Source organism: Mycobacterium hubeiense (assembly GCF_002838065.1).
GTDB lineage: Bacteria > Actinomycetota > Actinomycetes > Mycobacteriales > Mycobacteriaceae > Mycobacterium > Mycobacterium hubeiense.
Map to the genome: position 1 here is coordinate 56,904 of NZ_PIZU01000015.1, position 55,885 is coordinate 112,788.

At 67.2% G+C, this 55,885-nt stretch carries 57 protein-coding genes (1 of these 57 running past the window's edge); 23 read left to right on the plus strand and 34 right to left on the minus strand.

Annotation, left to right across the window (positions count from 1 at the left end):
- A protein-coding gene (locus CWS39_RS13645; protein WP_102143462.1) for an alpha/beta hydrolase crosses the window boundary here: on the plus strand, positions 1 to 26 show its 3' end. 985 nt of this gene lie to the left of the window's left edge; 26 of the gene's 1,011 nt are visible here — the last part of the coding sequence; its start codon lies off the left edge, out of view; it ends in the stop codon at positions 24 to 26.
- A 1-nt stretch (position 27) separates the two neighbouring features.
- Entirely contained in the window at positions 28 to 1,440 is a 1,413-nt protein-coding gene (mtr, locus tag CWS39_RS13650) for a mycothione reductase (RefSeq protein ID WP_102143463.1), read from the plus strand.
- A gap of 3 nt (positions 1,441 to 1,443) precedes the next feature.
- On the opposite strand, the gene nicT is transcribed toward mtr, so the two are convergent.
- The 7 genes from nicT to CWS39_RS13685 form a co-directional block, all read right to left on the minus strand.
- Positions 1,444 to 2,538: a Nickel transporter NicT gene (gene nicT / locus CWS39_RS13655; protein WP_102143464.1), complete on the minus strand. Its 1,095-nt coding sequence runs from the start codon at positions 2,536 to 2,538 to the stop codon at positions 1,444 to 1,446.
- A 70-nt stretch (positions 2,539 to 2,608) separates the two neighbouring features.
- Positions 2,609 to 2,938, minus strand: a complete 330-nt coding sequence (locus CWS39_RS13660) for an ArsR/SmtB family transcription factor (RefSeq protein ID WP_199178109.1) — start codon at positions 2,936 to 2,938, stop codon at positions 2,609 to 2,611.
- A 57-nt stretch (positions 2,939 to 2,995) separates the two neighbouring features.
- Complete coding sequence (locus CWS39_RS13665) at positions 2,996 to 3,742, minus strand: FadR/GntR family transcriptional regulator (protein ID WP_102143466.1); 747 nt, start codon at positions 3,740 to 3,742, stop codon at positions 2,996 to 2,998.
- A gap of 1 nt (position 3,743) precedes the next feature.
- On the minus strand, positions 3,744 to 4,520 hold the full coding sequence (locus CWS39_RS13670; RefSeq protein ID WP_199178112.1) for a 3-oxoacyl-ACP reductase: 777 nt from the start codon (positions 4,518 to 4,520) through the stop codon (positions 3,744 to 3,746).
- Positions 4,517 to 5,881 carry an aldehyde dehydrogenase family protein gene (locus CWS39_RS13675; protein WP_102143468.1) on the minus strand — a complete coding sequence of 455 codons (1,365 nt, stop codon included), beginning with the start codon at positions 5,879 to 5,881 and terminating at the stop codon, positions 4,517 to 4,519. Before CWS39_RS13675 ends, CWS39_RS13670 begins: the two co-directional genes overlap by 4 nt.
- Positions 5,878 to 6,621, minus strand: a complete 744-nt coding sequence (locus CWS39_RS13680) for a gamma-glutamyl-gamma-aminobutyrate hydrolase family protein (RefSeq protein WP_102143469.1) — start codon at positions 6,619 to 6,621, stop codon at positions 5,878 to 5,880. The genes CWS39_RS13675 and CWS39_RS13680 overlap by 4 nt, the downstream gene beginning before the upstream one ends.
- Positions 6,608 to 7,975 carry a glutamine synthetase family protein gene (locus CWS39_RS13685; RefSeq protein WP_102143470.1) on the minus strand — a complete coding sequence of 456 codons (1,368 nt, stop codon included), beginning with the start codon at positions 7,973 to 7,975 and terminating at the stop codon, positions 6,608 to 6,610. The genes CWS39_RS13680 and CWS39_RS13685 overlap by 14 nt, the downstream gene beginning before the upstream one ends.
- 180 nt (positions 7,976 to 8,155) lie before the next feature.
- Between CWS39_RS13685 and CWS39_RS13690 the strand changes: the two genes are divergently transcribed.
- Genes CWS39_RS13690 through ngg form a run of 4 tightly spaced genes read left to right on the plus strand, consistent with a single transcriptional unit; the run spans position 8,156 to position 13,656 of the window.
- A complete protein-coding gene (locus CWS39_RS13690; protein ID WP_102143471.1) occupies positions 8,156 to 9,676 on the plus strand; it encodes an amino acid permease in 1,521 nt (506 codons plus the stop codon).
- Entirely contained in the window at positions 9,676 to 10,086 is a 411-nt protein-coding gene (locus tag CWS39_RS13695; protein WP_102143472.1) for a DUF6463 family protein, read from the plus strand. Before CWS39_RS13690 ends, CWS39_RS13695 begins: the two co-directional genes overlap by 1 nt.
- A 10-nt stretch (positions 10,087 to 10,096) precedes the next feature.
- Positions 10,097 to 11,902, plus strand: coding sequence for an N-acetylglutaminylglutamine amidotransferase (locus tag CWS39_RS13700; RefSeq protein WP_102143473.1), 1,806 nt, complete (start codon positions 10,097 to 10,099; stop codon positions 11,900 to 11,902).
- Positions 11,899 to 13,656 carry an N-acetylglutaminylglutamine synthetase gene (gene ngg / locus CWS39_RS13705; RefSeq protein WP_102143474.1) on the plus strand — a complete coding sequence of 586 codons (1,758 nt, stop codon included), beginning with the start codon at positions 11,899 to 11,901 and terminating at the stop codon, positions 13,654 to 13,656. Before CWS39_RS13700 ends, ngg begins: the two co-directional genes overlap by 4 nt.
- Positions 13,657 to 13,776: 120 nt before the next feature.
- On the opposite strand, the gene CWS39_RS13710 is transcribed toward ngg, so the two are convergent.
- From CWS39_RS13710 to map, 4 genes are all read right to left on the minus strand, one after another.
- Positions 13,777 to 14,340, minus strand: a complete 564-nt coding sequence (locus CWS39_RS13710; RefSeq protein WP_102143475.1) for an alpha/beta fold hydrolase — start codon at positions 14,338 to 14,340, stop codon at positions 13,777 to 13,779.
- Positions 14,341 to 14,401: 61 nt separating this feature from the next.
- A complete protein-coding gene (locus CWS39_RS13715; RefSeq protein ID WP_102143476.1) occupies positions 14,402 to 15,070 on the minus strand; it encodes a hypothetical protein in 669 nt (222 codons plus the stop codon).
- Complete coding sequence (locus CWS39_RS13720; RefSeq protein WP_102143477.1) at positions 15,067 to 16,557, minus strand: cobyric acid synthase; 1,491 nt, start codon at positions 16,555 to 16,557, stop codon at positions 15,067 to 15,069. The genes CWS39_RS13715 and CWS39_RS13720 overlap by 4 nt, the downstream gene beginning before the upstream one ends.
- A 108-nt stretch (positions 16,558 to 16,665) precedes the next feature.
- Positions 16,666 to 17,523 carry a type I methionyl aminopeptidase gene (gene map, locus CWS39_RS13725; protein ID WP_102143478.1) on the minus strand — a complete coding sequence of 286 codons (858 nt, stop codon included), beginning with the start codon at positions 17,521 to 17,523 and terminating at the stop codon, positions 16,666 to 16,668.
- A gap of 82 nt (positions 17,524 to 17,605) precedes the next feature.
- Between map and CWS39_RS13730 the strand changes: the two genes are divergently transcribed.
- Both CWS39_RS13730 and CWS39_RS13735 read left to right on the plus strand, forming a co-directional pair.
- A complete protein-coding gene (locus tag CWS39_RS13730; RefSeq protein ID WP_102143479.1) occupies positions 17,606 to 17,992 on the plus strand; it encodes a PaaI family thioesterase in 387 nt (128 codons plus the stop codon).
- Between the two features lie 10 nt (positions 17,993 to 18,002).
- The gene (locus CWS39_RS13735) at positions 18,003 to 18,449 is read left to right on the plus strand and encodes a nuclear transport factor 2 family protein (RefSeq protein ID WP_102143480.1); all 447 of its coding nucleotides are present in this window, start codon (positions 18,003 to 18,005) and stop codon (positions 18,447 to 18,449) included.
- On the opposite strand, the gene CWS39_RS13740 is transcribed toward CWS39_RS13735, so the two are convergent.
- Positions 18,446 to 19,030 carry a DUF1707 SHOCT-like domain-containing protein gene (locus tag CWS39_RS13740; protein ID WP_102143481.1) on the minus strand — a complete coding sequence of 195 codons (585 nt, stop codon included), beginning with the start codon at positions 19,028 to 19,030 and terminating at the stop codon, positions 18,446 to 18,448. The two genes, CWS39_RS13735 and CWS39_RS13740, sit on opposite strands and share 4 nt — an antisense overlap.
- A gap of 21 nt (positions 19,031 to 19,051) precedes the next feature.
- Positions 19,052 to 20,866, minus strand: coding sequence for a penicillin-binding transpeptidase domain-containing protein (locus tag CWS39_RS13745; protein ID WP_102143482.1), 1,815 nt, complete (start codon positions 20,864 to 20,866; stop codon positions 19,052 to 19,054).
- Positions 20,867 to 21,034: 168 nt separating this feature from the next.
- Between CWS39_RS13745 and CWS39_RS13750 the strand changes: the two genes are divergently transcribed.
- Entirely contained in the window at positions 21,035 to 21,571 is a 537-nt protein-coding gene (locus CWS39_RS13750) for a peroxiredoxin-like family protein (protein ID WP_233213504.1), read from the plus strand.
- Here CWS39_RS13750 and CWS39_RS13755 read toward each other — a convergent pair.
- The 5 genes from CWS39_RS13755 to dxr are packed head-to-tail and all read right to left on the minus strand — an operon-like array spanning position 21,568 to position 26,704.
- Positions 21,568 to 22,227, minus strand: a complete 660-nt coding sequence (locus CWS39_RS13755) for a GNAT family N-acetyltransferase (RefSeq protein ID WP_102143484.1) — start codon at positions 22,225 to 22,227, stop codon at positions 21,568 to 21,570. The two genes, CWS39_RS13750 and CWS39_RS13755, sit on opposite strands and share 4 nt — an antisense overlap.
- Before the next feature lie 17 nt (positions 22,228 to 22,244).
- Positions 22,245 to 23,099 carry a GNAT family N-acetyltransferase gene (locus tag CWS39_RS13760; RefSeq protein WP_102143485.1) on the minus strand — a complete coding sequence of 285 codons (855 nt, stop codon included), beginning with the start codon at positions 23,097 to 23,099 and terminating at the stop codon, positions 22,245 to 22,247.
- Between the two features lie 49 nt (positions 23,100 to 23,148).
- Positions 23,149 to 24,300: a flavodoxin-dependent (E)-4-hydroxy-3-methylbut-2-enyl-diphosphate synthase gene (gene ispG / locus CWS39_RS13765; protein ID WP_102143486.1), complete on the minus strand. Its 1,152-nt coding sequence runs from the start codon at positions 24,298 to 24,300 to the stop codon at positions 23,149 to 23,151.
- An 8-nt stretch (positions 24,301 to 24,308) separates the two neighbouring features.
- Positions 24,309 to 25,532 (minus strand): M50 family metallopeptidase, encoded by a 1,224-nt coding sequence (locus CWS39_RS13770; RefSeq protein ID WP_102143487.1) that lies wholly within the window; start codon positions 25,530 to 25,532, stop codon positions 24,309 to 24,311.
- Complete coding sequence (gene dxr, locus CWS39_RS13775; RefSeq protein WP_102143488.1) at positions 25,529 to 26,704, minus strand: 1-deoxy-D-xylulose-5-phosphate reductoisomerase; 1,176 nt, start codon at positions 26,702 to 26,704, stop codon at positions 25,529 to 25,531. The genes CWS39_RS13770 and dxr overlap by 4 nt, the downstream gene beginning before the upstream one ends.
- Positions 26,705 to 26,805: 101 nt before the next feature.
- Between dxr and CWS39_RS13780 the strand changes: the two genes are divergently transcribed.
- Both CWS39_RS13780 and CWS39_RS13785 read left to right on the plus strand, forming a co-directional pair.
- Positions 26,806 to 27,486, plus strand: a complete 681-nt coding sequence (locus CWS39_RS13780) for a fasciclin domain-containing protein (RefSeq protein ID WP_102143489.1) — start codon at positions 26,806 to 26,808, stop codon at positions 27,484 to 27,486.
- A gap of 98 nt (positions 27,487 to 27,584) precedes the next feature.
- Positions 27,585 to 29,318, plus strand: coding sequence for a cytochrome c biogenesis protein DipZ (locus CWS39_RS13785; RefSeq protein WP_102143490.1), 1,734 nt, complete (start codon positions 27,585 to 27,587; stop codon positions 29,316 to 29,318).
- A 115-nt stretch (positions 29,319 to 29,433) separates the two neighbouring features.
- Here the strand turns inward: CWS39_RS13785 and CWS39_RS13790 are convergent, their stop codons facing one another.
- Genes CWS39_RS13790 through CWS39_RS13800 form a run of 3 tightly spaced genes read right to left on the minus strand, consistent with a single transcriptional unit; the run spans position 29,434 to position 31,653 of the window.
- Positions 29,434 to 30,240, minus strand: coding sequence for a DUF4097 family beta strand repeat-containing protein (locus CWS39_RS13790; protein WP_102143491.1), 807 nt, complete (start codon positions 30,238 to 30,240; stop codon positions 29,434 to 29,436).
- A 23-nt stretch (positions 30,241 to 30,263) separates the two neighbouring features.
- The gene (locus CWS39_RS13795) at positions 30,264 to 30,737 is read right to left on the minus strand and encodes a histidine kinase (RefSeq protein ID WP_102143492.1); all 474 of its coding nucleotides are present in this window, start codon (positions 30,735 to 30,737) and stop codon (positions 30,264 to 30,266) included.
- Between the two features lie 52 nt (positions 30,738 to 30,789).
- Entirely contained in the window at positions 30,790 to 31,653 is an 864-nt protein-coding gene (locus tag CWS39_RS13800; protein WP_102143493.1) for a TIGR03619 family F420-dependent LLM class oxidoreductase, read from the minus strand.
- 49 nt (positions 31,654 to 31,702) lie between these two features.
- Here CWS39_RS13800 and CWS39_RS13805 point away from each other — a divergent pair, with 49 nt between their 5' ends.
- Positions 31,703 to 32,989, plus strand: coding sequence for a cryptochrome/photolyase family protein (locus CWS39_RS13805; RefSeq protein ID WP_102143494.1), 1,287 nt, complete (start codon positions 31,703 to 31,705; stop codon positions 32,987 to 32,989).
- Between the two features lie 76 nt (positions 32,990 to 33,065).
- Positions 33,066 to 33,320 (plus strand): DUF2631 domain-containing protein, encoded by a 255-nt coding sequence (locus CWS39_RS13810; RefSeq protein ID WP_102143495.1) that lies wholly within the window; start codon positions 33,066 to 33,068, stop codon positions 33,318 to 33,320.
- On the opposite strand, the gene CWS39_RS13815 is transcribed toward CWS39_RS13810, so the two are convergent.
- Positions 33,321 to 33,908, minus strand: a complete 588-nt coding sequence (locus CWS39_RS13815) for a hypothetical protein (RefSeq protein WP_102143496.1) — start codon at positions 33,906 to 33,908, stop codon at positions 33,321 to 33,323.
- A 120-nt stretch (positions 33,909 to 34,028) separates the two neighbouring features.
- Here CWS39_RS13815 and CWS39_RS13820 point away from each other — a divergent pair, with 120 nt between their 5' ends.
- Positions 34,029 to 36,200: a glycoside hydrolase family 3 C-terminal domain-containing protein gene (locus CWS39_RS13820; protein WP_102143497.1), complete on the plus strand. Its 2,172-nt coding sequence runs from the start codon at positions 34,029 to 34,031 to the stop codon at positions 36,198 to 36,200.
- A gap of 95 nt (positions 36,201 to 36,295) precedes the next feature.
- Positions 36,296 to 36,991 carry a DUF427 domain-containing protein gene (locus CWS39_RS13825; RefSeq protein ID WP_102143498.1) on the plus strand — a complete coding sequence of 232 codons (696 nt, stop codon included), beginning with the start codon at positions 36,296 to 36,298 and terminating at the stop codon, positions 36,989 to 36,991.
- Here CWS39_RS13825 and CWS39_RS13830 read toward each other — a convergent pair.
- Both CWS39_RS13830 and CWS39_RS13835 read right to left on the minus strand, forming a co-directional pair.
- Positions 36,981 to 37,895, minus strand: coding sequence for an LLM class F420-dependent oxidoreductase (locus CWS39_RS13830; protein ID WP_102143499.1), 915 nt, complete (start codon positions 37,893 to 37,895; stop codon positions 36,981 to 36,983). The two genes, CWS39_RS13825 and CWS39_RS13830, sit on opposite strands and share 11 nt — an antisense overlap.
- Before the next feature lie 2 nt (positions 37,896 to 37,897).
- Positions 37,898 to 39,034: an acyl-CoA dehydrogenase family protein gene (locus tag CWS39_RS13835; RefSeq protein WP_102143500.1), complete on the minus strand. Its 1,137-nt coding sequence runs from the start codon at positions 39,032 to 39,034 to the stop codon at positions 37,898 to 37,900.
- 60 nt (positions 39,035 to 39,094) lie between these two features.
- On the opposite strand from CWS39_RS13835, the gene CWS39_RS13840 reads away from it, so the two are divergent.
- On the plus strand, positions 39,095 to 39,580 hold the full coding sequence (locus tag CWS39_RS13840; RefSeq protein ID WP_102143531.1) for an SRPBCC family protein: 486 nt from the start codon (positions 39,095 to 39,097) through the stop codon (positions 39,578 to 39,580).
- 209 nt (positions 39,581 to 39,789) lie between these two features.
- Here CWS39_RS13840 and CWS39_RS13845 read toward each other — a convergent pair whose 3' ends face one another.
- The 7 genes from CWS39_RS13845 to CWS39_RS13875 are packed head-to-tail and all read right to left on the minus strand — an operon-like array spanning position 39,790 to position 46,539.
- Positions 39,790 to 40,743: an alpha/beta hydrolase gene (locus tag CWS39_RS13845; RefSeq protein WP_102143501.1), complete on the minus strand. Its 954-nt coding sequence runs from the start codon at positions 40,741 to 40,743 to the stop codon at positions 39,790 to 39,792.
- On the minus strand, positions 40,743 to 42,233 hold the full coding sequence (locus CWS39_RS13850) for a flavin-containing monooxygenase (protein WP_199178110.1): 1,491 nt from the start codon (positions 42,231 to 42,233) through the stop codon (positions 40,743 to 40,745). The genes CWS39_RS13845 and CWS39_RS13850 overlap by 1 nt, the downstream gene beginning before the upstream one ends.
- Positions 42,215 to 42,910, minus strand: coding sequence for an SDR family NAD(P)-dependent oxidoreductase (locus tag CWS39_RS13855; RefSeq protein ID WP_102143503.1), 696 nt, complete (start codon positions 42,908 to 42,910; stop codon positions 42,215 to 42,217). The genes CWS39_RS13850 and CWS39_RS13855 overlap by 19 nt, the downstream gene beginning before the upstream one ends.
- Positions 42,898 to 43,647: an HpcH/HpaI aldolase family protein gene (locus CWS39_RS13860; RefSeq protein ID WP_102143504.1), complete on the minus strand. Its 750-nt coding sequence runs from the start codon at positions 43,645 to 43,647 to the stop codon at positions 42,898 to 42,900. The genes CWS39_RS13855 and CWS39_RS13860 overlap by 13 nt, the downstream gene beginning before the upstream one ends.
- Positions 43,644 to 44,612: a zinc-binding dehydrogenase gene (locus tag CWS39_RS13865; RefSeq protein ID WP_102143505.1), complete on the minus strand. Its 969-nt coding sequence runs from the start codon at positions 44,610 to 44,612 to the stop codon at positions 43,644 to 43,646. Before CWS39_RS13865 ends, CWS39_RS13860 begins: the two co-directional genes overlap by 4 nt.
- Before the next feature lie 2 nt (positions 44,613 to 44,614).
- Entirely contained in the window at positions 44,615 to 45,838 is a 1,224-nt protein-coding gene (locus CWS39_RS13870) for a cytochrome P450 (protein WP_102143506.1), read from the minus strand.
- Positions 45,835 to 46,539, minus strand: a complete 705-nt coding sequence (locus CWS39_RS13875; protein WP_102143507.1) for an NIPSNAP family protein — start codon at positions 46,537 to 46,539, stop codon at positions 45,835 to 45,837. Before CWS39_RS13875 ends, CWS39_RS13870 begins: the two co-directional genes overlap by 4 nt.
- Positions 46,540 to 46,597: 58 nt before the next feature.
- Between CWS39_RS13875 and CWS39_RS13880 the strand changes: the two genes are divergently transcribed.
- The 3 genes from CWS39_RS13880 to CWS39_RS13890 are packed head-to-tail and all read left to right on the plus strand — an operon-like array spanning position 46,598 to position 48,826.
- Positions 46,598 to 47,434, plus strand: coding sequence for an SMP-30/gluconolactonase/LRE family protein (locus CWS39_RS13880; RefSeq protein WP_102143508.1), 837 nt, complete (start codon positions 46,598 to 46,600; stop codon positions 47,432 to 47,434).
- Positions 47,431 to 48,246 (plus strand): thioesterase family protein, encoded by an 816-nt coding sequence (locus tag CWS39_RS13885; RefSeq protein WP_102143509.1) that lies wholly within the window; start codon positions 47,431 to 47,433, stop codon positions 48,244 to 48,246. Before CWS39_RS13880 ends, CWS39_RS13885 begins: the two co-directional genes overlap by 4 nt.
- A 13-nt stretch (positions 48,247 to 48,259) precedes the next feature.
- Complete coding sequence (locus CWS39_RS13890) at positions 48,260 to 48,826, plus strand: TetR/AcrR family transcriptional regulator (protein WP_102143510.1); 567 nt, start codon at positions 48,260 to 48,262, stop codon at positions 48,824 to 48,826.
- Here the strand turns inward: CWS39_RS13890 and CWS39_RS13895 are convergent.
- Positions 48,807 to 49,973 (minus strand): CaiB/BaiF CoA transferase family protein, encoded by a 1,167-nt coding sequence (locus tag CWS39_RS13895; RefSeq protein WP_102143511.1) that lies wholly within the window; start codon positions 49,971 to 49,973, stop codon positions 48,807 to 48,809. The genes CWS39_RS13890 and CWS39_RS13895 overlap by 20 nt on opposite strands.
- Positions 49,974 to 50,070: 97 nt before the next feature.
- Here CWS39_RS13895 and CWS39_RS13900 point away from each other — a divergent pair, with 97 nt between their 5' ends.
- The 4 genes from CWS39_RS13900 to CWS39_RS13915 all read left to right on the plus strand — a co-directional run bounded on the left by CWS39_RS13900 (position 50,071) and on the right by CWS39_RS13915 (position 53,731).
- A complete protein-coding gene (locus tag CWS39_RS13900) occupies positions 50,071 to 51,153 on the plus strand; it encodes a phosphotransferase (RefSeq protein WP_233213508.1) in 1,083 nt (360 codons plus the stop codon).
- A gap of 85 nt (positions 51,154 to 51,238) precedes the next feature.
- Positions 51,239 to 51,775: a TetR/AcrR family transcriptional regulator gene (locus CWS39_RS13905; protein WP_102143513.1), complete on the plus strand. Its 537-nt coding sequence runs from the start codon at positions 51,239 to 51,241 to the stop codon at positions 51,773 to 51,775.
- A gap of 49 nt (positions 51,776 to 51,824) precedes the next feature.
- Complete coding sequence (locus tag CWS39_RS13910; RefSeq protein ID WP_102143514.1) at positions 51,825 to 53,309, plus strand: aldehyde dehydrogenase family protein; 1,485 nt, start codon at positions 51,825 to 51,827, stop codon at positions 53,307 to 53,309.
- Positions 53,309 to 53,731 carry a nuclear transport factor 2 family protein gene (locus CWS39_RS13915; RefSeq protein ID WP_102143515.1) on the plus strand — a complete coding sequence of 141 codons (423 nt, stop codon included), beginning with the start codon at positions 53,309 to 53,311 and terminating at the stop codon, positions 53,729 to 53,731. The genes CWS39_RS13910 and CWS39_RS13915 overlap by 1 nt, the downstream gene beginning before the upstream one ends.
- 14 nt (positions 53,732 to 53,745) lie before the next feature.
- On the opposite strand, the gene rlmN is transcribed toward CWS39_RS13915, so the two are convergent.
- Together rlmN and CWS39_RS13925 are read right to left on the minus strand one after the other, a co-directional pair.
- Positions 53,746 to 54,843, minus strand: coding sequence for a dual-specificity RNA methyltransferase RlmN (gene rlmN / locus CWS39_RS13920; protein ID WP_102143516.1), 1,098 nt, complete (start codon positions 54,841 to 54,843; stop codon positions 53,746 to 53,748).
- 171 nt (positions 54,844 to 55,014) lie between these two features.
- Entirely contained in the window at positions 55,015 to 55,866 is an 852-nt protein-coding gene (locus CWS39_RS13925; RefSeq protein ID WP_431306127.1) for a phosphatidate cytidylyltransferase, read from the minus strand.
- Between the last annotated feature and the right edge of the window lie 19 nt (positions 55,867 to 55,885).

Consider the following 55,885-nt stretch of genomic DNA (forward strand, 5'->3'; position numbering starts at 1 on the left):
CCTCAATGCAATCCGATCGGGGATGAGATGACACACTTCGACATCGCGATCATCGGCACCGGTTCGGGCAACACCATTCTCGACGAACGCTACGCGGACAAGCGCGTGGCGATCTGCGAACAGGGTGTGTTCGGCGGAACCTGCCTCAACGTCGGCTGCATACCGACGAAGATGTTCGTCTACGCCAGCGAAGTGGCCCAAATCGTCAATGACAGTGCGCGATTCGGCGTCGACGCGCACGTCGACGGCGTTCGTTGGGCCGACATCGTCTCGCGGGTGTTCGGCCGCATCGACCCGCTCTCATTGGGCGGCGAGAACTATCGGCGGTCGCTGCCCAATGTCGAGGTGTTCTCCAGTCACACGCGGTTCGGCCCGACCCAGTCCGACGGTCGCTACACGCTGCTTACCGATGCGGGCGACGAGTTCACCGCCGATCAGGTGGTGATCGCGGCCGGCTCACGCGCCACGGTGCCGCCCGAGATCGCCGAGTCGCGCATCGACTACCACACCAGTGACACGATCATGCGAATCGCAGAGCTGCCGGAGCATCTGGTGATCGTCGGCGGCGGATTCGTCGCCGCCGAGTTCGCACACATCTTCTCCGCGTTGGGGACCCGGGTGACGCTGGTGGTTCGCGGCTCCACGCTGCTGCGACACTGCGACGACTCGGTGTGCGAACGCTTCACCGATATCGCCGCCAAGAAGTGGGAGATCCGCAGCCACCGCACCGTCAAGCGGGCCAGCCAGAACTCGTCGGGAATCACGCTCAGCCTTGACGACGGCTCCACCATGCACGCCGACACAGTGCTGGTGGCCACCGGCCGGGTGCCCAACGGTGACCTGCTCGACGCCGAGCTGGCCGGCGTTACGGTCACCGACGGCCTGGTCAACGTCGACGAGTACCAACGCACCAGCGCCCGAGGCATTTTCGCGCTGGGCGATGTGTGCTCGCCGTATCAGCTCAAACACGTCGCCAACCACGAGGCCCGAGTGGTGCGCCACAACCTGCTGCAGGATTGGGACGACACCGACGCACTGATGCCGTCCGACCATCGGTTCGTGCCGTCCGCGGTATTCACAGACCCGCAGATCGCCATGGTTGGGTTGACCGAAAACGAGGCCCGGGCAAAAGGTTTCGACATCAAGGTCAAGATCCAGGACTACAGCGACGTGGCCTACGGGTGGGCGATGGAGGACACCACCGGCATCGCGAAGATCATCGTCGAGAACGGTTCGGGCAAAATCCTGGGCGCGCACATCATGGGACATCAGGCGTCGTCGCTGATCCAACCGTTGATCCAGGCGATGAGCTTCGGGCTGCCCGGTCAGGAGATGGCGCGCGGGCAGTACTGGATTCATCCGGCACTGCCCGAGGTGATCGAAAACGCGTTGCTGGCGCTGTGCGGCGAACCGCCCTGGCCGCCGCCGAAGCGGCATTAGGCCTCACTGCGCCGCTGGCGCCCAACGCTTTTCGATGTTTCCGAAGCGCCAGACCGCCAGCGCGATCACCCACGCCGCGGCGAACAGCCCGACGATCAAGAAGCCCACGAACTCGAGGTTCGCGGCGCCGATCGCCGCCAGCGGGCCCGAGTCGATGCCCAGGCGCTCGACCAGCAGGCCGACGAGCACGATGACGCCGATGACGAGGGCGACGATCACCGACAGCACGGTGACGGTCAGGTTGTAGTACACCTTGCGGATCGGCTGCAGGAACGCCCAGCCGTAGGCCTTCGACATCAGGATGCCGTCGAGCGCGTCGAACAGGCTCATCCCGGCCGCGAACAGCACGGGCAGCACCAGGATGGCGTACCAGGGCAGGGTGAACGCCGCAGTGCCCGCGGCGAGCACCAGCAGCGCCACCTGTGTAGCCGTGTCGAAGCCGAGGCCCATGAGCAGGCCGACCGGATACAGATGCCACGGCTTGCTCACCCTGCGCATCAGCTTCGAGAACAGCCGCGCCAGAAAACCCCGATTCTCGAGTTGGCGTTCGAGTTCGGCCTCGTCGAAGTCACCGTCGCGCATGCGGCGGAAGACCTTGGCGATCCCGACCGCGGCGAACAGGTTGGACAGCCCGATCAGGATCAGGAAGGTGCCCGCAACGAGGGAGCCCACCAGACCCAGCGTCTGCAAGAGCGGCGAGTCCTCGTCCTGCACCGGGCCCACCACCGCGCGCACACCAATCGCCAGCAGGAACGCCAGGCCGAACACCACGCTGGAATGTCCCAGGGAGAACCAGAAACCGGTGGACAGTGCGCGGGTGCCCTGCCCGACCAACTTGCGTGTGGTGTTGTCGATGACGGCAATGTGGTCGGCGTCGAAGGCGTGGCGCACGCCGAGCAGATAGGCCGTCGCGCCGAGCCCGACGCCGAAGACGCCGGCGGATCCCAGCGTGATGTGTTGCGGGGCCACGCCGAATACCAGCACTCCCCAGCCGAGCAGATGCAGTGTGAGAACGACGCCGCCCATCGCGGTGATCGTCGCCCAATCGGTTCGGTCGAGCCGGCGGGCAACCGCCGCATCGCGCAACTCGACGCTCATGAGGAGAGCCTATGTGCGCCGGTTCTCATCTGTCTAGATGAACAGATATTCAGATTTTGGCGCGCCGGCTTCAGCCGTGCCGGGCGCCGATCCAGTGCAGCAAGTCGTGCACGATGTCGTCCTCGAGCCGGTAGCTGACGGCCCGGCCCACCCGCGTCGAGCTGACCCAACCCTGCTGGCGCAGCACCCGAAGCGCCTGCGAGACACTGTTCTCTGAGCGGTCGAGCGCCGCGGCGAGGTCCCCCACGCAGATGCCTGGCGCGCGATGCAGGCAGAGCAGAATCTCCAGACGATTGGGGTCGGACAGCAGGTCGAATCGCAGAGTCCAGCCCGCGGTGTCGACGTCGGCCAGCGCCGACGTGGCCCGCTTGACTTGCGTCTGGTCTCCCGGCTTGGTCACTGCTGACAAACCTAATCGAGGATGAGCGACAGCGTTACCGTCGCAGGCGCGGGCCCGCTAATCGAGGAAGCCGTGCAGCAGGGCGGCCGAGCCCTCGACGTGCGCCATCATCGCGGCTGCGGCGGCCTCACCGTCGCCGGCGAGGATCGCGATGACGATGGCCTCGTGTTGCTCGTCGGAGTGCGCAATGTTTCGCGCCAACAACGGGATCTGGTCCAACAGCGCATTGAGCCGCATCCGGTTCTCGGCCACCAACGGCACCAGAGACGGTGATCCGGCGGCCTCCGCGATGGCCAGGTGCAGGCGCGAATCCAGCCTTCGGTAGTCGTCGGGTGCGGCGCCGCGCACGTCAGTCAGCCGCGACCACAACACTTCTCGCTCACCCGCCGTCAGCGTCCGGTTAGCCGCCATGCGGGCGGCGCCGACTTCGAGGATTTCGCGCAGCCGCAGCGCGTCGTCGATCTCCGCGCGCGTCACGCCGGGGCTGCCCTCGCTAGGTCGAGGGAGCTCGTCGGCCAGGAAGGTGCCGCCGTAGCGGCCACGCCGCGACACCAGGTAACCGGCGTCGGCCAGTGACTTGATCGCCTCCCGCACCGTGTCACGGCTGACGCCGAGCCGCGTCGCCAATTCCCGTTCGGGCGGCAGCGATTCGCCGGGCTGCAGCACCCCGAGCCGGATGGTCTGCAGCAGCCGGCCGACGGTGTCCTCGAAAGCGTTACCCGGCCGCACCGGGCGAAGCAGCGCTTCGGCCGCCGCCTTCGCGGCGAACTCGGCCTGAGCCAGCGGTTCCGGGTCGGCGGACATTTTATAGTGGCGTGACGTAGTGGCCGCTGATGCCGCCGTCGACCAGGAATGTCGACGCGGTGATGAACGACGCGTCGTCGCTGGCCAAAAACGCCACGGCGGCAGCCAACTCGGACGGCTCGGCGAACCGGCCCAGGGGCACGTGGACCAGGCGTCGCGCTGCCCGCTCGGGATCCTTGGCGAACAGTTCCCGCAGCAGCGGCGTGTTAACCGGACCCGGGCACAGCGCGTTGACACGAATCCCGCTGCGCGCGTACTGGATTCCGAGCTCACGCGACATCGCCAGCACACCGCCCTTGGACGCGGTGTAGGAGATCTGGGAGGTGGCCGAGCCCATCACCGCGACGAACGACGCGGTGTTGATGATCGACCCCTTTCCGGCCGGCACCATGTGCCGCAGAGCCGCCCGGCACGACAGGTACACCGACTTCAGGTTGACGTCTTGCACCTTCTGCCACGCCGGCAGTTCGGTGTTCTCGATCAGATCATCGTCTGGCGGTGAGATACCGGCGTTATTGAAGGCGATGTCGACCGATCCGTAGGCTTCGGCGGCGCTGTCGAAGAGGTTGTTGACGGCGGCCTCGTCGGACACGTCCACGGGGACAAACAATCCGTCGAGCTCATCGGCGGCCGCCTTACCCGCTGTCGGATCGATGTCGCCGACGACGATCCTCGCGCCCTCGGCGTGCATGCGCCGGCCCGCCGCCAGGCCGATGCCGCTGCCGGCGCCGGTGATGACCGCCACCTTGCCGGCCAGTCGCTGCGTCAGGTCCATCAGGCGCCTCCAATCGCGAAGAACACGTTCTTGGTCTCGGTGAACGACAGCGGCGCATCAGGCCCCAGTTCGCGGCCCAGCCCGGACTGTTTGAAGCCGCCGAACGGGGTGTTGTACCGCACCGACGAATGCGAATTGACCGACAGATTGCCCGATTCCACCGAACGCGACACCCGCAGCGCCCGCGACAGGTTGTCGGTCCATATCGAGCCGGACAGACCGTAGGGGGTGTCATTGGCCAGCGCGATGGCATCGGCTTCATCGTCGAACGGCAACACGGCCACCACCGGCCCGAAGATCTCTTCCCGAACCGTGCGATCGGCGCGATCAGGCATCAACACCGTCGGCGGGAACCAGAACCCGCGCCCGGACGGGGCGGCGCCGCGGAACGCAACCGGTGCGTCGTCGGGCACATACGACGCCACCGTCTCCCAGTGGCTCTTCGACACCAGCGGCCCCATTTCGGTGTCGCGTGAACGTGGATCGCCCACCACCACGCCCTTGACCGCCGGCTCCAACAGCTCCATGAACCGGTCCAGCACATTGCGCTGCACCAGGATTCGGCTGCGCGCACAGCAATCCTGCCCTGCGTTGTCGAAGACGCCGTACGGAGCGGTGGCGGCGGCCTTCTCCAGATCGCAGTCGTCGAAGACGATGTTGGCACTCTTGCCGCCAAGCTCCAGCGTCACCCGCTTGACCTGCGCGGCTGCGCCGGCCATCACCCGCGTGCCGACTTCGGTCGATCCGGTGAACACCACCTTGCGGATGTCGGGATGGGTGACGAATCGCTCCCCAACCACCGAACCCCTGCCCGGCAGCACCTGCAGCAGATCCGCGGGCAGGCCGGCTTCGACGGCCAGCTCGCCGAGCCGGATCGTGGTCAGCGGCGTCCACTCCGCCGGCTTGACCAAGACCGCGTTACCCGCGGCCAGCGCCGGAGCGAAGCCCCACGACGCGATCGTCATCGGGAAGTTCCACGGGGTGATGACGCCGACCACCCCGAGAGGTTCGTTGAACGTGACATCGAGTCCACCGGCGACGGGAATCTGCTTGCCGCTCAACCTCTCCGGTGAGGCCGCGTAGTACAGCAGGACGTCGCGAACGTGCCCGGCCTCCCATTCGGCGTTGCCGATCGGATGACCCGAGTTGGCCACTTCGAGCGCCGCCAGCTCGTCGACGTGCGCGTCGACGGCGGCCGCGAACGCGCGCAATGCCGCAGCCCGTTCGGCCGGCGCCAGCCGCGCCCAAGCCCGCTGCGCGGCGACGGCGCGCGCCACAGCATCGTCGACGGCCTCCAGCGGCGTCTGCTCGACGGTGCGCAGCACCTCCTCGGTGGCCGGGTTGATGATGGTGCTGGTCGTCACAGGGCCACCCTCCCGCTCGCGTATGCGGCCGCCGCCGCCACCACGCCCGCGAACAGCCGCAGATCGTCCAACCGCTCCTCCGGGTGCCACTGCACCGCCAAAACGAAGCTCTCTCCGGGCAATTCGACGGCCTCGATCACACCGTCGGAATCCTGTGCGCTGACGATCAGCCCGGTGCCGAGGCGGTCGATGGCCTGATGGTGGTAGCACTGCGCGTCCGAGGACTCACCGATCAGCGCCGCCAGTCGGGTCCCGGGCACGGTGCGGACCTCGGACGTGCCGAACACCGCGTTGCCCTTCTGGTGATGGGTGTGGCCGATGACGTCGGGCAGATGCTGATGCAGCGTCCCGCCCAACGCCACGTTGAGCACCTGCGCGCCGCGGCAGATGCCCAGCACCGGCATGCCGCGCCGTAAAGCGCCGTCCAGCATGGCGAACTCCCACGCATCCCGTTCGCGCCCAGGCTGATCCGTGGCCGGATGCGGTGCCTGGCCGTAACGGGCGGGGTCGACGTCTGAGCCGCCGGTGATGATCAGACCGTCCAGCCCGTCCAGCACCCGCGCGGCGATATCGGCGTCGACGGGTTGCGGTGGCAACAGCACCGCGATCCCCCCCGCCCGGTTGACTCCCTCGAAGTAGATGTGCGGCAGGAAACTGGCCTTCACATCCCACACGCCGGTCTGTGCCTGCTGCAGGTAGGTGGTGAGGCCGAGCACCGGCCGCAGGTTAGAACCGCTCAAAACCGCGCACCCTCTCCCAGTCCGTCACCGCGGAGTTGAAGGCGGCCACCTCGACCCGCGCGTTGTTCACGTAGTGCTCGACGACCTCGTCGCCGAACGCCTCACGCGCCACCTCCGACTTCGCGAACAACCCGGCCGCCTCGGCCAGCGTGGTCGGCAGTCGCTCCGCACCACTGGCATAGGCGTTGCCCTCCAATGGTTCTGGCAATTCCAGCTCCCGTTCGATGCCGTACAGTCCGCCCGCTATCAGCGCCGATACGGCGAGATACTGGTTGACGTCGCCGCCGGGCGCCCGGTTCTCCATCCGCATGCCGTGGCCATGGCCGACGACCCGCAGCGCGCACGTGCGATTGTCCATACCCCACGCGATGGCGGTCGGTGCGAAGCTGCCCTCGGCGAATCGTTTGTAGGAGTTGATATTCGGCGCGTAGCACAGGGTGAGCTCACGCAGCGTGGCCAGCTGCCCGGCGACGAAGCTGCGGAACAGCGGCGACATGCCCAGCGGATCCGACGGATCGGCGAACACGGCACTGTCGTCGTCGCCGCGCAGCGAAATGTGGATGTGGCAGCTATTGCCTTCGCGCTCATCGAATTTCGCCATGAACGTGATGGCCTTGCCGTGCTGGTCGGCGATCTCCTTGGCGCCGTTCTTGTAGATGGTGTGGTTGTCACACGTCACCAGGGCATGGTCGTAGCGGAAGGCGATCTCCTGTTGGCCGCGGTTGCATTCGCCTTTGACGCCTTCGCAGTACATGCCGGCGCCGGACATGCCGAGCCGAATGTCACGCAGCAGCGGCTCCATTCGCGTCGAGGCATGCATCGCATAGTCGACGTTGTAGTCCGATGCCGGTGTCAGGCCGCGATAGCCGGCCGCCCAGGCGTCGCGATAGCTGGTGTCGAACACCATGAACTCGAGTTCGGTGCCGACGTAGGGCACCAGGCCAGTTTCGGTCAACCGCTCGATCTGCCGACGCAGGATGCTGCGCGGCGCGGCAACGACGGGATTGCCGTCGTCCCACGACAGATCGGCCATCACCAGCGCGGTGCCGGGCAGCCAAGGAATGCGCCGCAGCGTGCTGAAGTCGGGCATCATCACCATGTCGCCGTAACCGGTGTTCCAACTCGACATCGCGTACCCGTCGACGGTGTTCATGTCCACGTCGACTGCCAGCAGGTAGTTACAGCACTCCGCGCCGTGTGCGGCCACCTCTTCGGAGAAGAGCCGGCCCGACACTCGTTTACCGGTCAGCCGGCCCTGCATATCGCAGAACGCGACGATCACCGTGTCGATGTCCCCGGAGGCGACCAGCCGTTCGAGGTCGGCCTGCGTCAACATGCCGGTGTCGGGCTTCATTGCGCACCTTCCTCGTTTGACTCACCCATGACGACAACTCAACCATTGGGCAGATGTTTTCCCCGTTGATTAACAAAACTGTCACGCCCAAAGGTAGGACATCAGACCTTTGGACATTCTATTCTCCCAATGCGGCGAGCGTTGCCCCCTTCCCCGCGCCGCATATTCCAAGGAGCGCAGATGGCAGACGACAAGCTGAAGACCTCCGGCGTCACCTACAACCAGGCCGGTGAGGGGTACTTCGAAAAGCGCCAGCTGGTGCGCACCGCGGGATTCTGGGGGCTGTGGGGGCTCGGCATCGCGGCGGTGATCTCCGGCGACTTCTCCGGATGGAACTTCGGGCTCGGCGAAGCCGGCTGGGGCGGTCTGCTGATCGCGTCGATCGTGATCACCGTCCTGTACTTCGGCATGCTGTTCTCCATCGGTGAGATAGCGGCCGCGATGCCGCACACCGGCGGGGCGTACTCGTTCGCCCGGGCCTCGATGGGACCGTGGGGCGGCTTTGTCACCGGCTTCGCCGAAACCATCGAGTACGTATTCACCACCGCGGTGATCGTGTACTTCTCCGCCAGCTACGCCGACGCGGTGACCGCCGAGCTGTTCGGGCTGTCCATGCCCGCGTGGGTGTGGTGGATCATCCTCTACGCGATCTTCGTCGCGTTGAACGCGTGGGGCGCGGAGCTGTCGTTCAAGTTCGCGCTCGTGGTGGCGATCATCTCGATCGGCATTCTCGTGCTGTTCGCGGTGCTCGCGATCGCCAACGGCGCCATCGACTTCGGCAGGCTGCTCGACATCCCGGCCGAGGCCGGCGGCAGTTCGTTCCTGCCGTTCGGCATCCTCGGCATTCTGTACGCGCTGCCCTTCGCAATGTGGTTCTACCTGGGCATCGAGGAACTCCCGCTGGCCGCGGAGGAGACCCACCAGCCGGGCCGGGACATCCCGAAGGCCGGCATCTGGGGCCTGGTCACCCTGGTCGCGACCGGAGCTCTGGTGTTCTTCCTCAACCCCGCGGTCACCGGCTCGGCCGCGCTGGCCGCGTCGGGCGAGCCGCTGCTCGACGGTTTCCGCTCGTTCATGCCCGCCGACCTGGCCGCCGTGTTGTCCGGCTTCGCGCTGATCGGTCTGCTGGCCAGCCTGCAGGGCATCATGTACGCCTACGGCCGCAACATGTACTCGTTGAGCCGGGCGGGCTACTACCCGAAAGCGTTGTCGCTCACCGGAACTCGCCAGACACCGTACATCGCGCTGGTGACCGGCGCGGTCATCGGCTTCGTCGCGTTGCTCATCGTGCAATGGAACGAGGGCGCCGGCGACGTCGTGCTCAACATCGCGGTGTGGGGCGCGGTGCTGGCCTACATGTTGCAGATGATCTCGTTCGTGCTGCTGCGCCGGAAGTTCCCCAACGCCCGGCGGCCGTGGGTCAGCCCGACCGGTAACGCCGGCGCGATCGTCGCGTTCGTCATCGCCGCGGTCACGTTCGTCGCCGTGTTGATCAACCCGACGTACCGGCCGGCGATCATCGCGACAGTGGTGTTCTACGCGATCGGACTGCTGGTGTTCGGGCTTTACACCCGTCATCGGCTGGTGCTCTCCCCCGAGGAGGAGTACGCGGTCACCGGCGGCCTGCACGGTTTCGAACTGGACAAGGAGCGACTCGGCGGGACGATCGAGGACGAGATCCTCAAGGGCCACACCGACTGATGTGCAGTGACCGCCCTACTCAGCGGCTCGGCGAAGCGATTATCGCCACCGGCGTCTTGCACAACGCGCTCGGCGGCTACCTCTACCGCCGCCAGGTGGCGGGCATGCTGCGCGACGGAATCATCGGCTCGGCGTCCGACGCGAAGCTGGGCACCCTCGACGGCGAACGTCGGCAAACCGCGCTGTGGTTCTTCGTCGGCGGCCTGGCGTTCATCACCATCGGCGAAAGTGTGCGCCGTTCCGGGCAGCGCAAAGCCCCCATCGCACCCGCGCTGGGGCCCGGCATCACCGCGATCGGCGCGTTGGGCGCGGCCACCATGCCCGCGTCCGGTTTTTGGGCGGTCTTGGCCGAAGGCCTGGTAGCGACCGCGTTACGACGCCGTCACGCGCGCGGTACGTCACCCGGGTAGGGTCAATTGGGTGTGTGGAGCCACCGGCGAGGTGCGTCTCGACGGCCAGACACCTGATGTCACTGCAGTCTCGGCGATGGCCGAGGCGATGTCGCCCCGTGGACCGGACGCGGCGGGCGTGTGGTCGCAGGGTCGGGTTGCGCTGGGCCACCGTCGCCTCAAAATCATCGATCTGTCCGAAGCGGGCGCTCAGCCGATGGTCGACTCCGACCTCGGACTGGCCATTTGCTGGAACGGGTGCATCTACAACTACCAGGCACTGCGGCGTGAACTCGCCGAGGCCGGCTATCGGTTCTTCTCGCACAGCGACACCGAGGTGCTGCTGAAGGCCTATCACCACTGGGGTGATTCGTTCGTCGACCACCTCAAGGGCATGTTCGCGTTCGCGATCGTCGAACGCGACAGCGGACGCGTGCTGCTGGGCCGCGACCGGTTGGGCATCAAGCCGCTGTACATCACCGAGGACGCCCACCGCATCCGGTTCGCCTCGTCGTTGCCCGCGCTGCTGGCCGGCGGCGGTGTCGACACCCGCATCCACCCCGTCGCGCTGCACCACTACCTGACGTTCCATTCGGTGGTTCCGCCGCCACTGACCATCCTGCGCGGCGTCGCGAAGGTGCCACCCGCCTCGCTGCTGGCCATCGAACCCGATGGCCGCCGGGTCACCACCACGTATTGGTCGCCCGATTTCAGCCGCCGCGCCGATCGTGCCGACTGGTCCGAAAGAGACTGGGAGGATGCGGTTCTCGAGGCGCTGCGGGTCGCGGTCGAACGCCGGCTGGTGGCCGACGTGCCCGTGGGCTGCCTGCTGTCCGGCGGCGTCGACTCCAGCCTCATCGTCGGGTTGCTCGCCGAGGCCGGCCAGCACGGGCTGGCGACGTTCTCGATCGGCTTCGAATCGGTGGGCGGTGTCGAGGGCGACGAGTTCCGCTACTCCGACGTCATCGCCGAGCGCTTCGACACCAACCACCATCAGATCCGCATCGGCACCGACCGGATGCTGCCTGCGCTCGACGGCGCGATCGGCGCGATGAGTGAACCGATGGTCAGCCACGACTGCGTGGCCTTTTATCTGCTCAGCCAGGAGGTGGCCAAACACGTCAAGGTGGTGCAATCGGGCCAGGGCGCCGATGAGGTGTTCGCCGGCTACCACTGGTATCCGCCGATGGCCGAGCCCGACGCGGCGACGCTCGACGGTTCCGTGGCCAGCTATCGGGGCGCGTTCTTCGACCGCGACACCGCCGCAGTCAACGCGCTCATCTCGGAGGCCTACCAGGCCGAGGGGGACCCCAGCGGTCAGTTCGTCACCGAGCATTTCGCCCAAGCGGGCGCCGAGACCGGTGTCGACCGGGCACTGCGGCTCGACACCACCGTGATGCTCGTCGACGATCCGGTGAAACGCGTCGACAACATGACGATGGCGTGGGGGCTGGAGGGCCGGGTGCCGTTCCTCGACCACGATCTGGTCGAGCTGGCCGCCAGTTGTCCGCCGCAGTACAAGACCGCACAGGGCGGCAAGGGTGTGCTCAAACAAGCTGCGCGACGGGTGATTCCGGCCGACGTCATCGACCGGCCCAAGGGCTACTTCCCGGTGCCCGCACTGACGCATTTGGAAGGACCGTACCTGGATATGGTCCGCGATGCGCTGTATGCGCCAGAAGCCAAGGAGCGCGGGCTGTTTCGGCCCGATGCGGTCGACCGGCTGCTGGCCGATCCCAACGGCCGGCTCACGCCGCTGCGGGGTAACGAGCTGTGGCAGATCGCGCTGCTGGAGTTGTGGTTGCAGAAGCACGGCATTGCCGGGGCGGCGGCATGACGGCGCGTGACCACCCCGAGGCCATCACGCTCGGTCTGCACGACTCCTCGCCGCCGCATCTGGTGGAGCAGATGGCCGACGACGTGGTGCTCGAACTCGGTTGGGGCCGACTGATTTTCGGGCAGACGTTCGCCGACCCGGAGAAGCTGGCCGGCGAACTGCAGCGCGAGGAGCCGGGGCGTCGCGATATCTGCATCTACGCGCGCGAGTCCCATGTGCTGATCGCTCGGTCACCTGCCGAACTGTTCATCGATCCGAGCCACACCTATCGGTTGCGGTTCTCCGATGATGACGAACCTGCTCCGCCGCCAGTCGGATTCACTGTGCGAACGTTGCAAGACCCCGACGACGCCGACGCGATGAACCGGGTATATGTCCGGTGCGGGATGGTGCCGGCGCCCGTCGACGTCATTTGGGACAACCACACCAACTCCGACGCCGTCGAGTATCTGGTGGCCGTGCGTGATGACGACGGCACCGTGGTGGGTACGGTGACCGGTGTCGACCACAAGCGGCTGTTCTCCGATCCGGAGAACGGCGCGAGTCTGTGGACACTGGCTGTCGATCCGGCCGCCAGCCTGCCCGGAGTCGGCGAGGCGTTGACGCGAGCATTGGCGGCGATCTTCCGGGATCGCGGCCGGGCGTATCTGGATCTGTCGGTGGCGCACGACAACACCGCGGCGATCGCGCTGTACGAAAAGCTTGGGTTCCAACGGGTTCCGGTGCTGGCCGTCAAGCGCAAGAACGCCATCAACGAACCGCTGTTCACTCATCCACCGGAAACCGTGGACGATCTGAACCCGTACGCGCGCATCATCGCCGATGAAGCGATGCGCCGCGGCATCTGGGTCGAGGTCCTCGACGCGGGCGCCGGAGAGATGCGGCTGTCACATGGTGGCCGCACCGTGATCACCCGCGAGTCGCTGTCGGAGTTCACCTCTGCGGTGGCAATGGCCCGATGCGACGACAAACGCCAGACCCGCCGAATCGTTTCCGAGGCCGGCATCACGGTGCCGAAGGGCCGCCTGGCCACGTTCGACGCCGACGACCACGCCTTTCTGGCCGACGTCGGCGATGTCGTCGTCAAACCGACGCGGGGTGAACAGGGCAAGGGCATCACGGTCGGCGTCGACGGCCCCGACGAGTTGGACGCGGCATTGGCCCGTGCCCGCGAACAACATCCGGAAGTACTCATCGAGCAACGGGCGTCCGGTGACGATCTGCGACTGGTGGTCATCGACGGCAAGGTGGTGGCCGCCGCCATCCGAAAACCCGCTGAGGTCATCGGGACTGGGCATCACACCGTCCGCGACCTGATCGAAGCCCAGAGTCGACGGCGAGCGGCGGCCACCGGCGGTGAATCACGCATCCCGATCGACGAGGTCACCGAGGCGACAGTCAAAGAGGCCGGCTGGTCGTTCGACGACGTGCTGCCCGAAGGTGAACGCCTGCGCGTGCGCCGCACCGCCAACCTGCATCAGGGCGGCACCATCCACGACGTCACCGCCGAGGTCAATCCGGAACTGTGCCGGGTCGCCGTGACGGCGGCCGAGGCCATCGGCATCCCCGTCACGGGGATCGACCTGTTGGTACCCGACATCACCGGCGACGAGTACGTCTTCATCGAGGCCAACGAGCGGCCCGGGTTGGCCAATCACGAACCCCAGCCCACCGCAGCGGCTTTCGTCGACTATCTGTTCCCGGGGCAGCCGGGTTTGCCGCAAGCGTGGATGCCTTCCGAGGCGCCTGACTGAGCGCGAATGCGCGAAGGCAGGGGGCCGAGAATCAGACCCAGTGGCGCCTGACTGAGCGCGAATGCGCGAAGGCAGGGCGCCGAGAATCAGACCCAGTGGCGCCTGACTGAGCGCGATTTGTTACCAGTTGCTGGTGCGCAGCACGATTTCGGCCGCCAGCTGTGCGGTGGATTCCTGAGCGTTACGCCGGCCCAGCAAGTCGACGAGCCGGAAGTCTCCGTACACGTAACGCTGGCTGGCCTTGGCCACCGCCCGCGCAGCAGGTGTGCTGACCAGCGCGGTGGTGTTCATCTCGACGGGCGGGCAGTGCTCATCGCGAATCACTCCGGTGAGGTCGGCGACCCGCGGATGGCCCCGATCGATCACCACCAGTCCGGTGAATCGGTCCAGCCGGGTGGCCGCCAGCTCCCACGCCAGCTCACCACCGACGCGGTCTCCGACCAGCAGCGCCCACTTCATGTCGAGCGCGTCGAGAATGCCGACCACCGATTTGGCGGTCAGCCGTGGATCGGGTCCGACGACGATGGTGCGCAGCGACGCGGTGTGCAGCCGCTGACAAACGGGATCGTAGGCGGCGGGCGCGTGATGTGCTGCACCGAGCACCACGACGGCGGAGCCTTTCTCGGGGCCCGCCACATCGACCGCGACGGGAAACCCGTCGACGGTGACCATGCTGGACGGCATTTGGTCACGCTACAGCGAAATGGGCCGTCGGCGGGTCGAATTTCCCGCTCTGACGTGCACGTCAACCCGAGTGCAGGCGCTCAGCCTGTTTGCTCGTGATGTCCAGAAACGTTTGCGGCAGCACGCCTTTGACCGCAACCGCCGGATTCGGTGTGGGGAAGGCGATCCCGAAGACGGCCATGTCGTCGACGTTCTCGAAGCTGAAGTAGACGCTGCTGTCCACACCCTCCAGCGTCATCGTCTGTTGATAAACCAGCGCCTCGGCGCGCGGCGTCTCCAGGCGGGTGGTGGTGATCGGAATGCCGTCCGCGGACGGGTCGAAGAACGCCTCGAAATGCGCACATCGCTGCGCGGCGGCGGCCAGTTCGTCGAGGTTCAGCGGCCACGTCAGCACGGTGATCACCATCCGTGCGCCGTCGTAGGCGACGAGATACTCCGCGGCGCTGCCCGGCCCACGTTCGGCCGAGTTCGCGATCACGCGTGTCAGCCCGTCGGAGCACCCGCGCGGCGAGGACAGCATGGCCGGCGGCGCGCCGACACCGTCGGGCCGCCCCGGATCTTCTGCGATGCGTTCGTACTGCACTCCCGCCGGGAAGTCGGCTTCGGTGAGCAGCACCTTTTCCAGCCGGGCACCCGGCCAGGTCGGGACCCCGGTGATCGAGCCGACGCAGCCGGTGAGCAGCGCCAGGACGACAAGCAGCGCCGACGCCCCGGCGCGCCGCCTGATCATGAATTCAGGCTAGTACTGATCCGTGGTCGATTCGGTGACCCGTGCTCGAGCAGGCCGAGGAGAGCGTCGACGTCGACGTGGGCGGCGAGCAGGTCGGCCATCACGTCGAGTTGCGCGTCCCGGCGACCGGCCACGTCCACGTCGTCGGCGATGACGAACCCGCTCCGGCCGGCGGCCTCGGCCACCTCCGTCAGCCACTGCCGCCGGAACGCGTCGTTGTCCAGCACGCCGTGCCAGTGTGTGCCGAATACCGCGCCGCGCCGGATGCCCACGTGGCGCCACTCCCCTTCGGCGCAGCGGGCCAGCTGACCGTGGTGAATCTCGTAGCCGTGCAGCGGTGCGTCCCAGTGGCGCAGTGTCTTGTCCGCAGCGAACACGATGTCGGCGTCGAGCAGCCCGAGCCCCTCGACACGGCCGGCGTTCGATTCCACCGGGTCGTCAATCTGCCGGCACAGCATCTGGAACCCGCCGCACACGCCCAGCACGGGCTTGCCGTCGGCGGCGTGCGCGGTGATGCGATCGGCCAGACCGCGCTCCCGAAGCCACGCCAGGTCCGCCACCGTTGCCTTGCTGCCGGGAATCACGACGACGTCGGCCCCGGTGAGGTCAGCGGGGTCGGCGACCCAGCGCACCGCCACACCGGGTTCGCAGGCCAACGCCTCGACATCGGTGGAGTTGGAGATACGGGGCAACCGGATCGCGGCCACCGTCAGCCACTCGTGCCCGCGCGGCGGTTGCGGATCACCGACGATGCGGCCGGCCTGCACCGACACCGAGTCCTCCGTGTCGAGCCACAACCCGTCGTGATGCGGAACGACGCCGTAGGTCGGCCGTCCGGTCAGGGCCTGCAGTTGATCCAGCCCGGGCGCCAGCAGTGCTGGATCGCCGCGAAACTTGTTGACCACAAAGCCCGCAATGAGGTCCTGGTCTTCGGGTTCGAGCACCGCGACGGTGCCGTACAGATGAGCCAGCAGACCGCCGCGGTCGATATCGCCGACCACCACCACGGGCAGGTTGGCGGCGCGCGCCAATCCCATGTTGGCCAGATCGGTTGCGCGCAGGTTGATCTCGGCGGGCGATCCGGCGCCCTCGCAGACCACTGCATCGAATTCACTTCGCAGTGAGGCCAATTCGTCGGCCACCACGGCCATGAGGCGCTCGCGGTGCGCCATATAGTCCGCGGCCGCCACCGATCCCGCGACCTGGCCGCGGATTACCAGTTGCGAGGTGCGGTCGCTGCCCGGTTTGAGCAAGATCGGGTTGAATCGCACACTGGGCGCCAGCCCCGCGGCGCGGGCCTGCATGGCCTGCGCTCGGCCGATCTCACCGCCCTCGACGGTGACGGCCGAGTTGTTGGACATGTTCTGCGCCTTGAACGGTGCGACGCGAATGCCTTTGCGGGCCAACAGTCGACACAGCCCGGCTACCACCATCGACTTGCCGGCGTCTGACGTGGTGCCGGCCACCAGCAGCGCGCCTGCGGTCATGGCATCGCCGAGTGTGCGCTCACCGCGTCGAGTGTGCGTTGGCTGCGGAGATTTCGGTGATCCGCCGCGGTGGACGCACACTGAACGCGGTTGATGCACACTCGACCGTCACAGCTGGGTCAGGATCTCGGCGCCGTCGTCGGTGACGACCAGCGTGTGCTCGAACTGCGCGGTCCACTTGCGGTCCTTGGTCGCGACGGTCCAGCCGTCGTCCCAGATCTCGTAATCGAGCCCGCCCAGGTTGATCATCGGCTCGATGGTGAACGTCATCCCCGGCTCCATCACCGTCTCCACCGCGGGCTGGTCGTAGTGCAGCACCACCAGCCCGTTGTGGAAGGTGGTGCCGATGCCGTGGCCGGTGAAATCGCGAACCACGTTGTAGCCGAAGCGGTTGGCATACGACTCGATGACCCGCCCGACCACCGACAGCGAGCGCCCGGGCTTGACTGCCTTGATCGCGCGCATCGTTGCTTCCCGGGTGCGCTCGACGAGCAGGCGGTGCTCCTCGGACACATCGCCGGCCAGGAAGGTGGCGTTGGTGTCGCCGTGCACGCCGTGGATGTAGGCGGTGACATCGATGTTGACGATGTCGCCGTCCTCGATCACCGTCGAGTCGGGGATGCCGTGGCAGATGATCTCGTTGAGCGACGTGCAGCACGACTTCGGGAAACCCTTGTAGCCCAACGTCGACGGGTAGGCGCCGTGATCGATCATGTATTCGTGCGCGATGCGGTCCAATTCGTCGGTCGTCACACCGGGCGCGACCGCCTTGCCGGCTTCGGCCAGTGCGCCCGCCGCGATGCGGCCGGCGATGCGCATTTTCTCGATCACCTCGGGTGTCTGCACCCACGGCTCGCTGCCCTCCTTGACGGTCGGCTTCCACGCGTACTCCGGCCGCGGGATGGAGTTGGGCACCGGCAGCGTCGGTGACAGCACGCCGGGGCGAAGAGCGGTGCGAACAGGCATGACGCCAGGGTAACCAAGAGAACGGGAATCTCAATTTTGGAGAACGATGATACCGTTAGGCATGCTCAGTGAGTCGACGCCGATGGAAACGTCGCCCGGCCACCTGCTCGGCCAGATGGGGTTCCGCGACGTGCTGGAAACCGATGAGCGGCTGATCGTCGAGATGGACAACCGGCCCGACCTGACCAACATCCGCGGCGCCCTGCAGGGCGGATTGGTGGCGACGCTGATCGACATCGCCGCCGGACGGTTGGCGGGCCGCCATGTGCGCGCCGACCAGGACGTCACCACCGCCGATATGAACGTGCACTTTCTCGCGCCCGTCGTGGAGGGGCCTGCGCGGGCGGAGGCGACGATCGTGCGCGCCGGTAGACGGCTGATCGTCACGGCGGTAGACGTGACCGACGTGGCCCGCGACCGCCTCGCCGCACGCGCGACGCTGAGCTTCGCCGTCCTCGACCGGCGTTAAGTTTGGAGGCATGAGCCTCGACGTCGTCGACGAAGAATTCGCCACGCGGTTTGCCGAACAGTTCGCCGACACCTGGCGCACTCCCGATCTGGCCAAGCACGAGGCACTGTGGAGCGACGACATCGTCTTGACCCAGCCGATGATGGGCACGCTGCGCGGCAAGCATGCCTGCCGCGAGTCGTTCCAGCGACTGTTCGCATTGGTGCCCGACCTGCACGCTGACGTGCACCGCGTCGCGCACGGTAAACACGAGGTGTTCATCGAATTCACGCTGAGCGGAACCTACGGCGGCAAGCCCATCTCCTGGGATGCGGTCGACCGCTTCACCTTCACCAACGGGCTGATCGCCGAACGCGTTTCGTATTTCGACTCCACCCCGCTGATCGGCAAACTGGTCGGCCGCCCCGCGGGCTGGGAACGCTTGGTCCGCATCGGCACCCAGCTGTTCCGGCGTTAGGCCTTGGGCGCGCGGCCGAACCAGGACTTGCGCGGGCCGCGAATGTCCACCGAACCGCACACCACCTTGCCGGTCAGGATGACGTGCGGGGTGCCCTCGGCCGGGGCGTACTTGCGGTGATCATGCGCGCTGCCGACGATGACCTCGACGTCGTCGATCGACGCGCTCGCCCCCTCGGGCAGCCGGATGTCCACACCGCCGAATTTCATGTCCAGCTCAATGAGAACCATCGGCCCCGCGAAGCGCGCCCGGGTCAGGTCCAAGTCGACGGACCCCATCCGTCGCACCAACGCCAGCCGGGTCGGCACGGTCCATTCGCCCTGGCGTTTGAGAGAGCCGAGGATCCCGCGCAGCTCCACCCGATCGGCCGCCGAGGTGACGATCGCGGCGGGTCCGGGCAGGTCGCCGACGAGCGCGTCGAGATCGGAGCGCATGCGCGCCCGCGACACCATCGCCGAGCGTTCCTCGAACTCTTCGATGTCGATCAGCCCGAGCGCAACGGCGTTATGCAGCCGCCGCAGCGTGCCGTTGCGGTCGGCGTCCGAGACGCGCAGCACTGACTCGTGGTTGGTTTCTGTCATCGCCCTCTGCGGACAGGTTACTCAGGCCTGATAATCCGGGGGCAATCCGTCCAACATCGTCTTGCACATCCGCACCGCGTATTCCGAACTGCCACCGCCGACGATCAGCGCGGCGAACGCGAGATCGCCGCGGTAGCCCGCGAACCACGAGTGCGAGCCGCCCTCGAATTCGGCCTCACCCGTCTTCCCGCGCACGTCTCCGGCCGAAGCGATGGCCTCGGCGGTGCCGTTGGTCACCACCAACCGCATCATCGGCCGCAGACTGTCCACCACCTCCGGCGTAACCGGTGTGCGGTCACCGGTGACGACCGTCTGACGCCCCGCAATCAGTTGCGGCACAGGGGTTTTACCGGCGGCCACGGTGGCGGCGGCCAATGCCATGCCGAACGGGCTGGCCAGCACCTTGCCCTGCCCAAAGCCGTCTTCGGTGCGTTCGGCGAGGTTGACCGTCGGCGGTACATCGCCGGAAACCGTGGTGAGGCCCTCGATCTGGTAATCAAGCCCGATGCCGTACTGGGCCGCGGCTTGGGTCAGCGCTCGTGGGGGCATCCTGCTGGCCAGTTCGGCGAACGTGGTGTTGCACGAACTGGCGAACGCGCGTGACATCGGCACGGTGCCCAGGTCGAAGCCGCCGTAGTTGGGCACGGTGCGATGCCCGACGTCGATGGTGCCCGGGCAGCCCAGCAGCGTGTTGGGTGTGGCCATGTCGCGCTCGATCGCCGCGCCGGCGGTGACGATCTTGAACGTCGACCCCGGCGGGTACAACCCGGTGGTGGCGATGGGTCCATCGGCGTCGGCGGCGGCGTTCTGCGCGACGGCGAGGATCTCACCGGTTGACGGTTTGATCGCCACGATCATCGCCTTCTTGCCGGTGGTGTTGACGGCGTTCTGGGCGGCGTTCTGCACGGCGCGGTCCAGGCTGATCGTCACCGCAGGCGCCGCATCGCCGGGGACCTCGTGGAGCACGTCGACGTCGACGTCGTTCTGGTTGACGCTGACGACGCGCCAGCCGGCCTTCCCGTCGAGTTCGTCGCGCACCGCTTCTTTGACCTGGCCGATGATCGCCGGTGCGAAAGACTCGTCGGTGGGCAACATCGCCGCTTGCGGGGTGATGACCACGCCGGGGCGCGCGGCAATCGCGGCGGATACCGGATCGTGGTCGGACTGGCGCAGGGTGATCAGGCTCAGCGGCTGCGCCGACGAGCTGGCCTGCTCGGCCAGTCGTTGCGCGTCCATCGTGTTGTCGAACGGCCGCAGCGCATCTGCGACCGCGCGGGCGGTCGACATCAGATGTGCGCCAGCCGATTTGGCGTCGAGCGCGTAGTGGTAGAGATTGCCGGGCACCAGCACGCTGGTACCGCCACGCTCATTGACCGACGCTCGCCGCGGCGGGTCGGCGCGCAGCGCGAAGGTCTGGTGTTCGCCGAGCCGGGGGTGCAGCCCGGTGGCGGTCCAGCGCACCTGCCAGCGGCCCTCGTCGCGCACCATGTTCAGCTGACCGTCGTAGGTCCAGGTGCGGTCCTTGGGCAGATGCCAGGTGTAGCGGTAGGTGACGCTGCCGGTGTCCTCGGAGAATTTCGAGCCGACGATCTGAGCGTCCAGCCGAACCGCCTGCAACCCCGACCATGCCTCGTTGAGCGCGGCGCGGGCGTCGGCCGGCCGGTCGCTGAGTTCCGCCGCCGCGGCGGTGTCGCCGGTGGCCAGTGCTTCAAAGAATTGCTCGGCCGCCGGTTCGGGTCCGTCCGGGCGGGGCGTGCACGCGTTGAGCGCGGCGATCAACACGGCCACCGTCAGGAGACATGTCACCCGTGATGCTAGTGAGAGCGAAGTTGCCATTGGGGCAGATGTTAAAGCGATATGGTGGCCATCCCTGGCAGGCGCACCGAGATCCACGGGTGATGGTTCCGCGAGACTGTCGTTATCGAGGCCCCTACTCGCACAACGTCTCGATAACGACAGTCTCGCGGAGGAACACCTTGGTAGGCATAGGCTGTTACGCCAACTATGAGGAATGCCATGGAGCAGGTCACCGACCGCGAGCTGACCACCGTCACCGGGGAACGCATCCGCGTGCCCGATCCAGAACGATTGGTGCACTTGCAGTTCCGCCGGTTCGCCGGCTGTCCCATCTGCAATCTGCACCTGCGCTCTATCGCCCAGCGCCACGATGAAATCACCGCGGCCGGCATTCGTGAGGTGGTGTTCTTCCACTCGCCCGCCGACGATCTGCGCCCGCACACCGCGGATCTGCCGTTCGCCACCGTCGCGGATCCGGACAAGCGCTACTACCGCGAGTTCGGCGTCGAGTCGAGCCCGCGGGCGGTGCTCGATCCGCGCGCGTGGGGGACGATTCTGCGCGGGGTCGTGACGACCGCACGCGGCCGATTCCGTGCGCCGGCACTCCGACAACCGGGCGGGCGCCTGGGCCTACCGGCCGACTTTCTCATCGACCCCAGCGGACGGGTGGTGGCCGCCAAGTACGGCGAACACGCCGACGATCAGTGGTCCGTCGACGAATTACTCAGCCACGCCCGCGATTAAGCCCCTGCGGCCGGAGCCCGCACCACCAACGGCACACCGGGGAAGTACGCGGCCATCTCCGAGCGCGCCTTGCGCAGCGCGGCCGTGCCGTAGCCCTGCTTGCGGTGGTCGGGATGGATCCAGATCCGCACATTGACCTCGCCCCCGGCAAGCTCACCGAACACCATGCCGACCTTCTGGCTGCCATCGGTGGCCACCAGCCACACCGCCTCCTCGGCGTCGACGCGGGCCAGCGCCGCGCGGATCTCGTCGTCCAGGCTGCCCGCGGGGGCACCGGAGCCGTCGCCCGCAGCACCCACATCGTCGGTGCGCGCGGCGAAGATGTCGCGATCGGAGTCGGGCGCAAACGGGCGCAGCGTCAGGTTCTCACCCGAGGTGCGCTCCCCCATCGTGAAGCTGAGCTGGGTGTTGAGATCGTCGAGTTCGGCGGCGATCCTGCGGCGCGAATCCTTGGTGAGTCGGTCGAAGGACAGGGCCATCACCGCCTCACCGCCCAACCGCGAGGTGCCGAGCAATTGCGCGATCGCATCGACCGCGGCGGCGGAGTCTTCGGCATCGACGATGACGTCGAGCACTTCGTGTCGGCGTTCGAGTGCGCGCACCAGAGCGTCGGCGATCTCTCGGCGGGCCACCGTGCGGTCAGGATCGGAGGTCATGCCGTCCAACGTAGACGTCAGTCCAGCAGCACGGTCGCGAAGGTGCCCACCTGTTGGAATCCGATGCGGTCGTAGGTGGCGCGCGCGACGGTGTTGAAGCTGTTGACGTACAGGCTGGCGATCCGGCCGCCGCGCACCACAGCGGCCGCCAGCGTGGCGGTGCCTGCGGTGCCGATGCCGCGCCCGCGCCAGTCGGGGTGCACCCATACGCCTTGGATCTGGCCGACGGCCGGGGACTGCGAGCCGACCTCGGCCTTGAACACCACCTCGCCGCGTTCGAAGCGCGCCCACGCCCGGCCCGCGGCGATCAGTCCGGCGACCCGTCGCCGGTACCCGCGGCCGCCGTCGCCGATGCGGGGGTCGATGCCGACCTCGCCGATGAACATGTCGATGGCCGCGACCAGGTAGGCGTCGAGCTCGTCGATGCGCACCGGGCGCACCTCGGGGTCGAGCGCACACTGCGGCACCGTGCTCAGCGCCATCAGCGGCTGATGTTCGCGCACGTCGCGGGCCGGGCCCCAGGCGTGTTCGAGGCGCCGCCACATCGGCAGCACCAGCTCGGCGCGGCCGACCAGCGACGAGCAGCGTCGCGGCGTGCTCATGGCCTTGTCCGCGAACGCGTTCAGGTCGCCGAGTTCACCGCGCAGCGGGATCAGATTGGCTCCGGCGTAACACAGCGATTCGCTGGCGTGGCGCCGCGTCCACAGCTCCCCGCCGATGCCGCCGGGGTCGACGCCGTGCTCGGCCACGCGCGAGGCCACCATGCAGGAGCCGACCGGATCCTCGTCGAGCACCTGGCGCACCGATACGGCGTCGCGCACCACCGACACCCGTCCCGCGTCGACGAGGCGAAAAAGCGGCGGAGCCGACATTGAATGTGTCCTGTGACTCGTTCCGCGTAAGCGGCCGGTGTTACCGCACTCAGCTTACGGTCACAACCGGCGAACCGCTGGCATCATCGGAACCCCGTTCCTCCGCGATCCGCATGGCCTCTTCGATCAGGGTCTCGACGATCTGCGCCTCGGGCACGGTCTTGATCACCTCGCCGCGAACGAAGATCTGTCCCTTGCCGTTTCCGGACGCGACGCCGAGGTCGGCCTCGCGCGCCTCGCCCGGTCCGTTGACGACACAACCCATCACCGCCACCCGCAGTGGGACGTCGAGCCCGTCCAGCCCGGCGGTGACCTCGTTGGCCAACGTGTAGACGTCGACCTGCGCGCGACCGCAGGATGGACACGACACGATCTCGAGCCCGCGCGGCCGCAGGTTCAGCGATTCGAGGATCTGGTTGCCGACCTTGACCTCTTCGATCGGCGGCGCCGACAGCGACACCCGGATGGTGTCGCCGATGCCCTTGGACAGCAGCGCGCCGAACGCGACCGCGGATTTGATGGTGCCCTGGAACGCCGGGCCGGCCTCGGTGACGCCGAGGTGCAGCGGGTAGTCGCACTTCTCGGCGAGCAACTCGTAGGCGGCCACCATGATCACCGGGTCGTTGTGCTTGACGCTGATCTTGATGTCGCCGAAGCCATGTTCCTCGAACAGCGACGCCTCCCACAGCGCGGACTCGACCAGCGCTTCGGGGGTGGCCTTGCCGTACTTCTCCATGAATCGCTTGTCCAGCGAGCCGGCGTTGACGCCGATGCGGATCGGGATGCCGGCGTCGCCGGCGGCCTTGGCGACCTCGGCTACCCGGCCGTCGAATTCCTTGATGTTGCCGGGATTCACCCGCACGGCAGCACAGCCGGCGTCGATCGCGGCGAAGATGTACTTGGGCTGGAAGTGGATGTCGGCGATCATCGGGATCTGGCTGTGCCGGGCGATCTCGGGCAGCGCGTCGGCGTCTTCTTGGCGCGGGCAGGCCACCCGGACGATGTCGCAGCCCGTCGCGGTGAGCTCGGCGATCTGCTGCAGGGTGGCGTTGACGTCGTGGGTTTTGGTCGTGGTCATCGACTGCACCGCGATCGGATGCTCGCTGCCGATGCCGACGTTGCCGACCATCAGCTGACGCGTCTTGCGCCGCGGCGCCAGCGTGGGCGCAGGCGGTGCGGGCATGCCTAGCCCGACGGACATGGTGTCTCCTATTGGAAAAGTCTGATCGGGTTGACCAGGTCAGCGGTCACGGTCAGCAACATGTAGCCGACCACCACTACCAAGATTACGTAGGTAGCGGGCATGAGCTTGAGATAGTTCACCGGCGCCGCGGCCACCATGCCGCGGGCCGACCGGATCATATTGCGGATCTTCTCGAACACCGCAATCGCGATGTGGCCGCCGTCGAACGGCAGCAACGGCACCAGGTTGATCGCGCCCAGCACGAAGTTCAGCTGCGCGAGGAAGAACCAGAACGCCACCCACAGGTCGTTGGCGACGGTGTCCCCGCCGATGATGCTGGCGCCTACCACGCTGATCGGGGTTTCGGGATCGCGCTCGCCGCCGCCGATCGCGTCGACCAGCGCTCCGACCTTGGTGGGGATCTTCGCCAGCGACTTGCCCAGTTCGACGGCCAGGTCGCCGGTGAACGCGAACGTCGCGGGCACCGCGGACAGCGCGTTGTATTGCGTGGGCGGGAACTGTGCGGCGGCGACGCCGATGGCGCCGACGGTCTGGGGGGCCGGCTCGCCGTCGCCTTCGCGGATCCAGCGCTGGGTGGGCGTGACGTCGACGACGGTGGTGATGGTCTGCCCGTCGCGCTGCAGGGTGATCTCGGTGGGTCCGGTGAGTTTGCGGACCGCGGTGGCCATCTCCTCAAAGGTAAAGACCTCGGTGTCACCGACCTTCACCACGGTGTCGCCCGGTTGGATGCCGGCCAGCTCGGCCGGGCCGGGGCCGGTGCACTCACCCATTTGGTCTTGGCTGATCTGCGTTGCGACGCAACCGGTTTCGCCGACGATCGCGCCGGTCGGCGGGTGCAGGTTGGGCAGGCCCCAGATTACGGCGATGGCATAAATGAGCACCAGGCCGATGACGAAGTTCATGCCCGGGCCGGCGAACAGCACCGCCACGCGCTTCCAGGTCTTCTGCTTGTACATCGCGTAGGGCTCTTCGTCGGGCTTGAGTTCCTCGACCGACGTCATGCCCGCGATGTCGCAGAAGCCGCCCAGTGGAATGGCCTTGACGCCGTACTCCGTCTCCCCCAGCTGGTTGGGCCGACGGGTGGACCACAGGGTCGGGCCGAAGCCGACGAAGTAGCGGCGCACCTTCATCCCGGTGGCACGCGCCACCCACATGTGCCCGCATTCATGCAGGGCCACCGAAACGAGGATGGCGAGCGCGAACAGCACGACGCCGATCACAAACATCATTTGGCGATTAACCCTTTTCTCGAGGCCTCGAGCTCAACCGCCTGCTTTGCCCGCTCGCGGGCCCAGCGTTGCGCGTCAAGTACGTCATCCACGGTAGCGGGTTCGGCGGCCCAGCGGTCGGCGGCGTGCAGCACCTCGGCGACCGTGCGGACGATGGCCGGGAAGGTGATGTGGCCGTCGAGGAAGGCTGCGGCGGCTTCTTCGTTTGCCGCGTTGTAGACCGCCGTGAGGCAGCCGCCCGTCTTGCCGGCCTCGCGAGCCAGGTCCACCGCGGGAAAGACGTCCGCGTCCAACGGCTCGAACTCCCAGGTCGACGCCTGGGAGAAGTCGCAGGCCAGGGCGGCGTTGGGCACGCGCTCGGGCCAGCCCAGGGCGAGTGCGATCGGCAGCTTCATGTCCGGTGGGCTCGCCTGCGCGAGGGTCGAGCCGTCGGTGAAGGTGACCATCGAGTGCACGATCGACTGCGGGTGCACAACGACCTCGATGCGGTCGTAGTCGATGCCGAACAGCAGGTGCGTTTCGATGAGTTCCAGGCCCTTGTTGACCAGCGAGGCCGAGTTCAGCGTGTTCATCGGGCCCATCGACCAGGTCGGATGTGCGCCGGCCTGTTCGGGTGTGACGTGTTCGAGGTCGTCGGCGGTCCAGCCGCGGAACGGCCCGCCCGACGCGGTGAGCACGATCTTGGCGACCTCGTCGGCGGTTCCGCCGCGCAGGCACTGCGCCATCGCGGAGTGCTCGGAGTCCACCGGCACGATCTGACCCGGTTGGGCGGCCTTGAGGACCAAGGGCCCGCCGGCGACCAGGGATTCCTTGTTGGCGAGCGCGAGCCGGGCGCCGGTGGCCAGGGCCGCCAGCGTGGGTTTGAGGCCCAACGCGCCGACCAGGGCGTTGAGCACGACGTCGGCCTGGGTGTTCTCGACGAGCCGGGTGACGGCGTCTTGTCCGGTGTAAGGGACGTCGCCGATCTGCGCCGCGGCAGCGGCGTCGGCGACGGCGATGTTCGTGACACCGGTTTCCTCGCGCTGGCGGGCCAGCAGACCGGGATTGCCGCCGCCGGCGGCCAGTCCGACGACTTCGAAGCGGTCCGGGTTGGCGGCGACAACCTCCAGCGCCTGGGTGCCGATCGACCCGGTGCTGCCGAGGATCAGCACGCGGGTTGGGGTGGTCGTCACCGATCTATTGTGCCGCGTCGGGGAAAGTCGCACCCATCCGTGGCGCACGTCACTCCGAATACCCGGTGTCAGACCGTCCACGACAAGGGAGTGACACCGTCATGAAAACCATCAATCGCAATGCCCGCAACGCTGTGGCCGTGGCGAGCTTCGCAGCGCTCGCGGTCCTGGGTGTGTCGGCGTGTTCGGAGGACGCCTCGAGTTCGGCCGCGCCGGAGACGACGAGCGCGACCGCCGCGCCGGCCAGCGCCGAGCCCAAACCGATGGAAGCGCCGATGGACCCGGCGGCCGGGCTGGTCGGTCCGGGGTGCGCGGACTATGCGGCGCAGAATCCGACCGGACCGGGCTCGGTGACGGGTATGGCGCAGGACCCGGTGGCGGTGGCGGCGTCGAACAACCCGCTGCTGACCACGCTGACGTCCGCGGTGTCGGGCAAGCTCAACCCGAAGGTGAATCTCGTCGACACGCTCAACAGCAGTGAGTTCACCGTGTTCGCCCCCACCGATGCGGCCTTCGCCAAGATCGATCCGGCGACGATCGAGACGCTCAAGACCGACGACGCATTGCTGACGAAGATCCTGACCTACCACGTGGTGCCCGGCCAGGCCAGCCCCTCGCAGGTGGTGGGTGAGCACAAGACGGTGCAGGGCGCGACGCTCACCGTCACCGGCGGCGGCGAGAACCTCAAGGTGAACGACGCCTCGGTGGTGTGCGGTGGGGTGCGCACGGCGAACGCCACGGTCTACTTGATCGACACGGTGCTGATGCCGCCGGCGAACTAGATTGCTCCACAACTGAATACGTCAACAGCCCGGCCCACGCGGTCGGGCTGTTTGCGTTGTGGACCCATCCAAATCGCTTGCGGCTCCGAATAACTGGCATGTTCACACTTGTCCTGATCGGGTTTCTCGGTGGGTTGATCACCGGCATCTCCCCATGCATCCTTCCCGTGCTGCCAGTGATCTTCTTCTCCGGCACCCAGACCGCGGGTGCTGAAGCCGGCAACGTGTTGACTGCGGTCAGAACAAAACGGTCCCTGAGCGAGACGTTGCGGCCCTATCGGGTCATTGCCGGACTGGTGCTGAGTTTCAGCCTGGTCACCCTGGTGGGCACAGCTTTGCTGTCGCTTCTGCATCTTCCGCAGGACGCCATCCGGTGGGCCGGGCTGATCGCGCTCACGGCGATCGGGCTCGGGCTGATCTTTCCGCGCGTCGAGCAGATCCTGGAGAAGCCGTTCTCCAAGATCCCGCAACGCCAAGTGGGCCAGGGCAAAAGCGGTTTCGGTCTGGGGCTGGCGCTCGGCGTGCTGTATGTGCCCTGCGCGGGGCCGGTGCTGGCCGCCATCGTGGTGGCGGGAGCGACCGGTTCGATCGGCCTGAATACCGTCGCCTTGACGGTGTCCTTCGCGATCGGAGCGGCCCTGCCGCTGTTGTTCTTTGCGCTGGCCGGCCAACGAGTTGCCGAGCGCGTCGGTGCGTTTCGTCGTCATCAGCGCCGGATCCGCGTCGTCGGCGGAGTCGTGATGTTGGTGTTCGCGATGGCGTTGGTGTTCAACGTGCCGGCCAAGGTGCAGCGCGCGATCCCCGACTACACCAGCGGACTGCAGAGCAGGGTTGTCGGCTCGGAGGAGATTGCCGAGAAGCTCAATCTCGGCGGCCTGGTCAACGACCAGAACAAGGAGCTGTCGAACTGCACCAACGGCGCCACAGAACTCGAAAGCTGCGGCACCGCACCCGATATCAAGGGAATTGCCGGCTGGCTGAACACCCCCGGTGGCGCGCCGGTCGATCTGAAGTCGTTGCGGGGCAAGGTCGTTCTGATCGACTTCTGGGCCTACTCGTGCATCAACTGCCAGCGTTCAATACCGCACGTGGTCGATTGGTACGACAAATACCGGGATGTGGGCCTGGAGGTCATCGGCGTCCACAGCCCGGAGTACGCCTTCGAAAAAGTGGCCGACAACGTCGTCAGCGGCGCCGAAGATCTGGGCATCACCTACCCCATCGCGCTCGACAACAACCTGTCGACGTGGACGAACTACCGCAACCGGTACTGGCCCGCGCATTACCTGATCGACGCGGACGGGACGGTGCGCCACATCAAGTTCGGCGAAGGCGACTACGACGTCACCGAAAACCTGATCCGGCAGCTGCTGGTCGACGCGAACCCCGATGTCGACCTGCCGCCGCCGAGCGAGTCGGTGGACACCACTCCGGTGTCCGGGCTGACGCCCGAGACGTACCTCGGCGTGGGCAAGATGGTGAATTACGGCGGCACCGACGTATACGATGAGGGCACCGAGACATTCGACTATCCGGCGAATCTGCCGGACGACACCTTCGCCTACCGCGGTCGGTGGAAGTTGGACTATCAGGGCGCCACCGCTGAATCCGAGAACGCCGGCATCGCACTGAAATACAAGGCCCGCAACGTCTACCTGGTGGTGGGCGGCGAGGGCACGGTGACGGTGATCCGTGGCGGCGAGGGCAAGACCATCCCGATCAGTGGACCGCCACAGGCGCGTCAGCTCGTGGCCAGTGACGCCGTTGTGCGCGGTGAGCTCGAGGTGCGCTTCACCAAAGGGCTGCAGGCGTTCTCGTTCACGTACGGCTGACGGCGTCGAGTGTGCGGTCACCGCGTCGAGTGTGTCGCCACCGTGCAGATTCTCAAAGAATCCCGCGGCCTGCGCACAGTCGACGCGGTGCCTGCACACTCGACAGGACCTACGGCTAGGAACTCACCGTCGCCGCCGAGCGGTGCACCGCGATGTCACCCGATGCCGTGCGCACGTGCACGAGCAGAGTCTCATCGCTGCCGTTCGGCCCGTCGGTACTCGTCAGGGTGTTGCGCACCGCACCGGAACGGGTGCGCAGGTTCAGTTGCGCCGCAGTGCCTTCAGGAATTCCGATGGTGACGTCACCGCTGGCGGTCTGCACCGAAACCGCACCCTTGACGGCCGTGGCGACGCTGACCGACCCCGACGCGCTCTGGGCGCTGACATTGCCGCGCAGCCGCTCGACCGTCAGTGTGCCGCTGGCGGTCTGGAACTTCACGTCGCCGTCCACATGGCCGAGGGTGGCGCCACCGGAGGCGGTGGACACGGCCACCGAGCCGACGATCGTCCTCGCTGCGATGTCACCGGATGCGGTGTCGGCCTTGACGTTTCCGCTCACTTCTTCCACGGAGAGATCGCCGCCGGCCGACGAGAACCGGCACTCGCCGTAGCGGCCGTCGGCGAATACGTCGGCGTAGGCCGACGACGCCTTCAGCCGGGACTGCGCGGGCAGCGCGATGTCGATGTCGACCGCGCCGCCACGTCCCAGCGACAACATCTTGCGGCCCGCCGTGACCTTCAACGTGCCGTGCGAGTAGTCGATCCGAGCCTGCTCGGCCGCCCGCACGTCGGATGCCCGGTTCGAGTCGCGGGGCCGGACCTCCACGACGGTGTCGTCGCGTTCGGTCGCGGACAGCCGGACTGAACCCGCGACCACCTCGACGACTGCCGTGATGGGATCTGGTGTTTGGAAGGTGGGCATTTATCTCTCCTGTCGGTTGAGGTTCAGCGGACCCAGCCGCTGAAGGATTTGTCAGACGATGAGCCACGGGCCGCGCCGCCGCCGAGGGCGGCCGACACCGCGCGAACGAGCCAGGCGTTCACCGACACGCCCGCGCCGCGGGCCGCCGCGTCCACGGCGGGTTTGAAGCTTTCCGGCAATCGCAGGGTCACCCGCCACGTGCCGCCGTCGTCGTGCTCCGGCGCGGCGAACGACGACACGTCGGGCACGTCCGTCGTCGCCGTCGTGACGGTGAATTCCGGATCCCGGCCGCGCAGCCGCACCTCGACCGCGCCCGGTGCCATGTCCCGGGTGATCTGCTCGGCCGCCTCGGACAGCGCCTCGAGCAGCGCGAGCCGGATGGCCGATTCGAGCGGCGCGGTCAATCGCTCCGCCAGCGCCTCGGCCTCGGCGCCCCCGGCCGCGGCGGCGACACCGAGCTCGTGGCGCACCGCCTCCACATACGGCTGCAAATCCATGGTGTCATGGTGACATCAAAGTGATGTCATCACAAGTGTCAACTTAACGTCGTCAACGCATCTTCGCGATCACCGTTTCCGCGAACCGCTCGATGGGGCCGCGGAAGCCGTCGCCCGGGCGCGCATCGGGCATCGCCCACGGGGCACACATCACCGCCGTGATGCCGAGATCCTCCGCACGCCTGTAGAGATCCCGCGACGGCGGATCGGTCAGCGCCAGCAGGATCTCGAACGGTTCGTCCTCCCGCCCGTATTTACGCCGCAGCGCGGTCAGCCTCCCCGCGTACGTCGCGGCGTCATCGAGCGAATAGGCGTAGCCGACCCACCCGTCGCACAGTCGCGCCGCACGCCGCAGCGCGGCCTCCGATTCCCCACCGCACAAAATCGGCACCGGCGCCGGCGGATGCGGTTCGATCATCATCTCGGGCACCCGGTAGTACCGCCCGCTCCACGACACCCAGCCGCCCTGCCACAGCGCACGCAGCGCCGGGATCATCTCGTCGAGGCGTTTGCCGCGACTCGCGAAGTCCTGGCCCATCAGCTCGAACTCCTCGCGCATCCAGCCGACGCCGACACCCAACGCCACCCGGCCGCCGGATACCACCGACGCGGTGGCCACCTGTTTGACCACCTCCAGCAGCGGGCGTGCCGGCGCGACGTACACCGCGTTGGAGAACCGGAGCCGACGCGTCACCGCCGCCATCGCTCCGATCAGAACCCACGAATCCGGCCAGGCGGTTTCGGGCGGCCACCCCGGCTTGCCGGTCGGCGAATCGGGATACGGCGACGACAACTCACGCGGATAGATCATGTGATCGGAACACACGATCCCGTCGAAGCCTGCCTCGTCGAGGATCTGCGCGACGGCCAGTGCGTCGGCAGTGTCCATGAACGCGGTGCCACTCCAGAACTGCATCTGCCGCCCTTCCGTTTCTTTATCGCCGATTCGGGGCAGCATCTATGCCATGCCCACGCTGTTGTGGTTTCGCCGGGATCTGCGCCTCGCGGACCTGCCCGCGCTGCACGACGCCGCCCGCACCGACGGCGAGGTGCTGGCCTGCTACGTGCTCGATCCCCGCTTGGCCAAGACAGGGGCGCGACGGCTGCAGTATCTCTACGACGCGCTGCGCGAACTGCGGGCTCGTCTCGACGGCAGGCTGCTCGTCACCCGTGGCCGTCCGGAGAAGCGAATTCCCGCTCTGGCCAAGGCAATTGGCGCTTCCTCCGTCCACGTGTCGGAGGATTATGCGCCGTTCGGGCGCCGCCGCGACGAGGCAGTGCGACAAGCGCTGGGCGACGTGCCGCTGCACGCGTCGGGTTCGCCGTATCTGGTGTCGCCGGGCCGCGTCACCAAGCCCGACGGCAGTCCGTACAAGGTGTTCACGCCGTTCTACGAGGCGTGGCGATCGCACGGTTGGCGCGCACCCGCGGCCACCGGACCGCAGTCGGCACGATGGATCGACCCGGCCGACGTGCCCGGCGGCGTCGACATCCCCGGTGGCGGAACCGAACTCGAACTCCCCGCCGGCGAACGCGCAGCCCGACGTCAGTGGCGCAGGTTCGTCGAACGGTCGCTGGAGAACTACGCCGAGGACCGCGACCGCCCCGACCGCGACGGGACCAGCCGGATGTCGGCGCATCTGAAGTTCGGCGCCATTCACCCGCGGACCATGGCCGTCGACCTCGGTCGCGGCAAGGGCGCGCAGGCGTACCTGCGGGAGTTGGCTTTTCGGGATTTCTACGCCGCGGTGCTCTACCACTGGCCAGACAGCGCGTGGTGGAACTGGAACCGGGCCTTCGACGCGATCGAGGTCGATGACGGCCCCGCCGCACGAGACGCGTTCGAGGCGTGGAAGGCCGGGCGGACCGGATTTCCTCTCGTGGATGCCGGGATGCGGCAGCTCGCGGCGACCGGGTTCATGCACAACCGGATCAGGATGATCGTGGCGTCGTTTCTGGTGAAGGATCTGCACCTGCCGTGGCAGTGGGGTGCCCGGTGGTTCCTCGAGCAGCTGGTCGACGGCGACATGGCCAGCAACCAGCACGGCTGGCAGTGGACGGCCGGATGTGGCACCGACGCCGCGCCGTACTTCCGGGTGTTCAACCCGACGACGCAGGCCCGCAAGTTCGACCCGGACGGCGCTTACGTCAGGCGCTGGATTCCCGAACTCGATACGGATTACCCGGAGCCGATCGTCGACCACGCTCACGAACGTGCCGAGGCGCTGCGGCGCTACGGCCGACTGCGCTGAGGCCGGACGGCCGCGGTACGACGCTGCGTCGTATGCCAGAATGTGCCCAACGCCAGCCCGACCGTGAGGAGCAGCCGTGGCCAACACCGAGGTGGAGCGATACACCGGTGTCGACGTCGAGGACGTGCCGTCTGCGGAGTGGGGATGGTCCAAGGAGAACCCGCGGATCATCCACATCGGCGGCCTGCTCGCGGTTGCATTTCTGCTGATGATGCTGCGCGGCAACCACGTCGGCCGCGTCGAGGACTTTTTCCTCATCGGCTTCGCAGCGCTCCTGCTGTTCGCCATCGGCCGTGACTGGTGGATGCGGCGCCGCGGCTGGACCAGGTAGTCAGCCCACCGGCTCGAGATCGGAATCCCGCCCGCGGTAGCGCCACGCGCCGGGGCAGAACAGCGTCTCCACCGGCCCGTCGGGGGCCGCGATGCCCACCGCGTCGAGCGCATGCCGCTTGAACGCCCGCGCCGCAGCGCTGGGCCGGTATTCGACCGGCTGGGCTGTGGCGCCGAGATGGGCTCGGCAGCGCTCGCCCCACATGGCAACTTCGCTCGACTTCGCACGCAGGGCCGACAACGCCTGGTCGCGGACGGGGTCGTCGGCGACCAACACCTCGCCGGAGATCGCCAGGGTGGCGTCGGTCTCCGGATCGTCTCTGACCACCGGCCATTCGCCGCCAAATTCCACCACGGTCAGCCCCAGGATGTGCAGCGCCCGCTCGCCGGCGAGGTCGGCCAACAGCACGGTGACGTCCCAGCCCGCTTTTTGGCGGTCGAACAACCAGCCGCCGATGGATTCGACGACGTCGACGGCACTGGCGGCGACGACGGTCAACTCGTAGTGCAGCACCTTGTCGGCGGGGGCTCGACGGCTGAAGGCTCGGGCGTCGAGGCGGGTGTCGATGGGTGACGTTTGCGTGGGCATCGGGATCCAATCCGGTCCGGGGCGGGCTTGCCGTCGGCGCGTGACGCGAGGCACATCACAGCGTGACACTTTTACGTACATCTGTAAAGGGTCGACGGACGGGCGGTACAAAGGGAAACCATGATCGCGTTGACTCTCGAGGAGAAGGCCGCGCTCGGCAGCGGCGCAGACTTCTGGACCACCAAGGCGGTCGGTGATGTCCCCGCGATCGTCATGACCGACGGGCCGCACGGCGTGCGCAAACAACTCGGCTCACCCGACCACCTGGGCATCGCCGGCAGTATCCCCGCCACGTGCTTTCCCCCTGCCGCCGGATTGAGCCAGACCTGGGATCCGGCGCTGGTCGAGCGGATCGGCGCGGCTCTCGGCGACGAGTGCCGGGCGGCGGGTGTGCATGTTCTGCTCGGGCCGGGTGTGAACATCAAGCGCGACCCGCGCTGCGGCCGCAACTTCGAGTACTTCTCCGAAGACCCGTTGCTCACCGGGATTCTCGGCGCGGCGTGGGTGATGGGGCTGCAAAGCCGCGGCGTCGGCGCGTCGGTGAAGCATTTCGCCGCCAACAACGCCGAAACCGATCGAATGCGGTCGAGTTCGGACGTCGACCCGCGGACACTGCGCGAGATCTATCTGCGCGCTTTCGAACGTATCGTGGCCGACGCGGCGCCGTGGACGGTGATGTGCTCCTACAACCGCATCAACGGTATCCATGCGGCGCAGGATGTCTGGTTGGTGACGACGGTGTTGCGCGAGCAGTGGGGTTTCGACGGTGTCGTCGTCAGCGACTGGGGTGCGGTGACCGACCGTGTCGCATCCGTCGCCGCCGGCCTGGATCTGGAGATGCCGCCGAGCGGCGGCGCGACGGACGCCGAGGTCGTTGCTGCGGTCAGGGATGGACGTCTGGACGAGGCGGCCGTCGACCGCGCGGCACGCAACGTGGCTAGGCTGGCGGCGAAAGCTACCGAAAGTGCCTCTCCCGCAGTTGCATTCGATGTTGATGCGCATCACGCTCTGGCCCGGGAGGCGGCCGGCCGCGCGGTGGTGCTGCTCAAGAACGACGGCGACCTGCTGCCGCTGCGGCCGGATGATTCGATCGCGGTCATCGGCGAGTTCGCGCAGTCGCCGAGGTATCAGGGCGGCGGCAGTTCGCACGTGAACCCGACGCGCGTCGACATCCCGCTCTCCGAGATAGGGGCTCTCGCAGGGTCGGTCAGCTACTCCCACGGTTCTACCGCCGACGCGGTTGAGGCCGCTTTGGCCGCTGACGTCGCGGTGGTGTTTCTCGGGCTGGCCGCGAGCGATGAGTCGGAAGGATACGACCGCGACCACATCGAGCTTCCCGCAACGCAACTCGAGTTGCTGGAGGCGGTGGTGGCGGTGCAGCCGCGCACGGTCGTGGTGCTGGCCCACGGCGGCGTGGTGCGGCTCGCGCCCGTCGCGGCGCTGGCGCCGGCGATCCTGGACGGCGCGTTGCTCGGTCAAGCGGCAGGCGGCGCGATCGCCGACGTGCTGTTCGGTGTCGTCAATCCGTCGGGCCGGCTCGCCGAGACCGTGCCCGCACGACTCGAAGACTGCCCGTCGTATCTGAACTTTCCGGGCGAACACGGTCATGTGCTGTACGGGGAACGGGTTTTCGTCGGATACCGCGCCTATGACGCGCGCGGGCTCGACGTCACCTATCCGTTCGGACATGGTTTGTCCTACACCGAATTCGCGTACACCGATCTCGAGTTGTCCGGGATCACGGTCCGGCTCACCGTGACGAACACCGGCACACGTCGCGGTCGCGAAGTGGTGCAGGTGTATGCGGGGTTGCCGACCTCGACGGTGGCCCGGCCGCCGCGCTGGCTGGTCGGGTTCGCCGACATCACCCTGGATGCCGGCGAGAGCGGAACCGTCGAAATCGAGTTTCGGCGAGGCGATCTCGCGTATTGGGACGCCCGGCTCGACCGGTGGGTCGTGGAGGGCGGGGACTACGTGATCTCCGTCGGCGCGTCGAGTCGCGACGTGCGGCTCACCGGAACCCTCGCCGTCGATGGGGACGACGTTCGGGTGCCGCTGACGCTGGAATCCACGCTCGGCGAGATCCTCGCCGATCCGGTCGCCGGTCCGCGCGTCGTCGCCGCCCTCAGTTCCGCCGCACCGTCGGGATTGCCAGACTCCGGCGGTTTAGGCACCGACATCATGCGGATGGTGGCCGATATCCCGCTGGGCCGGGTGGTGGCGTTCTCCGGTGGCCGCATCGACCGTGCACATTTGGAACAGGTGCTGGCCGAGGCGAATGCCGCGCGTTAGGCCCGCCTCCAGTCCGCCGCGAAATTGCGTTCCGGCAGGCCGCCACTCGCACTTTCTCGGCCTGGAGGCAATCTCGCGGCAGAATGTTTGACGTCATGAGTCTCGTAGCAGGACGCGGCCCGCTGGGTAAGGACCCCGCCGGATGGTTCACTCCCCCGCTGCCTGGCGAGATGGTCTACATCGAGCCGCATCCGCGACGCATCGAGGCCTACCGAGGCGACCGCAAGGTGATCGACACCGAGCGGGCGTTGATGGTGCATCGCCGCGACCATCCACTCAGCTACGCGTTCCTGCCGGCGGATGTGGGCGACCTGGCGGGCGAACCCGTGCCGGAGGCACCGGGGTATGTCGCGGTGCCGTGGGACGCCGTCGATGCGTGGTTCGAAGAGGGCCGCAAGCTGGTGCACTACCCGCCCAACCCGTATCACCGCGTGGACTGCCGGCCCACCAAACGCCTTCTCCGCGTTGAGGTTGCGGGTGCCACGCTGGTCGATACCAGCGACACGGTGATCGTGTTCGAGACATCGGTGCAGCCGCGGCTCTACGTCGACCCGGCGCTGGTGCGCACTGACCTACTGCGACGCACCGACACGTCGACCTATTGCAACTACAAGGGCCACGCGACGTACTGGGCGGCCGTCATCGGCGACACCGTTGTCGACGACGTGGCGTGGAGCTATGAGGATCCGCCGCCGGAGACGCTGCCTATCAAGGGATTTTTCAGTTTCGACGCTGACCGGGCCGGTGTGACGGCCGAATTACCCACGCCCAGCGGTCAATTCACGCCTTGATGACCAGCGCCCCGAACCGTTCGATGGCGTCGAGCGTGTGTGACCGGCTGTCGCCGGGGATCTGAACCTGCACCCACGTCACGCCGAGCGCGGCCAGCTTGTGCACGCCGTCCAGATAGGCGTCGGCGTTGAAGTCGTCGTCGCCCGGGTTACCGCCGTCGGGGTTGGAGAAGGTGACGTCGAGCGACGACGGGTCACGGCCCGCCGCCTCGCACCGCCGGTGCAGATCCTCGATGCCGTCGGCGAGTCGCTCCACGTCCATGACCGCGGTGCGAGCGGTTTGCGCCAGCGCGGCGGGAGCCGGAAACGGACACCAGCCGTCGCCGTACTTGGCCGCGCGGGCCCGCGCCGCGCCGGTGTTGCCCGCGATCCAGATCGGCGGGTGCGGCCGACTCACCGGACGGGGATGCGCGGTGATGCCGCTGGCGGTGAAATGGCGGCCTTCGAACGACACGTCGTCGCCCGTCCAGACCGCTTTGATGGCCGCCAGCGCCTCCTCGAACAGATCGGCGCGCTCGTCGAAATCCACACCGAGGGCAGCGAATTCGCGTTTGAGGTAGCCCACCCCGACCGCGAGTGTGAACCGGCCGCCGGACAGCAGGTCGAGCGTCGCGCCGGCCTTGGCCACCACGAACGGATTGCGATACGGCAGCACCACGATGTTCGGGATGAGACGCAGCGTCGTGGTGTGCGCGGCGGCAAATCCCATCGCCACGAATGGATCCAGTGCGTCATGTCCACCGGCCTCCAGCCAACGCTGGGTGGGCGCGGGGTGGTCGGTGAACCCGAAACCCCCGAACCCGGCCTTTTCGGCCGCGGCGGCAACTGCCGCAACGCCGGCGCCGGTGACCAATTCCGGGTTGTACGGATGGGTGTGCATGGGATGGGTGATGGTGAATTGCATTGTCAGGACTTCCGCGTCGCAGGGGCTGAGTAGTTCGGACGGCCGAGCCCGAGGACGTGTTGCGCGATCATGTTGCGGAACACCTCGAGGGTGCCGCCGTAGATGCCGGTCGGGCCGGCGAGGCGGAAGATGTATTCGACCTCGCCCGGCAGGCTCGACTCGGTGCCCAATATGTCCATCAGGTCGGGCGAGACGTCGCGCAGGGTTTGGGCGATGGCCACGCGGCCGAACATCTCGGGTGAGCTCATCGCGGCTTCCATCTTGGCGATGCTGCGGCCGAGGCGGTATCTGACCGAGTCGTCGTCGGCTGCGCGCGCGGCGATGTGGTCGACGGCTTCGGCCAGCAGCAGCACATGCTCGGTCATCGTCGCGAGCTTCTGCAGCCCCGCGGTATCGCGCTCGACGGTGCCGTGCTCGGCGTTGAGCGCCTCTCTCAAAACGGTCCAGCCACCGTTGATTTCGCCGACGCGGTACTTGTCGTCGACGCGTACATCGCTGTAGTAGGTGATGTTGGTGCGGTCCCCGTCCACGGTGCGGAGCGGTTGAATCTCCACGCCCGGCGTATCCAACGGCACCAGGAACATGGTCAGGCTCTGGTGTTTCGGCGCATCGGGATCGGTGTTGGTGACCAAGAAGACGTATTGCGCATTGTGCGCGTTCGAGGTGAACATCTTGGAGCCGTTGATGATCCAGGCATCGCCGTCGCGCACCGCCCTGGTCTTGCACGTCGCGACGTCGGAGCCGCCTTCGGGTTCGGTGTAGCCGAGGCACAGCCGGTAGTGCCCGGATAGCACCTTCGGCAGCACCTCCTCCTTGAGCTGGGCCGACCCGAACCGCTGCAGCGTGTGAGCGACCATCATCGTGGTGGGCCAGTGGAACCACGGGGTGTGGGCGCGACCGATCTCCAGTTCGAAGATCCGCCGGCGCACCGGGCTGAAGCCGCCCTCGGCCTCGGATTTGAAGTCCGCCGCCAGATAACCGGCCTGCGCGAGGGCCAGGTGCACGCCTTCGTCGAAGTTCTCGCCGGTCTCGCGATCACGTTGGATGACCTCGTCGGTGACGACGGTGCGCAGAAAGCCTCGGAGCTCCTGCTGGAACGCCTGATCGTCGTCGGAGAGAGCGACACGTGAGAAATCCACGCTAAGGAGCGTGACATTTCTGCGCTAATCTGTAAAGACACGGACAGGGAGGTGTCTCAGTTGGGCATCGTGACCACGAGTTCGGAGACCGCGTTCGCCCATTCTCCGGAGACGATCTACGACTTTGTCACCAACCCGGCGAACTGGACGAAGACCTACCCGGGCAGCAGCTACGTCGGCAAGCTCGACGATCTGCCGCTGAAGGTCGGCGACACGTGGGAAGAGGGCGGGGCCGACGGCGAGAAGATCTTCACCTGGCACCTCGCGATCGCGATGCGCCCGAAGCTGTGGGTGTTCAACTCGGTCGGGCGACTGGGCCACGACCGCGCCGGCAACGGCGGGATGGAAGGCCGGATCACGGTGCAGTACCACTTCACCCAACCGGGTGAAGGCATCACGTTGTTCACACGCACCATGACGATCGAGGCGCCTAAGCATGCGCCGATGCCCGACGGGTTCTTTCGAATCGTCAACCCCGCCAACATCGATCGCTATCATGCTGCGATCGCGCGGGAGCTGGAGAGCGCATCGCCGACACTGCGGTGAGATCGCGAAATCCCGTATTTTCGCGATCTGTACGCAGTTTCGATTGTGGGACGCCGCGCAGGCGCGCATTTCTGGAACTTCGGCGACGTCGAGTGTGCGATGGCCGCGTCGAGTGTGCATTGGCTGCGGGATTTTTCGACGACGGCAACAGCAGATGCACACCCGACGCGGTGATTGCACACTCGAAATCGACGCCTGCGCGCCTACGCTCACTCGCCGTGAAGCGCCCGCCTCAGCGCCGCCCCCTGCAGCGCGAACAGCTGCTGGCTGATCTCCCATTCGGGCAGCAGCGAGTCGAAGCCGTGGCACGTGCCCGGATACACGTGTAGCTCCGTCGCGACACCGGCCCACATCAGCCGCAGCGCATAGTCGACGGCTTCGTCGCGGAGCGGGTCCAGCTCCGAGCAGGTGATCAATGCGGCCGGCAGGCCCGTCAAATCGTCGGCACGGGCGGGCACCGCGTCGGCGAGCACGCTCTCACCCGCCAGATAGTGGTGCCACATGTGCCGCACCGCGACGGCGTCGAAACCGGGTGTGGCGACGAATTCGTCCTTCGACGGCATCGGGCGGTCGTCGAGCACCGGCTCGTGCAGCATCTGGAACACGATCGGCGGCGCCGCCCCCGCGGCGGCATCCTGCGCCAGCCTCGCCGCCAATGCCGCCCCGGCGCTGCTGCCCGCCACCGCCAGCCGTGCCGGATCGATGTGCAGCGCAGCGGCGTTCGCGGCCACCCAGCGCAGCACGGTCGACGCGTCGTCGAGCGCGGCCGGATACGGGTGCTCCGGCGCCAGGCGGTAGTCGACGGAGATCACCGTGCACCGCGCACGCCGCGCGTACTCCACGCACTGGCGGTGGTCGGTGTCGAGGTTGCCGAGCACGAATGCGCCGGAGTGACAGTAGATCACCGCGCGCGCCGGGGATCGTCCGCTGCGGTAAATCCGCACCGGGATCGCCGACGAATGCTCGCCCGGAACCAGTGCGGCGACGATGTCGACGCCCGTCACGTCAAGCGCTTGCGCCGCTTCCCGGCGACGCTGATTCAGCGACGCGCGGACTTCGCCGAGGAGATCCGGCGCCAAATCCGTTCGGGCGTTTGCGAGATGGCGCAGCGCGGGACCGAGCCGATTCGCGATGTCGATGCTGGATGCGGCGTCCACGGACATTACCGGTTCACCACCTCGACGACGGCGTCTACCGGTTCGAAGGTGTAGTCGGCGGCGCGGAACCGCCGTGTCATGCCCCAGAAGGCACGCGCGCTTCGGGGCCACTGGGTGACCACTCGGCCGTTTGGGGCGCGAAAGTAGTTGCTGCATCGGGTGAGCCACACGGTGCCGGTCATCCACTGGTCGATCTTGGCGATGAACTGCGCCATTGTTTCGGGCCGAACCGCGACGTACGATTTGCGTCGGCGCCGCATGTACTTCAACGCCCGCACGATGTAGTGGGCCTGCGCCTCGAGCATGAAGATGACGCTGTTGGAGCCGACGTTGGTGTTCGGTCCGTACAGCATGAAGAAGTTCGGATAGCCCGGGACGGCCATGCCCAGGTAGGCGAATGCCCCGTCGCGCCACGTCTCCCGCAGCGAGGTCCCGTCCTCGCCGATGACGTCGATCTGGCCGAGGTAGTCGGCGGCGGCGTAGCCGGTGGCGCACACGACGACGTCGACGTCGAGTTCGGTGCCGTCTTCGGTGACCAGCGATCGCGACCGCAGATACTTCGCCGGGCTGGAGATCACCTCGACATGGGGTTTGGTCAGCGTCGGCAAATAATCCGTCGCGAAGACCAACCGCTTGCAGCCCAGCGGGTGATCGGGAGTAAGCTTGCGGCGCAATTCCTCGTCGGGGATGGTCGATTCGAGCACCCGCAGGGCGATTCCCTTGAACTCCTGCGTCTTGTCGCTGCCGTTTTCGATCACCGAGATGTTCGACTCGCTGCGCAGCCAGAGCCTGGTGCGATAGATCTTCTTGGCGAACGGCACCCGCGCGAAGATCCACTTCTCCCGATCGGTGTACTGCCGATCCGGTTTGGGCAGAATCCATGTCGGCGAGCGCTGCACGGAGTAGACCTTCTTTGCCACCTTTGCCACTTCGGGCACCAGCTGTGTGGCGGTCGACCCGGTGCCCAGCACGGCGACCCGGGCATCGGTCAGATCGACGGAGTGGTCCCAGCGCGCGGTGTGCATCACCGTTCCCGTGAAGGGTTTCTGTTCAACGAGATTCGGCATCGCCGGCTGGGTGAACAACCCGACAGCCGACACCACGACGTCGAAGCTGTACTGCTCACCGTTCGCTGTGCTCAGCTGCCACGACGTGGTGGCGGCGTCCCAGCGCGCCGAGACGATCTCGGTGTTCAATTTCAAGTGTGGCGCCAGTTCATAACGCCGGGCGCAGCGCTCGAAGTAGTCGAGGATCTCCGCCTGACCCGACCACAGCCGTGACCAGTCCGGCTTCAATTCGAACGAGTACGAGTACAGATGCGACTTCACGTCGCAGGCCAGCCCGGGGTAGGTGTTGATCCGCCAGGTGCCGCCGACGCCGTCCTCCCTGTCGAAGATTGTGAAGTCGCGAAAGCCGGCCTTTTTCAGGAAGATTCCCAACGCCAGGCCGCCCGGTCCGGCACCGATGATCCCTACGCTCATCCGATTCGCAGGCATTGCCCTCCGTCCACGACGAGCTCGGCGCCCGTGATGAAAGACGCGTGGTCCGACACCAGAAAGGCCACTGCATCGACGATTTCCATCGGCGTGCCCAGGCGGCCCTTCTCGGACAGGCGGGATTGCGTCGCAGCGTCCAGCATGGGTGTCTCGACCGGGCCGGGGAACACTGCGTTGACCCGGATGCCCGACGGCGCAAGCTCGGCCGCGGCGATCTGCGTCAGTCCCCGCAGCGCCCACTTCGACGATCCGTAGGCGGCGTGGTTCGGGAACGGTCGGATGGCACCGGTGCTGCAGGTGTTGACGATCGCGGCACCGTCGGCGTGCCGAAGGTGATCGAGCGCGGCCCTGATACCGAGGAATGGGCCCAAACAGTTGACGCGCCAGCTGTGTTCGAATCCGGACGGCGTCTCGGCGGCGAGCGAGGCCCGGTGCAGCACGCCGGCGTTGTTGACCAGCGTCGTCAACGAGCCGAACCGGTCTGCCGTGGCGTCGACCGCGGCCCGCCACTGGTCTTCGGACGTGACGTCGAGCGGCAGCGCGAGTACGTCGTCGCCCGGCGCGTCGATCGGCAGCACATCGCATGCGGCGACGCGAAACCCGTCCTTGCGGAGTCGTTGCACGATCGCCGCGCCTTGTCCGCGCGCAGCCCCCGTCACGAGTGCTACCCGTTCCACTGCGCCTCCTTGAGGTGCTCGGCCGCGCCTCGCCGCAGCGCCTGCGACTCCGAGGCCAGCGTGATCATCCGAAAACCCAACTCGGCCATGGCATGCCCGGCCTTGCCTGACCCGGCGTGGATCCCGGCGACGAGGCCGGCCGCGGCGGCAGCGGCTTGTATGCGGATCATCGCGTGCCGCACGGATGGCTCGGTCCAGGCGTCGGCAGGACGGTGCCCCATCGAGATCGCGAGATCCGCCGGCCCCACGTAAAGGCCGGCCAGGCCCGGGACGGCGCAGATCTCGTCGAGCGCCGAAAGCCCCTGGGCCGTCTCGATCATCGCGAACACGCCGACCCGCGACTCCAGCGCGGCGGGATCGTGGCCGAGGCTGGCCCGCAGCGGCCCGAAGCTGCGCACGCCCGCGGGCGGGAATCGGGTCGCGGCCACCGCGGCGGCGGCCTGCTCCGCTGATTCGACCATCGCGACGATGACGGCGTCGGCGCCGGCGTCTGACACCCGGCCGATCGGTGCGGGATCCGCCGACGGCAGCCGCACGGCAGCGGCGATCGGCACATGCTCGAGCCGCCGCAGCAGCAGGGCGACGTCCGCGTCGTCGAGGTAACCGTGCTGAACGTCGAACCCGACGTAGTCGTAACCCGCGCAGGCGAATTCCTCGGGGCCGATCATCGTGGGGCCGACCACCCAGCCGCCCCACACCCGCTGCTTGCCGGCGAGCAGGTCCTCCAATCTGCTCATTCGGCGATCGCAATCTTGATGCGCTCCGGCGTCGGCGAGCACGCAAGCTCGAACGCCTCCTGCACCTCACCGACTTTGAACGTGTGCGTGAGGTATGTGCTGAGCAGGTCGGGGTGCTCTCGCGCGAACTCGCCGGCGCGGTCAAGCATCCGGCGCCGATCCAGTGTCACACCGGATTTCAGCGTCAGGTTGTTGCGCAGCATCGTCCGCATGCTGATCGGATAACTGTCGTCGTCGGCCACCCCGAAGTAGAAGATGGTGCCGCCGAACGCGGCCGCCTCGACCGCATGGTTCAGCGTGGCGACCTGGTGGCCGACGGCCTCGATCACGATCTGCGGTTTGTCCTGCGGGGCAAGGTGGCTCACCCAGCGATCGCTGGTCGCCCGAACGATGGTGTCGACGCCGAACTTCTCGCCGACGCCCGAGCGGTCGACCGGATCGACCCCCGTCACGTGCGAGGCTCCGAATGCCTTGGCCACGTACGAGAACAGCAGCCCAATCGACCCCTGCCCGATGACCGCCACGTGACGTCCCTGCAGCGAAGGCAGTTGCTCGACGGCGTAGAGCACGCACGCCAGCGGTTGCAGGCCGACCGCGAGCGCGGGCGTCAGCGCCGGGTCATACGGGGCCAGCCCATTGCCATCGGCCACAACGAATTCCATCAGGCCGTCGAACCCCGACGCCCAGCCCACCACGCGATCGCCCTGCGCATGATCCGGGTGGCGGCTGGCGAGCACCTCCCCCACAATCTCGTGAATGGGAAAGCCGTCCATTTCCGCGGCGCTGGCGCCGGTATCACCCGGCAAGCGGCCGCGCGCACCGCGGAAGCCGGGCAGGTCGCTGCCGCAGACCCCGGCGGCGAGGAAGCGCAGCAGCACCTGGTCCCCGGCGACGTCCGTAAACGACTTGTCCGGCACGTCATTTCGCTCAAAGGTGTACGGCGCGACCAGCCGATACGACCACACCGTCAGACCTCCACCGGAACGTTGTTCCAACCCCATTGAAAACTCGACGGCGGGCGCGACGCGCGTTGAACGTCGATCCGGTAGTCCGGCACGCGTTTGAGCCACTCGGACACCATGATCGCGATCTCCAGCCGCGCGAGGTGCACACCGAGGCAGAAGTGCTGCCCGCGGCCGAAAGCCAGCAGGCGATCGATGGGACGGTTCCAGATGAACTCATCCGGGTTCGGGTACTCCCGCTCGTCGCGGTTGGCCGACGCGAGCAGCGTGATGACGCGCTGACCGGGACGGATTGTGGTGCCGTGGATTTCGAACGGCTTGCGCACGGTGCGGGCGAACCATTGCGCGGGCGCACAGTAGCGGATCATCTCCTCACGCGCGACGGGCACGGTGGCGTCGAGATCGGCACGCACCTGCGCCATCTGGTCCGCGTATCGCGCCAGCTCCCACAATCCGTGCGCGACGATCTTGGGCACGGTCTCGGTGCCGCCGATGAACACGCCCAGCAGCTGCGTGGCGGCCTCGACATCGTCGAATGCCGACCCATCCGGCAACCGGTAGGCGATCAGGTTGTCGACGATGCGATTGCTGCCCGGCTTCGCCCGACACTGCTGCACCACCGGAATCAGATACTCCAGATATCCCGGCCGAGCGTTGGCCACCTCCACCCCGCTGCCCGGCTGGGCGAGGCTTCCGGCGTTGACGGTGGCCAGCACGTCGGGCGCCAGATCGACGGGCAAGCCCAGTAATTCGCACACCACCGACGCTGCGACGATGCCACCGTAGTCCTGCGTCAGATCGAACGACCCGCGCGGCAGCAGAGCGTCGAGACGCTCGTTGGCCAGCTCCCTGATCCGCCCCGCCAACGTGCCGACGGACCGCGGCCGGAACGGTCCCGACGTGCAGCGTCGCACGCCGTCGTAGATCGGCGCGTCGAAGTTGGCGTGAAAAGGCATCGGATGCACCGGCGGGTCCGGCACTGCACCGTCGTTGTGCTTGGCCAGAACCGTTGCGGCGGGCAAGGTTCCCTCGGACGCGACGAACGTGCCGTCGTTGATCTCCAGCACCCGCCAGATGTCGTCGAACCGCGACAATGCATAGGTGTCCCACGCCGCGATGTAGTACAGCGGGTAGTCGTCGCGCAGCACCCGGTAATAGGGCAGCGGATCGGCCATCACCGCGGGATCAAAGGGATCGTAGGAGAAGTCTTGTATCACTGGCATGTTCATTGCAGCGGCGATGGGGGTAGCGCCGCCAGGATCGAGTCCTCCCAGCCGTCGCGCAGCGCGGGCGCGACGCTCATCCAGGTGACGATCTCGGCCGGCGGGCTGTCCTTCCACGACGGGTAATGGTTGGCAAAGCAGTCCCAGTCGCCGTCGAGCGCCCAGTAGTGAATGACCTCGTTGAACCGGAACGTGGTGACGAACGAGCCCAGCCACCGCTTGCCGGTACGTTCCGACCAGGGCACATAGAGTCGCTCGAGCTCGCGGATGTAGTCGTCCTGGCGACCCGGCTTGGTCTGCATGATCTCCTGAATGACAAGGCCCGCACCGAAATTCGCCTCTTGAAGCTGAGCAAGCGTCCGGTTGCTCGCCCCGGCATACATGATTCGGCCTTCGCCCGAGGCACCAGTCTCGGCCAGAAACGCCGACCACTTCGCCGCCGCATCCTGATGGCTGCCGCCCCGCGCCTGCGCCTTGCCGATGCGCGCATAGTCGGCGAACGCGTCGATCTCCCAGATGATGGTGATCTGCGGCCAGTGGCCGTTGTACGGCGTCGTCTCCCACATCGCGAACAGGCGCGCGCCCAGTTCTTCCATCATCGGGTGGTAGACGTCGCCGAACACTTCACAGAAGCGGTCGCTTCGCCCCGAGCCCAGTGCGATCGTCTCGTGCAGGTACAGGAGGGTGTGGCCGAAAAACTTCTTCATCGCCGCCCGGAGATGCAGGTAGTTGACAGTGGCACCTAGCGAGCGTGACACTTAAGCCATGTTTTGTAAAGGCGCGGACCTGTTGACCCCGCTGGCCGGCGGTTTCTGCTTCGGCGAGGGCCCGCGCTGGTTCGAGGGGCTGCTGTGGTTCTCGGACATGCTGGGCGAGGCGGTGCACACCGTCGACCTCAACGGGTCCATGACGACGCTGCCATTGCCCGGCCACGCCCCCGCCGGCCTCGGGTTTCGCCCGGACGGCTCGCTGCTCATCGCGTCGACCGAGCGCCGCCACATCCTGCGCTACGACGGCGAAACCGTGGTCAGCCTTGCCGATCTGTCCTCGATGGCGCCGGCCAATCTCGGCGATATGGTCGTCGACGACCTCGGCCGTGCCTACGTCGGCTCGCAGGCCCGCGACGGCGGGGTGATCGTGCGCGTCGATCCGGACGACACGGCCGTCGTCGTCGCCACCGACCTCGACTTTCCGAACGGCATGGTCATCACGCCCGACCGCACCACGTTGATCGTCGCCGAGTCGACGGGCAGACGCCTCACCGCGTTCACCATCAACGACGACGGCGGGCTCGGACAGCGCCGGGTTTTCGCCGACGGCCTCGACGGGCCGCCCGACGGCATCTGCCTGGACGCCGAGGGCGGCGTGTGGACGGCGATGACGCTGGCCCACCAGTTCCAGCGGGTGCTCGACGGCGGCGTCGTCACCGACCGCATCGACATCGGCGACCGCACCGCTATCGCCTGCGCGTTGGGCGGGCCGGAGAGGCGCACGCTGTTCCTGGTCTCCACCACCGACGCCTACCCCGAGCGACTCGTCGGCACCACACTGTCCCGCGTCGACGCGACGACGGTCGACGTCCCCGGCGCCGGGCTGCCATGAGCGAGCCCTACTACGAACTTGTCGATACGCAAGATCCCCGGGGCGAGAAGTTCATCGCGACCGACATGGTGCGCAGCACGTGGTCGGCAGCGATCCAGCACGCAGCGCCTGTCTCCGCGTTGCTGGTGCGAGCGCTGGAAGCTTGTGAACCACGTGACGACACCCGCCTCTCCCGCGTCCTCGTCGACCTGCTGGGACCCGTGCCCGCCGAAGGCGACATCTGGGTGCGCGCCCAACGCGACCGCGGGGGCAAGCAGATCGAGTTGGTCAGCGCCGAGATGCTGGCGCCCGGCCCCGACGGTCAGCCCCGCGCCGTCGCGAAGGCCAGCGGTTGGCGGCTGCAGCAGCTCGACACCGCGGCGGTGGTGCATACGGGCGCCGCGCCGCTACGTCCCGTCGCCGAGGCCCGCAGCCGCGACATGGCCAAGGATTGGGACCCCAACTATGTGCACAGCCTGGACTGGCGGTGGCTGACCACACCGCTGGCCGACGGGCCCGGCGAATCGTGGATCACGCCGACCGTCGACCTGGTCAAAGGTGAGTCGATGACACCGCTGCAGCGGTTGTTCGCGGTGGCCGACGACGCCAACGGCATCGGCGCCAAGCTCGACATCCGCAAGTGGACATTCCTCAACACCGATCTCGTCGTGCACATCCACCGGGTCCCGGACGGCAAGTGGATCGGCATCCGGGCCGAAACCCATTACGGCCCAGACGGTATCGGCACAACCATCGGCACGTTGTTCGACGAACAAGGAGCGGTCGGCGGCATCCAGCAATCGGTGCTGGTGCGCCCGCGGCCAAGACGCTGACGGCGATACTCCAATGCGCCGAAATGGAATTCCAGGCGGTCAAGACCGCGAGTTAGCGACCGGGAGTTCCATTTCGGCGGCCAGTCCCACCCGCGAGCGGATACTGGCCGCGACGGCGGAGGTGCTCGGTCGCCACGGAATGACCAAACTCAGCCTGTCGGAGGTTGCGCTACAGGCCGGCGTGTCTCGGCCGACGCTGTACCGCTGGTTTGCCTCCAAGAAGAATCTGCTCGACGCATTCGTGGTGTGGGAGCGATCGCTGTACGAACGCGGGGTGGCCGAGGCCTCGGCGGGTTTGCCCGCCAGTGAGCGGCTCGACGCGGTACTGCGGATCATCGTCGAATACCAGCAGTCCTATCCCGGATTGCGCATGGTCGACATCGAGCCCGCCCATGTGATCAAGCGATTGTCGAACATCCTGCCGCTCATGCGAGAACGGCTCGAGCGGCTGATACCCGCACCGGCCGCCGCCACCGTCGTGCGGGTGGCGGTTTCGCATTACCTGGTGCGCAGCGACGACGGCGACGAGTTCTTGGCGCAGCTCCGCCACGCCGCGGGTCTCACGAACGACGCGCCTTGAGTTCGGCGAGAATCTCGTCGGTGTGCTGCCCGAGTTGCGGTGCAGCCGAGCGGGGTTGCCACGGCGTGCCGTGAAAGTCGGCTGGTGTGGCCACCATTGGCGCGCTCGACTCCCCGTCGGGGACGTAGACGATGCCGCCCGCCGCGTGGAACTGATCGTCGGCGATCACGTCCTCGAGGGTGTTGATCGGCGACCAGAAGAAATCCGGTTCGTCCGCAAAGACTTCCGCCCACTCGGCCAACGGTTTGGTCGCGAAGATCGCGTCCAACTGTGCGATCAGCTCTGCGGCGTTGGCCGCCCGGTCACGCTGGTAGACGAACCGCGGGTCGGTCAGCCACTCCGATCGCCCGACCGCACGGCACAACGCCGGCCAGTGCCGATCACCCTGCAGGCCGACGATCCAGAACCGCTTGCCGTCGCCCGCCACGTAGTTGTTCATGCACGGGTTGGCCATCGACTCACGCTGGCCGATCGCGATCGAATGACCGGTCAGCAGAAAGGTGTTGAGGTCGAAGCTCACCGTGTAGGCGCCCTGCCGGTACAGCGACGTCGTCACCAATTGCCCGGTGCCGGTGCGGGTTCGGGCCACCAGCGCGGCGCACACCCCCGCTACCAACGTCATCCCCGCCGTGTGATCCCCCATCCCGCCGCGCTGGAACGGCGGAGTGTCGCCAGGGCGGGTGAGCAGGTGCGCGAGGCCGGCGCGGGCCCAGAACGCCGCGACGTCGTAGGCCGCGCGGTCCGCGTCGGGCCCGCCCATGCCGTAGCCGGTGATCAACCCGTAGACCAGGCGTGGGTTGTGGGCGGCCACCGCCTGGAAATCCAGACCGAGCCGTCGCAATGCACCTGGGCGGATGTTGGTGATGAAAACGTCTGCATCCGTGAGCAATTCGAGTGCGATATCGCGCCCGTCGGCGGTGCCGAGATCCAGGACGATGCTGCGCTTGGAGCGGTTGTCCATCTCGAACGGCGGGTTCGTTCCGTCGTCGATGCCCAGCATGCGCCCGAACAGACGCGCCGGGTCCCCGCCCGGCGGTTCGATCTTGACGACGTCGGCGCCCCAGTCCGCCAGAATGCCGCCCGCGGCAGGCGCCGCCACCCACACCCCAAGCTCGACGACCTTCACCCCGTCCATCGGTCCGGCCATGCTTCTCCATTTCGCGGTTTACAGATACGCATTAATTTGTAAACTAGGCCGAACACTGGCCAACCTAGGAGGCTAACGACCGGTGCTTCGGGAGTGTGTGGGTTTGGCCGCGCATATCGGTCGGGGCGTGCAACGCGTCGCGACCGACGCTGCGCTTCGTGGCGCGCGGTCGTTCCCGCGCCGGGTCGCAGACCTCGACGTCAGGGCGCTGTCGCGGATCATGCGGCGTGCGGTGACCTCGGTGTCGGTCATCGATGGCGACGCCGGCACCTCGTCGCGCGCGCGGCTGAAGCTGACGGGCGACGGCGTCCCCGAAACGGTCTTCGTCAAGATGCCAGCAGTGACGGCTGCGACGCGACTGATGGGTGAGCTGGGCCGCCTCGGGCACACCGAAGTGCGGTTCTACGACGATTTGTCGACCGCGCTGCCCGGTGTGCCGAGGTGTTACGGGTCGGCGTTCGACCCGTTGACCGGACGGTACGTGCTGGTGCTGGAGGACCTGCCCGCCGAGCGATGCGAGTTCCCCGACACCCTGCATCCACTGGACGCCGACAAGGCCAGTCTGCTCGTAGATCTGCTCGGCCGGCTGCACGCGACGTTCTGGGGCCGGCTGCCCGACTGGGTGTACTCGGCGTCGGGCGACCACACATCGCTGCTCACCGGAAAGCTGATGGATGTGTCCATCCGCCGGCTCGCCGAACGCACCGACATCCCGGTCGAGAACGGGCAATTCATCGCCCACAACTATCGCGCGGCCGCGCAACTGCTCGACCGGCCACCGCACACCGTGATGCACGGCGACGCGCATCCGGGCAACGTGTACTTCCGCGACGGGCGGGCGGGCCTGCTGGATTGGCAGGCGCTGCGCTGCGGCCACCCGGGCCGGGAATTGGCCTACACGCTGATCACCAGCATGACCACCGGCGATCGCCGGGCTGCCGAACGCGACCTGCTCGACGTCTACCGCAAGGCGCTTGTCGCCGCCGGCGGACCCGACCTGGACCGCGATGATTTGTGGGAGCGCTATCGGCTGGGCGGGGTATACGCCTACGCCGCGTCGCTGATCACCGCCGGGATGGGCGGTATGCAGGTCGAGGACGTCGCCGTGGAAGGCGTGCGACGCGGCGTGGCGGCGCTCGACGATCTCGAGACCGTCGCACTGCTCAAGAAGACGTTGTGACCGCGGTTGCGCCGTGGCGCGCCCGTTACCACCGGTTCCACGTTTTAGGATCGGTGGAACAGAACCACTACCAGAGGCTTTGGACGTGAACGAACCACAACCCGCGAGCCTCGTCGAGGACACGTCGACGAGGCACCGGATCCTGGTCGCCACTGCCGAAGTGCTCGCCCGCAGCGGGCAGACCAAATTGAGCCTGTCCGAGGTTGCTTTACAGGCAGGCGTGTCCCGGCCGACGCTGTACCGCTGGTTCGCGGACAAGCAGGAACTGCTGGACGCGTTCGGCGTGTATGAGCGCGAGATGTTCGACACCGGCATCAGCCGGGCGACCGCCGGTCTGCGCGGCCCGGAAAAGCTCGATGCGGCGCTGCGGTTCATCGTTTCCTACCAGCAGTCCTATTCAGGGGTGCGGCTGGTCGACATCGAGCCCGAGGTCGTCATCGCCCAGCTGGCGCGGGTGATCCCGCAGATGCGCGCCCGCCTGCAGAAGCTGCTGCCGGGACCCAACGGGGCGGTCAAGGCGGCGACGGCGATCCGCGTCGCGGTTTCGCACTACATTGTGCGCAGCGACGACGACGAACAGTTCCTCGCGCAGCTGCGCCACGCCGTCGGCATCAAGCAGTAATTGCGCCCGGGGGGGTGACACCCGGCCGCATATTTGTAAAGCTGTCCGCATGACGCAAGTGCAGAGTGACAGCGGCGTGTTGGCCGGCGACGACCGGATGCTCATCGACGGTGAGCTTCAATACACCGACAGCGGCGCGAAATTCGATGTGATCCATCCGGCCACCGGGGAGGTCGCCGGGCAGGCCACCGACGGCACCGTCGACGACATGGAGCGCGCGATCGGGGCGGCGCGGCGGGCCTTCGACACCACGGACTGGTCGCGCGACCTCGACTTCCGATACCACTGCCTGATGCAGCTGCACGAGGCGCTGGAACGCGAGAAGGAGCGGCTGCGGCGCATCCTGGTCACCGAAGTCGGTTGCCCCGTCACCGTGTCCGGCAGCCAGATCGAAAGCCCGATCGACGAGGTCAAGCACTGGGCAGAGCACGGCAAGAACTTCGAGTACGTGGTGGACACGGGCGTGCATCCGACCCAGCTGGGTCCGGCGCGGCGCAAGATCGTCTACGAGCCCGTCGGCGTCGTCGGCGCGATCACGCCGTGGAATGTGCCCTTCTACCTCAACATCGCCGAGACGGTGCCCGCGCTGATGGCGGGCAACACGGTGGTGCTCAAGCCCGCGCAGCTGACTCCGTGGTCGGGCAGCGAGTACGGCCGCATTGTCGCCGAGGAGACGGATATCCCTGCCGGCGTCTTCAACGTGGTGGTGTCGAACGCCAACGAGGTGGGTGCGGCACTGTCGGCCGATCCGCGGGTGGACATGATCACCTTCACCGGGTCGACGGCCACCGGGCGGGCCATCTTGGCCGCGGGCGCGCCGACGGTGAAGAAGACGCTGCTGGAGTTGGGCGGGAAGTCGGCGCACATCGTGCTCGACGATGCGGACTTTGGCTCTGCGCTGCCGTTGGCGGCGATGATGGCGTGCGTGATGTCCGGGCAGAGCTGCATCCTGCCGTCGCGAATCCTTCTGCCGCGCAGCCGGTATGACGAAGGCATCGAGATCCTCAAGACGTCGATGGAAAACTTCCCGGTGGGTGATCCGTGGACACCGGGCATCATGCAGGGACCGCAGATCAGCGAGACGCAGCGGCAGAAGGTGCTCGGTCTGATCCGCAGCGGCATCGACTCCGGTGCGCGGGTTGTCACCGGTGGCGGTGTGCCCGACAACCTACCGAAGGGCTACTACGTGCAGCCCACGCTGCTTGCCGACGTCGACCCGGATTCGCAAGTGGCGCAAGAGGAAATCTTCGGGCCGGTGTTGACCGTCACGCCGTATGACACCGAGGACGAGGCGATCGCGATCGCGAACAACTCGATCTACGGGCTCTCCGGTGAGGTGTCGTCGGCCGACGTCGACCGGGCGTTTCGGGTGGCTCAGCGGATGCGCACCGGCAATGTCACCATCAACGGCAAGAGCCACTTCGGGATCACCAGCCCGTTCGGCGGCACCAAACAAAGTGGGCTCGGCCGGCGCAATGGCGAGGAAGGCTACAAGGAGTACATGGAGTCCAAGACGATCGGCATGCCGGAGTGATGGACGCTGAGCGGATCAGCGACGAACTCGAAATCACTGCGCTGCTCAACAGATACGCACGCGCCGTCGACAGCAAGGACTGGGAGCTGTACCGGTCGGTGTTCACCGACGACGCGGTCATCGACTACTCATCGGCGGGCGCGGTCGCGGGCGGCCGCGATGAGGTGGTCGACTGGTTCGCGGCGAATTTCGGGGTGATTCCATGGTCCATGCACTACATCACCAACATCGAAAGTGAGATCGACGGCGACACGGCGCGGGTGCGGGCGATGTTCTACAACCCGATGCAGCTGCCCGGCATGAGCGAGATGTCGTCCTGCGGCGGCTATTACGAACACGAGTTGGTCCGGACGCCTGACGGGTGGCGCAGTCGCCATCTGCGCGAGGACAACGTTTGGTTCGTCAACGGGCCTCCCCGTTAACGCCGAGATTGCACTCAGCCCTCGGCGGCCAGTTGACCGCACGCCGCCGCAATTTCGCGGCCGCGGGTATCGCGGACCGTGCAGGACACGCCCCGCTCACGGACCCGTCGCACGAACTCTCGCTCGGCCGGTTTCGGGCTTGCGTCCCACTCGCTGCCCGGTGTCGGGTTCAACGGAATGACGTTGACGTGCACCAGCGGGCCCAATGAGCCGTGCAGCTTCTTACCCAAAAGGTCTGCGCGCCAAGGCTGATCGTTGACATCGCGGATCAGCGCGTACTCGATCGATACCCGCCGCCCGGTCACGTCGGCGTAATAGCGTGCCGCATCGAGCGCGTCGCCGACCTTCCAGCGGGTGTTGACCGGCACCAGCGTGTCGCGCAGTTCGTCGTCCGGTGCGTGCAACGACAGCGCCAACGTGACGTTCAGTCGTTCGTCGGCGAGCTTGCGGATCGCCGGGGCCAGGCCCACCGTCGACACCGTCACCGAGCGCGCCGAGATGCCGAAGCCGTGCGGTGGCGCTGCGACGATGCGCCGCACGGCGCCCAGCACGCGGTTGTAATTGGCCAGCGGCTCGCCCATGCCCATGAAGACGATGTTGGACAGCCTGCCGTGGTCGCGGTCGCGCAATTCGACGGCCGCCGCCCGCACCTGCTCGAGAATCTCGGCGGTCGACAGGTTGCGCATCAGCCCGCCCTGGCCCGTCGCGCAGAATGGACAGGCCATGCCGCAGCCCGCCTGCGAGGAGATGCAGACGGTATTGCGGTCTGGGTAGCGCATCAGCACCGACTCGAACGTCGTCCCGTCCACCGCGCGCCACAGCATCTTGCGGGTCTCACCCGCGTCGCACTCGATCTCGCGCACCGCGTCGAGCAGCCGCGGGAACATCGCGTCGGCGATCTGATCCCGCACGCCCGCGGGTAAATCGGTCATCGCGTGCGGATCGGCGATCAGCCGGCCGTAGTACTGATTGGCCAACTGCTTGCCGCGAAACGCCGGCAGGCCCAACTCCGCGACCGCCGCCGCGCGCCCGGCGTCGTCGAGGTCTGCGAAGTGCCGCGGCGGCGTTGCGCGTCGCGGAGCGTCGAAAACCAGGGGTAACGGGCCAGACATGGTGTTTGTCAGTATCTCATCCGAAGCTGGCCGAAATTGATTGGACGACGGCCTCGTCGGCTCCGCACCATGGCCTTATGCCGTTCCGCGCTGCGTCGATCCTTACGTTCTTCTATGCCTTGTCTGCGCTCGGCTAACCCATCGGCGGCCTGTTGGCTGAACGCGCGCGCGTCACGCCAGCAGCGTCAGCACGATCCAGCCCGCGACGGCCGAGGGCAGCATCGCGTCGATCCGGTCCATCACTCCCCCATGACCGGGTAGCAGTCTGCCCATGTCTTTGATGCCGAGGTCGCGTTTGACCTGCGACTCGACGAGATCGCCGAGTACGCCGGTGATCACCAGCATCAGGCCCAGCGCCACGCCTGCCCACCACGGCCGCTCCAACAGGAACACCACCGCCAGCACCGACGCGCCGATGCCGAACAGCAGCGACCCGGCCAGACCCTCCCAGGATTTCTTCGGGCTGATCGCCGGCACCATCAGATGCTTGCCGAACAGCACTCCGGCCGCGTAGCCGCCGATGTCGGCGAAGACGACGGTCGCGATCACGGTGAACACCCGCGCCCCACCGTGGTCCTGGAAGATCAACAGCGCACTGAAGCCGGCGAAGAGCGGCACCCAGGTCGCGAGGAGGATCGTGGCGGAGATGTCGCGCAGGTAGTTCACCGGCTGTTCGCGAAGACCGTGTCCGATCAGCCGCCAGACCATGGACACCACGATCGTCCCTGCATAGGCGCCCAGCAGGCCGGCCGGGCCGTAGGGCCACGTCAACCAGATCATCGCCTGGCCGCCGACGAGGAGCGGGATGACGGGCAGGGCGTACCCGGGCTCGCGCAGCCTGCGGATGACTTCGTGCGTCGCGATCGGAATCGCCACCGCGAGCACCGGCAGCCAACCGATGGGGGCGAACAGCAAAATCCCGATCGCCAGCGCACCGAGTGCGACGCCGACGGCAATCGCGGCCGGTAGGTTGCGCCCAGTACGCGATGCCTTCTTGGGCGGTTCCTCCACCGGGGTACCCACGGGACGTGCCTGCTGCTCG

Coding starts and splice junctions, on each gene's coding strand:
- CWS39_RS13820 (WP_102143497.1), top strand. CDS start 34,029: ATGATCGCGTTGACTCTCGAGGAGAAGGCCGCGCTCGGCAGCGGCGCA.
- CWS39_RS13845 (WP_102143501.1), bottom strand. CDS start 40,743: ATGTCCGTGGACGCCGCATCCAGCATCGACATCGCGAATCGGCTCGGT.
- CWS39_RS13875 (WP_102143507.1), bottom strand. CDS start 46,539: ATGAAGAAGTTTTTCGGCCACACCCTCCTGTACCTGCACGAGACGATC.
- CWS39_RS13690 (WP_102143471.1), top strand. CDS start 8,156: ATGGCAGACGACAAGCTGAAGACCTCCGGCGTCACCTACAACCAGGCC.
- CWS39_RS13800 (WP_102143493.1), bottom strand. CDS start 31,653: ATGCAGTTCTGGAGTGGCACCGCGTTCATGGACACTGCCGACGCACTG.
- CWS39_RS13740 (WP_102143481.1), bottom strand. CDS start 19,030: ATGACAGAAACCAACCACGAGTCAGTGCTGCGCGTCTCGGACGCCGAC.
- CWS39_RS13750 (WP_233213504.1), top strand. CDS start 21,035: ATGAGGAATGCCATGGAGCAGGTCACCGACCGCGAGCTGACCACCGTC.
- CWS39_RS13830 (WP_102143499.1), bottom strand. CDS start 37,895: ATGCAATTCACCATCACCCATCCCATGCACACCCATCCGTACAACCCG.
- map (WP_102143478.1), bottom strand. CDS start 17,523: ATGCCTGTTCGCACCGCTCTTCGCCCCGGCGTGCTGTCACCGACGCTG.
- CWS39_RS13915 (WP_102143515.1), top strand. CDS start 53,309: ATGGACGCTGAGCGGATCAGCGACGAACTCGAAATCACTGCGCTGCTC.
- CWS39_RS13825 (WP_102143498.1), top strand. CDS start 36,296: ATGAGTCTCGTAGCAGGACGCGGCCCGCTGGGTAAGGACCCCGCCGGA.
- CWS39_RS13665 (WP_102143466.1), bottom strand. CDS start 3,742: ATGTCCGCCGACCCGGAACCGCTGGCTCAGGCCGAGTTCGCCGCGAAG.
- CWS39_RS13850 (WP_199178110.1), bottom strand. CDS start 42,233: ATGCCTGCGAATCGGATGAGCGTAGGGATCATCGGTGCCGGACCGGGC.
- CWS39_RS13755 (WP_102143484.1), bottom strand. CDS start 22,227: ATGACCTCCGATCCTGACCGCACGGTGGCCCGCCGAGAGATCGCCGAC.
- ispG (WP_102143486.1), bottom strand. CDS start 24,300: ATGTCCGTCGGGCTAGGCATGCCCGCACCGCCTGCGCCCACGCTGGCG.
- CWS39_RS13785 (WP_102143490.1), top strand. CDS start 27,585: ATGTTCACACTTGTCCTGATCGGGTTTCTCGGTGGGTTGATCACCGGC.
- CWS39_RS13910 (WP_102143514.1), top strand. CDS start 51,825: ATGACGCAAGTGCAGAGTGACAGCGGCGTGTTGGCCGGCGACGACCGG.
- CWS39_RS13895 (WP_102143511.1), bottom strand. CDS start 49,973: ATGGCCGGACCGATGGACGGGGTGAAGGTCGTCGAGCTTGGGGTGTGG.
- CWS39_RS13745 (WP_102143482.1), bottom strand. CDS start 20,866: ATGGCAACTTCGCTCTCACTAGCATCACGGGTGACATGTCTCCTGACG.
- CWS39_RS13760 (WP_102143485.1), bottom strand. CDS start 23,099: ATGTCGGCTCCGCCGCTTTTTCGCCTCGTCGACGCGGGACGGGTGTCG.
- CWS39_RS13880 (WP_102143508.1), top strand. CDS start 46,598: ATGTTTTGTAAAGGCGCGGACCTGTTGACCCCGCTGGCCGGCGGTTTC.
- CWS39_RS13735 (WP_102143480.1), top strand. CDS start 18,003: ATGAGCCTCGACGTCGTCGACGAAGAATTCGCCACGCGGTTTGCCGAA.
- mtr (WP_102143463.1), top strand. CDS start 28: ATGACACACTTCGACATCGCGATCATCGGCACCGGTTCGGGCAACACC.
- CWS39_RS13805 (WP_102143494.1), top strand. CDS start 31,703: ATGCCCACGCTGTTGTGGTTTCGCCGGGATCTGCGCCTCGCGGACCTG.
- CWS39_RS13790 (WP_102143491.1), bottom strand. CDS start 30,240: ATGCCCACCTTCCAAACACCAGATCCCATCACGGCAGTCGTCGAGGTG.
- CWS39_RS13695 (WP_102143472.1), top strand. CDS start 9,676: ATGTGCAGTGACCGCCCTACTCAGCGGCTCGGCGAAGCGATTATCGCC.
- CWS39_RS13890 (WP_102143510.1), top strand. CDS start 48,260: ATGCGCCGAAATGGAATTCCAGGCGGTCAAGACCGCGAGTTAGCGACC.
- rlmN (WP_102143516.1), bottom strand. CDS start 54,843: ATGTCTGGCCCGTTACCCCTGGTTTTCGACGCTCCGCGACGCGCAACG.
- CWS39_RS13870 (WP_102143506.1), bottom strand. CDS start 45,838: ATGAACATGCCAGTGATACAAGACTTCTCCTACGATCCCTTTGATCCC.
- CWS39_RS13885 (WP_102143509.1), top strand. CDS start 47,431: ATGAGCGAGCCCTACTACGAACTTGTCGATACGCAAGATCCCCGGGGC.
- CWS39_RS13815 (WP_102143496.1), bottom strand. CDS start 33,908: ATGCCCACGCAAACGTCACCCATCGACACCCGCCTCGACGCCCGAGCC.
- CWS39_RS13770 (WP_102143487.1), bottom strand. CDS start 25,532: ATGATGTTTGTGATCGGCGTCGTGCTGTTCGCGCTCGCCATCCTCGTT.
- ngg (WP_102143474.1), top strand. CDS start 11,899: ATGACGGCGCGTGACCACCCCGAGGCCATCACGCTCGGTCTGCACGAC.
- CWS39_RS13795 (WP_102143492.1), bottom strand. CDS start 30,737: ATGGATTTGCAGCCGTATGTGGAGGCGGTGCGCCACGAGCTCGGTGTC.
- CWS39_RS13720 (WP_102143477.1), bottom strand. CDS start 16,557: ATGACCGCAGGCGCGCTGCTGGTGGCCGGCACCACGTCAGACGCCGGC.
- CWS39_RS13780 (WP_102143489.1), top strand. CDS start 26,806: ATGAAAACCATCAATCGCAATGCCCGCAACGCTGTGGCCGTGGCGAGC.
- CWS39_RS13685 (WP_102143470.1), bottom strand. CDS start 7,975: ATGAAGCCCGACACCGGCATGTTGACGCAGGCCGACCTCGAACGGCTG.
- CWS39_RS13710 (WP_102143475.1), bottom strand. CDS start 14,340: ATGCCGTCCAGCATGGTCACCGTCGACGGGTTTCCCGTCGCGGTCGAT.
- CWS39_RS13860 (WP_102143504.1), bottom strand. CDS start 43,647: ATGAGCAGATTGGAGGACCTGCTCGCCGGCAAGCAGCGGGTGTGGGGC.
- CWS39_RS13730 (WP_102143479.1), top strand. CDS start 17,606: ATGGAAACGTCGCCCGGCCACCTGCTCGGCCAGATGGGGTTCCGCGAC.
- CWS39_RS13715 (WP_102143476.1), bottom strand. CDS start 15,070: ATGATCAGGCGGCGCGCCGGGGCGTCGGCGCTGCTTGTCGTCCTGGCG.
- nicT (WP_102143464.1), bottom strand. CDS start 2,538: ATGAGCGTCGAGTTGCGCGATGCGGCGGTTGCCCGCCGGCTCGACCGA.